This window comes from Devosia sp. (assembly GCF_035944845.1).
Taxonomy (GTDB): Bacteria; Pseudomonadota; Alphaproteobacteria; order Rhizobiales; family Devosiaceae; genus Devosia_A.
Map to the genome: position 1 here is coordinate 1 of NZ_DASZAW010000106.1, position 57,671 is coordinate 57,671.

At 64.7% G+C, this 57,671-nt stretch carries 44 protein-coding genes and 2 tRNA genes (1 of these 46 running past the window's edge); 31 read left to right on the forward strand and 15 right to left on the reverse strand.

Features of this window, described 5'->3' with window-relative positions; translation table 11 throughout:
* Positions 1–197 precede the first annotated feature (197 nt).
* Positions 198–851 carry a protein-L-isoaspartate O-methyltransferase gene (locus VGV07_RS20505; protein WP_326870593.1) on the reverse strand — a complete coding sequence of 218 codons (654 nt, stop codon included), beginning with the start codon at positions 849–851 and terminating at the stop codon, positions 198–200.
* Between the two features lie 169 nt (positions 852–1,020).
* Positions 1,021–1,094, reverse strand: a tRNA-Cys gene (locus VGV07_RS20510).
* 147 nt (positions 1,095–1,241) lie between these two features.
* Here VGV07_RS20510 and VGV07_RS20515 point away from each other — a divergent pair.
* The 11 genes from VGV07_RS20515 to VGV07_RS20565 all read left to right on the forward strand — a co-directional run bounded on the left by VGV07_RS20515 (position 1,242) and on the right by VGV07_RS20565 (position 13,875).
* A complete protein-coding gene (locus VGV07_RS20515) occupies positions 1,242–3,581 on the forward strand; it encodes a helix-turn-helix transcriptional regulator (protein WP_326870594.1) in 2,340 nt (779 codons plus the stop codon).
* A gap of 201 nt (positions 3,582–3,782) precedes the next feature.
* A complete protein-coding gene (locus VGV07_RS20520; RefSeq protein ID WP_326870595.1) occupies positions 3,783–5,333 on the forward strand; it encodes an ABC transporter substrate-binding protein in 1,551 nt (516 codons plus the stop codon).
* An 81-nt stretch (positions 5,334–5,414) separates the two neighbouring features.
* Positions 5,415–6,437 carry an ABC transporter permease gene (locus tag VGV07_RS20525; RefSeq protein WP_326870596.1) on the forward strand — a complete coding sequence of 341 codons (1,023 nt, stop codon included), beginning with the start codon at positions 5,415–5,417 and terminating at the stop codon, positions 6,435–6,437.
* Entirely contained in the window at positions 6,437–7,324 is an 888-nt protein-coding gene (locus VGV07_RS20530) for an ABC transporter permease (protein WP_326870597.1), read from the forward strand. Before VGV07_RS20525 ends, VGV07_RS20530 begins: the two co-directional genes overlap by 1 nt.
* On the forward strand, positions 7,324–8,169 hold the full coding sequence (locus VGV07_RS20535) for an ABC transporter ATP-binding protein (RefSeq protein WP_326870598.1): 846 nt from the start codon (positions 7,324–7,326) through the stop codon (positions 8,167–8,169). The genes VGV07_RS20530 and VGV07_RS20535 overlap by 1 nt, the downstream gene beginning before the upstream one ends.
* Positions 8,166–9,059: an ATP-binding cassette domain-containing protein gene (locus VGV07_RS20540; protein WP_326870599.1), complete on the forward strand. Its 894-nt coding sequence runs from the start codon at positions 8,166–8,168 to the stop codon at positions 9,057–9,059. The genes VGV07_RS20535 and VGV07_RS20540 overlap by 4 nt, the downstream gene beginning before the upstream one ends.
* Entirely contained in the window at positions 9,056–10,603 is a 1,548-nt protein-coding gene (locus VGV07_RS20545; protein ID WP_326870600.1) for a hydantoinase/oxoprolinase family protein, read from the forward strand. Before VGV07_RS20540 ends, VGV07_RS20545 begins: the two co-directional genes overlap by 4 nt.
* The gene (locus VGV07_RS20550; RefSeq protein WP_326870601.1) at positions 10,593–11,696 is read left to right on the forward strand and encodes a DUF917 domain-containing protein; all 1,104 of its coding nucleotides are present in this window, start codon (positions 10,593–10,595) and stop codon (positions 11,694–11,696) included. The genes VGV07_RS20545 and VGV07_RS20550 overlap by 11 nt, the downstream gene beginning before the upstream one ends.
* 17 nt (positions 11,697–11,713) lie before the next feature.
* A complete protein-coding gene (locus VGV07_RS20555; RefSeq protein ID WP_326870602.1) occupies positions 11,714–12,796 on the forward strand; it encodes a DUF917 domain-containing protein in 1,083 nt (360 codons plus the stop codon).
* A gap of 280 nt (positions 12,797–13,076) precedes the next feature.
* Positions 13,077–13,718: a molybdenum cofactor guanylyltransferase gene (mobA, locus tag VGV07_RS20560; RefSeq protein WP_326870603.1), complete on the forward strand. Its 642-nt coding sequence runs from the start codon at positions 13,077–13,079 to the stop codon at positions 13,716–13,718.
* An 81-nt stretch (positions 13,719–13,799) separates the two neighbouring features.
* A tRNA-Asn gene (locus VGV07_RS20565) sits at positions 13,800–13,875 on the forward strand.
* A gap of 259 nt (positions 13,876–14,134) precedes the next feature.
* On the opposite strand, the gene VGV07_RS20570 is transcribed toward VGV07_RS20565, so the two are convergent.
* The 3 genes from VGV07_RS20570 to VGV07_RS20580 all read right to left on the reverse strand — a co-directional run bounded on the left by VGV07_RS20570 (position 14,135) and on the right by VGV07_RS20580 (position 17,293).
* Positions 14,135–15,796 carry a L,D-transpeptidase family protein gene (locus VGV07_RS20570; protein ID WP_326870604.1) on the reverse strand — a complete coding sequence of 554 codons (1,662 nt, stop codon included), beginning with the start codon at positions 15,794–15,796 and terminating at the stop codon, positions 14,135–14,137.
* Positions 15,777–16,772 carry an amino acid ABC transporter substrate-binding protein gene (locus VGV07_RS20575; RefSeq protein ID WP_326870605.1) on the reverse strand — a complete coding sequence of 332 codons (996 nt, stop codon included), beginning with the start codon at positions 16,770–16,772 and terminating at the stop codon, positions 15,777–15,779. Before VGV07_RS20575 ends, VGV07_RS20570 begins: the two co-directional genes overlap by 20 nt.
* A 98-nt stretch (positions 16,773–16,870) precedes the next feature.
* On the reverse strand, positions 16,871–17,293 hold the full coding sequence (locus VGV07_RS20580; RefSeq protein WP_326870606.1) for a response regulator: 423 nt from the start codon (positions 17,291–17,293) through the stop codon (positions 16,871–16,873).
* A gap of 829 nt (positions 17,294–18,122) precedes the next feature.
* On the opposite strand from VGV07_RS20580, the gene VGV07_RS20585 reads away from it, so the two are divergent.
* From VGV07_RS20585 to VGV07_RS20650, 14 genes are all read left to right on the forward strand, one after another.
* Positions 18,123–19,442 (forward strand): UDP-glucose/GDP-mannose dehydrogenase family protein, encoded by a 1,320-nt coding sequence (locus VGV07_RS20585; RefSeq protein WP_326870607.1) that lies wholly within the window; start codon positions 18,123–18,125, stop codon positions 19,440–19,442.
* Between the two features lie 3 nt (positions 19,443–19,445).
* On the forward strand, positions 19,446–20,933 hold the full coding sequence (locus VGV07_RS20590; protein WP_326870608.1) for a glycosyltransferase: 1,488 nt from the start codon (positions 19,446–19,448) through the stop codon (positions 20,931–20,933).
* A gap of 94 nt (positions 20,934–21,027) precedes the next feature.
* Positions 21,028–22,071, forward strand: coding sequence for a hypothetical protein (locus VGV07_RS20595; RefSeq protein WP_326870609.1), 1,044 nt, complete (start codon positions 21,028–21,030; stop codon positions 22,069–22,071).
* A gap of 1 nt (position 22,072) precedes the next feature.
* Complete coding sequence (locus tag VGV07_RS20600; protein ID WP_326870610.1) at positions 22,073–23,509, forward strand: mannose-1-phosphate guanylyltransferase/mannose-6-phosphate isomerase; 1,437 nt, start codon at positions 22,073–22,075, stop codon at positions 23,507–23,509.
* Entirely contained in the window at positions 23,502–25,022 is a 1,521-nt protein-coding gene (locus VGV07_RS20605; RefSeq protein WP_326870611.1) for a right-handed parallel beta-helix repeat-containing protein, read from the forward strand. Before VGV07_RS20600 ends, VGV07_RS20605 begins: the two co-directional genes overlap by 8 nt.
* A complete protein-coding gene (locus VGV07_RS20610; protein WP_326870612.1) occupies positions 25,022–26,452 on the forward strand; it encodes an MBOAT family protein in 1,431 nt (476 codons plus the stop codon). Before VGV07_RS20605 ends, VGV07_RS20610 begins: the two co-directional genes overlap by 1 nt.
* An 8-nt stretch (positions 26,453–26,460) precedes the next feature.
* Positions 26,461–27,582 (forward strand): alginate O-acetyltransferase AlgX-related protein, encoded by a 1,122-nt coding sequence (locus tag VGV07_RS20615; RefSeq protein WP_326870613.1) that lies wholly within the window; start codon positions 26,461–26,463, stop codon positions 27,580–27,582.
* Positions 27,579–28,379 (forward strand): hypothetical protein, encoded by an 801-nt coding sequence (locus VGV07_RS20620; RefSeq protein WP_326870614.1) that lies wholly within the window; start codon positions 27,579–27,581, stop codon positions 28,377–28,379. Before VGV07_RS20615 ends, VGV07_RS20620 begins: the two co-directional genes overlap by 4 nt.
* Positions 28,376–29,704, forward strand: coding sequence for an alginate O-acetyltransferase AlgX-related protein (locus VGV07_RS20625; protein WP_326870615.1), 1,329 nt, complete (start codon positions 28,376–28,378; stop codon positions 29,702–29,704). The genes VGV07_RS20620 and VGV07_RS20625 overlap by 4 nt, the downstream gene beginning before the upstream one ends.
* An 11-nt stretch (positions 29,705–29,715) precedes the next feature.
* Positions 29,716–30,354, forward strand: coding sequence for an alginate O-acetyltransferase AlgF (locus VGV07_RS20630; protein WP_326870616.1), 639 nt, complete (start codon positions 29,716–29,718; stop codon positions 30,352–30,354).
* A gap of 22 nt (positions 30,355–30,376) precedes the next feature.
* Positions 30,377–33,106 carry a hypothetical protein gene (locus tag VGV07_RS20635; protein WP_326870617.1) on the forward strand — a complete coding sequence of 910 codons (2,730 nt, stop codon included), beginning with the start codon at positions 30,377–30,379 and terminating at the stop codon, positions 33,104–33,106.
* Between the two features lies 1 nt (position 33,107).
* Positions 33,108–34,157, forward strand: a complete 1,050-nt coding sequence (locus VGV07_RS20640) for an alginate lyase family protein (RefSeq protein ID WP_326870618.1) — start codon at positions 33,108–33,110, stop codon at positions 34,155–34,157.
* A 258-nt stretch (positions 34,158–34,415) separates the two neighbouring features.
* Entirely contained in the window at positions 34,416–34,625 is a 210-nt protein-coding gene (locus VGV07_RS20645) for a hypothetical protein (protein WP_326870619.1), read from the forward strand.
* 376 nt (positions 34,626–35,001) lie between these two features.
* Entirely contained in the window at positions 35,002–35,334 is a 333-nt protein-coding gene (locus VGV07_RS20650) for a hypothetical protein (RefSeq protein ID WP_326870620.1), read from the forward strand.
* 91 nt (positions 35,335–35,425) lie between these two features.
* Here the strand turns inward: VGV07_RS20650 and VGV07_RS20655 are convergent, their stop codons facing one another.
* Positions 35,426–36,157 carry an alpha/beta hydrolase family protein gene (locus VGV07_RS20655; protein WP_326870621.1) on the reverse strand — a complete coding sequence of 244 codons (732 nt, stop codon included), beginning with the start codon at positions 36,155–36,157 and terminating at the stop codon, positions 35,426–35,428.
* A 572-nt stretch (positions 36,158–36,729) separates the two neighbouring features.
* On the opposite strand from VGV07_RS20655, the gene VGV07_RS20660 reads away from it, so the two are divergent.
* The gene (locus VGV07_RS20660) at positions 36,730–40,992 is read left to right on the forward strand and encodes an autotransporter domain-containing protein (protein WP_326870622.1); all 4,263 of its coding nucleotides are present in this window, start codon (positions 36,730–36,732) and stop codon (positions 40,990–40,992) included.
* Positions 40,993–41,471: 479 nt separating this feature from the next.
* On the opposite strand, the gene VGV07_RS20665 is transcribed toward VGV07_RS20660, so the two are convergent.
* Together VGV07_RS20665 and VGV07_RS20670 are read right to left on the reverse strand one after the other, a co-directional pair.
* The gene (locus VGV07_RS20665; RefSeq protein WP_326870623.1) at positions 41,472–42,503 is read right to left on the reverse strand and encodes a hypothetical protein; all 1,032 of its coding nucleotides are present in this window, start codon (positions 42,501–42,503) and stop codon (positions 41,472–41,474) included.
* A gap of 169 nt (positions 42,504–42,672) precedes the next feature.
* On the reverse strand, positions 42,673–43,701 hold the full coding sequence (locus VGV07_RS20670; protein ID WP_326870624.1) for a hypothetical protein: 1,029 nt from the start codon (positions 43,699–43,701) through the stop codon (positions 42,673–42,675).
* Between the two features lie 174 nt (positions 43,702–43,875).
* Between VGV07_RS20670 and VGV07_RS20675 the strand changes: the two genes are divergently transcribed.
* Together VGV07_RS20675 and VGV07_RS20680 are read left to right on the forward strand one after the other, a co-directional pair.
* The gene (locus tag VGV07_RS20675; RefSeq protein WP_326870625.1) at positions 43,876–44,397 is read left to right on the forward strand and encodes an invasion associated locus B family protein; all 522 of its coding nucleotides are present in this window, start codon (positions 43,876–43,878) and stop codon (positions 44,395–44,397) included.
* A gap of 74 nt (positions 44,398–44,471) precedes the next feature.
* Positions 44,472–45,185: an invasion associated locus B family protein gene (locus VGV07_RS20680; RefSeq protein WP_326870626.1), complete on the forward strand. Its 714-nt coding sequence runs from the start codon at positions 44,472–44,474 to the stop codon at positions 45,183–45,185.
* 5 nt (positions 45,186–45,190) lie between these two features.
* On the opposite strand, the gene VGV07_RS20685 is transcribed toward VGV07_RS20680, so the two are convergent.
* The 3 genes from VGV07_RS20685 to cysD all read right to left on the reverse strand — a co-directional run bounded on the left by VGV07_RS20685 (position 45,191) and on the right by cysD (position 50,005).
* The gene (locus VGV07_RS20685) at positions 45,191–46,720 is read right to left on the reverse strand and encodes a peptidoglycan-binding protein (RefSeq protein ID WP_326870627.1); all 1,530 of its coding nucleotides are present in this window, start codon (positions 46,718–46,720) and stop codon (positions 45,191–45,193) included.
* Between the two features lie 289 nt (positions 46,721–47,009).
* A complete protein-coding gene (gene cysN / locus VGV07_RS20690; RefSeq protein ID WP_326870628.1) occupies positions 47,010–48,926 on the reverse strand; it encodes a sulfate adenylyltransferase subunit CysN in 1,917 nt (638 codons plus the stop codon).
* 161 nt (positions 48,927–49,087) lie between these two features.
* On the reverse strand, positions 49,088–50,005 hold the full coding sequence (gene cysD, locus VGV07_RS20695) for a sulfate adenylyltransferase subunit CysD (RefSeq protein WP_326870629.1): 918 nt from the start codon (positions 50,003–50,005) through the stop codon (positions 49,088–49,090).
* 196 nt (positions 50,006–50,201) lie between these two features.
* Here cysD and VGV07_RS20700 point away from each other — a divergent pair, with 196 nt between their 5' ends.
* The 3 genes from VGV07_RS20700 (at position 50,202) to VGV07_RS20710 (ending at position 53,495) form a co-directional block, all read left to right on the forward strand.
* A complete protein-coding gene (locus tag VGV07_RS20700; RefSeq protein ID WP_326870630.1) occupies positions 50,202–51,581 on the forward strand; it encodes a deoxyribodipyrimidine photo-lyase in 1,380 nt (459 codons plus the stop codon).
* Between the two features lie 154 nt (positions 51,582–51,735).
* Complete coding sequence (locus VGV07_RS20705; RefSeq protein WP_326870631.1) at positions 51,736–52,788, forward strand: cysteine synthase A; 1,053 nt, start codon at positions 51,736–51,738, stop codon at positions 52,786–52,788.
* Complete coding sequence (locus VGV07_RS20710; protein ID WP_326870632.1) at positions 52,785–53,495, forward strand: alanyl-tRNA editing protein; 711 nt, start codon at positions 52,785–52,787, stop codon at positions 53,493–53,495. The genes VGV07_RS20705 and VGV07_RS20710 overlap by 4 nt, the downstream gene beginning before the upstream one ends.
* 125 nt (positions 53,496–53,620) lie before the next feature.
* Here the strand turns inward: VGV07_RS20710 and VGV07_RS20715 are convergent, their stop codons facing one another.
* The 4 genes from VGV07_RS20715 to VGV07_RS20730 all read right to left on the reverse strand — a co-directional run.
* Positions 53,621–54,676, reverse strand: coding sequence for an amino acid ABC transporter substrate-binding protein (locus tag VGV07_RS20715; protein WP_326870633.1), 1,056 nt, complete (start codon positions 54,674–54,676; stop codon positions 53,621–53,623).
* A 207-nt stretch (positions 54,677–54,883) separates the two neighbouring features.
* Positions 54,884–55,684, reverse strand: a complete 801-nt coding sequence (locus tag VGV07_RS20720) for an amino acid ABC transporter ATP-binding protein (RefSeq protein ID WP_326870634.1) — start codon at positions 55,682–55,684, stop codon at positions 54,884–54,886.
* 3 nt (positions 55,685–55,687) lie between these two features.
* Positions 55,688–56,812 carry an amino acid ABC transporter permease gene (locus tag VGV07_RS20725; RefSeq protein WP_326870635.1) on the reverse strand — a complete coding sequence of 375 codons (1,125 nt, stop codon included), beginning with the start codon at positions 56,810–56,812 and terminating at the stop codon, positions 55,688–55,690.
* A gap of 9 nt (positions 56,813–56,821) precedes the next feature.
* Positions 56,822–57,671, reverse strand: the 3' portion of a protein-coding gene (locus VGV07_RS20730) for an amino acid ABC transporter permease (RefSeq protein WP_326870636.1). 338 nt of this gene lie beyond the right edge of the window; only the last 850 of its 1,188 coding nucleotides appear in the window; its start codon lies off the right edge, out of view — the gene reads right to left on this strand; the stop codon is at positions 56,822–56,824.

Below are 57,671 nucleotides of genomic sequence, written 5' to 3' on the forward strand. Positions count from 1 at the left end.
ACGGCAAGGGCGCCCGCCCGCATTGCCCCCAGGAAACGCATAGTCAAAACCTCCGACAGCCTTCCGACGTTACGTCGGGCACATGGGACGCACAACCTCGCAACTCAAGTGTTGCGAGGTTTTAACCTTGGAAATGTTTGGGCCCGTGATTGGCCGGCAACACTGCCGAACCGCGGGTCAGTTAGCTAAACACCGGCTCAGAACACGAAGGCCTCGACCCGCGGAGCTTCGGTCAGCGGCGGCAGCGAGGTGTTGAACTCGCTGCGGCCGGCAACCTCGCCGGCGGATTTGACGAAGATATGCGCGACAGCTGGACCGCCATTGGCGATCAGCGCCACCAGCCGTCCGCCCTCGCGCAGCAGGTGGAACAGCGGCGTCGGCTCGGCGGCAACTGCCCCCTCGACGATGATGACGTCGAAGTGGTCATGCGGCAGCCCTGCCCCGTCGAAGCTGGCGACGGCAATCTCGGCATTGCTCACTCCGGCGGCCTCGAGGTTGGCCCTCGCCTTGTCGGCCAACCCGACATCCATCTCTAGTCCGGTCACCGAGGCGCCGAGTTGCGCCAGCACGGCCGTCGAGTAGCCGGTGCCCGCACCGACATCGAGGACGCGATCGGTCGCTGCGATTTCCGCAAGCTGCAGCAGCTTGGCGAAGGGCGCCGGTGCGCCTAGATAGCGGCCCCCACCCAGCGCGTGCGACACGTCGGCATAGGCCAGTGCCTCGCGATCGGCCGGCAGGAAGGCTTCCCGCCGAACGGCACCCATGGCGGTGAGAACCCGGTGATCGGTAACGCCGCTGGTGCGCAATTGGTTATCGACCATCTTGAGGCGGGCATTCGCAAAATCGGCCATATCGGCTCCCTCGGACTGGAGGCGTCTGGCAGGTGCATACGCCCCGCTGATGAATGCTTCAAGGAGGGGAGCGATCGGCGCACATGAGCATCGTCGGGAATAGGGCAATCGCCCGCCAGCGCACCTGCGTCGATGCAGGCTCGGAGTAACGGGATGTCTCGGGGAAGCTTGGAGGCCACATCCGGAATCGAACCGGAATACACGGATTTGCAATCCGCTGCGTAACCACTCCGCCATGTGGCCTCACCGAGGCGGTTCATATGGCAGAGCAATTCTTGATGCAAGCTGAACAGGATCAATGACAACGGCATTTCTCAAAGGATACGCCCGCATCGCTTGTGTCCGCCTTGGTTTTCCGGCCTTGTTCTCCGGAACAGGACCGCCTTGCCCATGCCTAATGCCCCGACGAGACCGCAGGTCGACCGCACGCAGAAGCGCCGTGAGTTGCTCGCTGCGTCCGAAACGGTTGTGCTGCTCGAAGGGCCGGCGGGCATGGGCAAATCCATCCTCCTGGCGCAATTGGCGGACGAGGTGGGAGTGAGCGTTCACCGCTCGGCCTCGGCGCCACCCGTGGCGGGTGTTCAGATTGCGCTATGGGACATCCCGCCAGGGAGTGCGCCAGATCCGCTGCCCGAGGCATACGTCTGCGGCGATCGCCGCATCATAATCGCCAAGCGGCCGGAGACGGTGCTGCCGTCGCTTGATCGCGCCGCGGCATACGGTAACGTCCGGCGTTTTGGCATTTCGGACCTGCTGATCGGGCGAGATGAGTTGCGGCAGGCGATGCCGGCGCGGCTGGCCGAGCGCAGCTTTCAGCAGTCGCAGGGCTGGCCACTGCTGCTGGGCCGATCGAACGCGGGGGAAGACGTGTTGGTGAGCTTCCTCGCCAGCGAGTTGCTGGCGCCTATGCCTGCGGTCGAACTTGCAGCACTTGCCGCGTGGCTGGACGGGATCACGCCCACGACCACGAGCTTGGAGCTGCTGTCGTTGCTCGATCCCGTTCGCACGACACTGGCTCGTGCATTTGCCACCGAGATCGCATCGCGGCGCGAGGATCCCGCCCGGGCGGCCGAACTTGCGGCCGCTTACACCGAGCACGGGTTGATGACCGACGCCATCACCATCTGGCAATCGATCAGCCGCTTCGACGAGGCTTTTGCCGTCTACGCGGCCGGTGGCGGCCGGTTCTACCTTTACCGACACGGGGCAGCCGCGTTTGATCGCGCGCTCGCGGGCTTTCCGGCCGACTACGCGCTCGGCAATGACACGCTGGTGATGAGCCTTGCGATGCAGGCCCTCAAGCATGGCGAGGTGGCACGCGCCCGCCGGCTGCTGGCCGATCGCTTCGGCCCAGGGATCAACGACTTCCACAGCGTCTTCACCCATCGCGAAAAGTACAGCACGGATCTGCTCGCCTTCCGGGTGGTGATGCTGATCTACGAGGACTATCAGCTCACCGACGAGCTGTTCGAGCAGGTGTTCGACACTTTGGGCGATCTGCCGCTCGACGATCACATCGTGCGCGGCAGCTTCTACAACTCGGTGCTGGAGTTCTACATCCGCGGCCGGCGCCTCGCGGCTGCCGAGGACGTCGCGCAGCGCGCCCTCTACCACTACGAGCAGGCCAAGGTGCCCATGCTCGCCTTCTATATCAGCCTGCACCAGGCGCTGGTGCGGCTGTTGATGGGCGACGCCAACAATGCACGCGGGCACGCCGAACAGGCGGCGCGCTACCTGCACGCCATTGCGTTCGACAGTCCTGGCGACGAGCGCCTCCTGGCGCTGCTCAATGCCTGCATCGACTACGAAGGCGGTAAGCCCGAGCCGCTGGCGCGTTTCCTCAGCACGGAACTCGACGATTTCGTCCATGGCGAAATCTGGCCCAGCCTGATCGAGTTCGCCCTGCACTATGGCAGCCAGGCGCTGAGCGAGCACTTTTCCACCCTCGCGGCGCGGAATTTCCTCGATCGCTGGCGGGTCTACCAGATCTCCAACCGGCAGTTCGGCCTGATGATCGAACTGCGCGAAGCTGCGATCCTGCAGAACGCCAATCGCTGGCAGGAGGCGGCAGAGAAAGTCGCCGCGCTCGCTACCCGCATCACCCGCTCATGGGTCGCAGCCGCCGGCGAGGAGCTCGAGCGCCTCAAGGACCGCGACGAGATCGTGCAGGCGATGATATGGCTCAGGCACATCGTCTACGAGCAGCCGACCCGGCCACATCTTGAGCGCCAGCTCGGCTTCATCATCGGGAACCTGAACCTTACCGGGCGCCAGCGGCTATGCGCCGAAGTCTGGCTGGCCTTCGTCCACAAACGGCAACGAAACCTGTCGCGAGCCCGCGCGCTGCTGCAGAAGGTGTTCGAGGAGGCAGCCCGGCTCGGCGCGATCGCGCCATTGGCCGAAGAACGGGTGTTCCTCAGCGAACTGATTGAGCAACAGCGCATCGGCGAGTACCTCGAGATCTCGGCGCCGGTCCGCCAGGTGCTGCGCCGCCTGCGCAACGGTGGCCTGCCCAACTCGGCGTTGGGCGCGCAGAACGGTCTCAGCCGGCGCGAGACGAAAGTGCTGATGATGATCTCCGAGGGATCGTCCAACAAGTTCATTGCCAACGCACTGGGCCTCAGCGAAGCGACGGTGAAGTTCCACCTGTCCAATGCTTACCGCAAGCTCGGCTGCAAGCGTCGCCGCGAGGCCATCAGCGCAGCCCGTGCCCTTGGCCTCGTGAGCTAAAACCTCGACGTTTTAGTCAAAAACCTAGCCATCTTTGCGCCTTGAGCCTGGTGCCCGGCTGTTGCGAAGCTCCCTTATCGGGCTCGTGCGACCGCAAGGTGACGCCGGGCCCCAGGGAGTGCCGGCGCAGCCGGGCAATCTTCCCGGCGCGGGGGTAATGCGCCGAGGTGGGTAATAAACGGGACAGGGAACATCACAGTCATGACCAAGCACAGGCTTCTTGCAGCAACTGCACTTTCGACCCTCATGCTGGGCGCAGCGCCCGCCATGGCGGTCACCGTGACGATGAACACCGTGCAGATCTTCGGCACCATCGATCCGGCGAAAATCTCCGACTACACCGACTATATGGCGGCAGTGAACCTCTATGATGGGCTCGTCACGGTCGATTCCGCCGGCAACATCGTCCCCGAGCTGGCCGAGAGCTGGACAGTGTCTGACGATGCAAAGGAAGTCACCTACAAGCTGCGCGATGACGCCAAGTTCGCCGACGGCTCGCCGGTCGAAGCCAGCGACGTAGTCTACACGGTCGAGCGCCTCCTGCGCATCAACCAGGGTCCGGCGAACCTGTTCGCCGGCGTGCTGGCGCCCGGTTCGGTGACCGCGGTCGATGCCAAGACGGTGAAGTTTACCCTTTCCAAGACCTTTGCGCCGTTCCTCACCACCGTACCGGCTATCTTCATCCTCAACGAGGAGGTGGTGAAGGCCAACGAGGGTGCGGACGACGGCCAGACTTACCTCGCGACCAATGTCGCGGGCGCCGGCGCTTACGGCCTCAAGAGCTGGGATCGCGGCAGCCAGATGACGATCACCCGCAATGCCGACTACTACAAGGGTTTCGGCGCCGGGCCGATCGACGAAGTGCATTGGATCATCACCAATGACGAGGCCACCGTGCGATCGCTCGCCGCTTCCGGCGAGCTGACCATGTCGAGCCAGTTCCAGTCTCCCGATACCTACACCGCGCTCGAGGCGATGGGTCGCTTCGTCATCGCCAAGGAAGAGACCTCGACGGCGTTCTACCTCAAGCTCAACAGCAAGGCCGCGCCGACTGATGACGTGCATATCCGCAAGGCCATCGCGCTCGCCACCGACTATGCGACGATCCGCGAAGTGATCTCGCCCGGCGGCGTGCTGTCGACGCCGCTGCCCAAGGCCTTCGCCGCTTTCCACGCCGACGATATCCCCGAGCCGGTCTACGACCTCGAAGCCGCCAAGGCGGAAGTGGCGCAGTCAAAGTATGCCGGCGCGCCGATCCCGATCACCCTCGCCTATGTGGCGGGGACCAAGTTCGAGGAAGAGATCAGCCTGCTGATGCAGTCGAACCTCGAGCAGCTCGGGTTCGTGGTGACCCAGCAGGCGGACCCGTGGAACCGCATCACCGAGATCGCGGGCAAGGTCGAGAGCACGCCGAACGTCAACCAGATCTTCTTCGGCCCGACCTATCCGTCGCCGGACTCGATGTTCTTCACCCAGTACCACTCGGAAGCGGCCGGAACCTGGGCCTCGATGGAGTGGGTGCAGAATCCCGAGATCGACGCGATGATCGACGAGGCCCGCGGTACCGGCGACACCGCCAAGCAAGCCGAGATCTACAAGGCCGTGCAGCACAAGCTGGTCGACATGCAGTCCGACGTGTTCCTCAACACTCAGACGGTCCAGCATGCCATGGACAAGTGCCTCACCGGCTTCAAGGCCGTGCCGATGATGTCGTTCGACTACGACTTCACCCGCTACAGCTGGACCTGCTGACAGCTTTGGCGTCCCCGGCGATCAAGCCGGGGACGTCAAATCCCGCACCACCCCTTCTCGGCTTACCAGGGCGGCTGCCTCTTGGAATTCCTGCTTTTCCTGTTCCGGCGCATCTTGTGGTCGATCCTCGTCCTCGTGGGACTGTCGATCGTCATCTTCGCCATTGCCCGCGTCGTTCCGGGTGATCCGGCGCGCATGGCGCTCGGACCCACCGCCACAGCGCAGCAGGTGGCGGACCTGCAGGAAAAGCTCGGGCTCAACAAGCCGATCGTCGAGCAATACGGCATGTTCATCGCCGGGCTCAGCCGGGGGGACCTCGGCCGCTCGCTGCTGACCGAGCGCCCGGTCAACGACGATATCCGCGATACGTTCGCGGCGACCTTCGAGCTGGTGCTGGCGACCATCACCCTTGCCTTCGTGCTGGGCGTGCCGCTCGGGGTCGCGGCGGCGCGCTGGAAGGACAAATGGCCCGATACGCTGGTTCGGGTGCTGGCGATCTTTTCGGCGGTGACCCCGAGCTTCTTTGCGGCCCTGCTGTTGCAGATCCTCGCCGGCTACGTACTGCACATCCTGCCGACCACCGGGCGGCTGCCGCACAACATGGAGTTCGTTGCCGGCATTACCGGGCTGCTGACCGTCGACTCGCTGCTCGCCGGCCGCCTCGATGTGTTCGGTGAGGCGCTGCGCCACCTGCTGCTGCCGGCCACCGCACTGGCGCTCGCCACCATGGGGCAGATTGCCCGCATCACCCGCTCGTCGATGATCGACGTGGCGAGCCAGGACTATATCGAAGCGAGCCGCGCCTTCGGCGTACCGGAGCCGATCCGGGTGTTCAAATACATGCTCCGTCCCAGTTTCGTGCCGCCGCTGACCATCCTCGGGCTCGAGTTCGCTTCGCTGATCGGCAACGCCTTTGTCGTCGAGCTGGTGTTCGCCTGGCCCGGCATGGCCGCCTACGGCATCCGCACGATCCTGCAGAAGGACCTCAACGCGGTGATGGGCGTGGTAATGGTCTCGGGCGTGTTCTTCGTCCTGGTCAACCTCGTCATCGACGTGCTGGTCGGCTTTGTCGACCCCCGCGTCCGCATTCGGGGGAGCCGCTGATGTCCAGCGAAACGCTGCCCAACGCGCCGCCCCGCCGGCTCTCCAACGCCTACCAGAACTGGTACCGTTTCTCGCGCAACCCGACGGCGGTGATCGGCGCGGCGATCGTCATCCTCGCCATCCTGGCGGCGCTCCTCGCGCCCTGGATCACCCCCTATCCCGAGCATGTCGGGGCGGTGGTAAACTTCAGGGCCCGCCACCTGCCGCCTTCGGCGGAGTACTGGTTCGGCACCGACAATGTCGGGCGCGACATCTTCACCCGGGTGATCTTCGGGCTCAGGATCTCGCTGCTCCTGGCGCTGGTGGTGCTCGGCATCGCCATCCCGGTGGGCACGACACTCGGCCTGCTCGCCGGCTATTTCGGCGGCTGGGTCGAGATCGTCATCATGCGGCTGACCGACATCGCCCTCGCCATCCCACCGCTGGTGATGGCGCTGGCGGTTGCCGCGGTGCTGTCGCCCGACCTGATCAACTCGATGCTGGCGATCGCGGCGCTCTGGTGGACATGGCACACGCGGCTGATCTACTCGATCACCCGGCAGCTCAGAACGCAGGAGTTCGTCGAAGCGGCGGAGACGCTGGGCGCCAGCAAGTTCCACATCCTGTTCCGCGAAATCCTGCCCAACTGCGTTTCGGCGCTGGCGGTGAAGACCTCGCTCGACGCCGGATTCGTCATCCTGGTCGGCGCCTCGCTCAGCTTTCTCGGCCTCGGTATCCAGCCCCCTACTCCCGACCTCGGCACCATGGTCGCCTCGGGTTCGGCGTTCCTGCCCGATTACTGGTGGGAATCGGTACTGCCGGGGTTCGCCATCCTCATCGTGGCGCTCGGCTTCAACCTCCTGGGCGATGGCCTGCGCGACCTGTTCGACGTGCAGGAGGTGCGCTGATGGTCGACGCCCTGCTTTCCGTCCGCAACCTCAGTGTGCAGTTCACCACCTACGGCCAGACCAATGAGGTGCTGAAGGGGGTGTCGCTCGACGTGCCGGCGCGCTCCCAGATTGCTCTCGTGGGTGAAAGTGGTTCGGGCAAGACGGTGACCATGCGCGCCATCATGGGGCTGTTGCGCACCCCACCGGCAAAAGTCACCGGCGGCGAAATCTTCTACGATGGCCGCGACCTTCTCACCATGCCGGACCGCGAGCGGCTGAAGCTGCGCGGTACCGCCATGTCGATGGTGTTCCAGGATCCGATGAGTTCGCTTAACCCGGTGTTCACCATCGCCGACCAGATGGGCACCATCCTCAAATATGCCGATCGCCGGCTCGGCCGCAGCCGCAACCGTCGCGAGCGGATGGCGCGGGTGCATGAAGTGCTCGGCCAGGTGCGGATGCGCGACCCCGAGCGGGTGGCGCGCTCCTACCCGATCATGCTGTCGGGCGGCATGCGGCAGCGCGTGCTGATCGCCATGGCGCTGTTGAGCGAACCGCGCCTCTTGATCGCCGACGAGCCGGGCACGGCGCTCGATGTCACAACCCAGGCGCAGATCCTGAAGCTGCTGAAGGACCTGGTCGAAGAGCGCGGACTCGCCCTGCTGATGATCACCCATAACCTGGGCGTGGTGCGGGAGACCTCGAACTACGTCTACGTGATGAACAAGGGCGTCGTGGTCGAGCACCGGCCGACGGCCGAGCTCTTCGAGGCGCCGCGCGACGACTACACCAAGGCGCTGATCGCGGCCGTGCCCCGGCTCACCGGCGGCACCAGCTTCGGCCAGGCGGGAGTTGCAGTATGAGCAACATGCTCGAAGTCGCTGGGCTGACCAAACTGTTCCCAGTTCGCAATGGCTTTGGCCGCAAGACCGGCGACGTGCGTGCCGTGGACGAGGTCTCGTTCGCCATCGAGAAAGGCAAGGTCTATGGTCTCGCCGGCGAGAGCGGCTCGGGCAAATCGACGATCGCCCGGATGATCATGGGGCTCGCGACACCCACCAGCGGCGAGATCCGGCTCGCCGGCCACAGCATTATCGGGGAGACCGGCACCCGGGCCTATGGCCGCAAGGTGCAGATGGTGTTCCAGAACCCCGGCTCGTCGCTCAACCCGCGCCGCACCGTGGGCCAGTCGATTGCCGTTCCACTCGCCGCGCACGGCATGCCCGGTGGGACGCACAAGCAGCGGATCGCCGAGCTGCTCGAAATGGTGCAATTGCCGACAGAATTCGCTCTGCGCTACCCGCATGAACTGTCGGGCGGCCAGAAGCAGCGTGTTGCCATCGCCCGGGCGCTGGCCGTGGCGCCGCAACTGCTGATCCTCGACGAGCCGACCTCGGCGCTCGACGTCTCGGTGCAGGCCAGGGTGATGGACCTGCTGGTCGATCTCGGTCGGCAACTCGGGCTCACCTATCTGTTCATCTCGCACGACCTCAGCCTGATGCGGAACTTCGCCGATACGGTCGGAGTGCTCTATCTCGGCAAGATCGTCGAGACCGGTTCCACGGCGTCAGTCTTCGAAGCGCCGCAACACGACTACACCCGCCTGCTGCTTGCCTCGGTGCCGGTTATCTCGGCCGAGGAGGAAGCCATGCGGCCGAAAATTCCGCTGATCGACGGGGAAATCCCCACGGCGGAGCAACTCATCGCGCTCCGGGGCGGAGCGGCAGCGGTCTCCCAAAGGACAGAAAAATGATCAGAATTGGCATCGACGTGGGCGGCACCAATACGGACGCCGTCGTCATGGATGGCGCGACTGTTATTGCCGGCGTCAAGGCCGCCACCACTGCCGACGTGATGACCGGCGTCGTCAACGCACTGAAGGCGGTGCTCGAAGCCTCGAAGCTGGATGCCTCGGCCATCGACGTGGTGATGATCGGTACCACCCACTTCACCAATGCTGTGGTGCAGCGGCGCGACCTCGCAAAGACCGCCGCCGTGCGCCTCGGCCTCCCCGCCACTGCCTCGCTGCCCCCGATGGTCGATTGGCCCGAGGACCTGAAGGCGGCGATCGGCGGCATCGGCTACCTGGCCCATGGCGGCAACGAGTTCGACGGCCGGGTGATCTCGCCGCTCGACGAAACCGAACTGCTCGGCATTGCCGAGGACATCAAGGCCAAGGGCATCAACACCATCGCCATCACCTCGGTGTTCTCGCCGGTGACCGGCGAGTTCGAGAAGCAGGCCGGCGAAATCTTCGCCAAGGCCCTGCCGGGGGTCCACATTACGCTGTCGAGCGATATCGGCCGCATCGGCCTGCTCGAGCGCGAGAACGCGGCGATCATGAATGCCTGCCTGCGCGATCTGTCGAAGCACGTGATCGAGGCCTTCCGCAAGGCGATCACCGAGACCGGGATCAGGGGGCGCTTCTACCTGACGCAGAACGACGGCACGCTGATGGATGCCGCATTCGCGGAAAAGTTCCCGGTGCTCACTTTTGCCTCGGGGCCAACCAACTCGATGCGCGGCGCGGCCTTTCTCTCCGGGGTTGCGGACGCCATCGTCGTCGATATCGGCGGCACCACCTCCGATGTCGGCTCGCTGCACAAGGGTTTCCCGCGCCAAGCCACCGTGGCCGTGGAAGTCGGCGGCGTGCGAACCAACTTCCGGATGCCGGACGTGTTCTCGATCGGCCTCGGGGGTGGTTCGCACGTTGTCGAGAGTGGCGGCGCCATCAAGGTGGGCCCGACTTCCGTCGGCTACCGGATCGTCACCGAGGCGCTGATCTTCGGCGGCAAAACCCTCACCACCTCCGACGTGGTCGTTGCCTCGGGGCGCTACGAGCTGGGCGACAAATCCAAAGTCGCGCACCTGACGCCCGCGTTTATCGCGAGCACCCAGGACAGGATCATGTCGATGCTCGAGGACTGCGTCGAACGCTCGCGGCTGTCGCCCGAACCGCTGCCGGTGATCGTGGTGGGGGGCGGCTCGATTCTCGTCGACGGCCCGATCGGCGGGCTCGAGGTGATCAAGCCGAACCACTTTGCCGTGGCCAACGCCGTTGGCGCCGCCATTGCGCAGGTTTCGGGCGAGGTCGATCGCGTCTATGCGCTGGCCGAGATCGGACGCGACCAGGCGCTGGCCGACGCCAAGGACCGCGCCACCGAAGCGGCCGTCGCGGCCGGGGCGCTGCGTTCGTCGATCGAAATCGTCGATGTCGAGGACGTGCCGCTGGCGTACCTGCCCGGCAATGCCACCCGCGTGCGGGTCAAGGCTGTCGGTGAACTGCATGTCGGATAAGGGCTACCTGCTCAAGGAGAGCGACCTGCTGCCGCTCTCGATCGGCGCAGCGCTGCTCGGCACCGGTGGTGGCGGCAACCCCTATGTCGGGATGCTCAGGGCACGCGAACTCATCCGCAAGGGCGCACAAATCCGCGTGCTGCCACTCGACGCACTGCCCGACGACGCCTTTGTCGGCGAAGTCGGCGGCATCGGCGCGCCGGTGGTCGGGGTCGAAAAGATTGAGGAAGGCGGCGAGTGTTTTCGCGCCATGCGGGCCGTGGAAGAGGCCGCGGGGGTGAAGATTTCGGCCACCATCTCGGCCGAAATCGGCGGCTCCAATGCGCTCGAGCCGGTGATCGCGGCCGCTTACGCGGGCCTGCCGGTGATCGATGGCGACGGGATGGGCCGAGCCTTCCCCGAAGTGCAGATGACCACCTTCTTCATCTATGGGGCCAAGGCCGCTCCGGCTGCCATCGCCGACGAGAAAGGCAATGTCGTCGTCTTCAAGGAGGTGATCGACATGTTCTGGCTCGAGACCTTTGCTCGCGGCGTCGCGGTGAACATGGGGGCGGCGGCAGGTCTCGCCATCGCGCCGATGGCGATGGAGTTCGTCCGTCGCACTGCCGTTCCCGGCACGGTGACGCAGGCCCTTCAGATCGGCCAGACCGTGCTCGATGCCCGGCAGAAGCGGCAGAACGTCGTCGAGCGGGTCGTCGCCTCGACCGGTGGCAAGCTGTTCTTCACCGGCAAGGTCACCGATATCAGGCGTGAACTGGTGGGCGGTTTCGCCCGCGGCCATGCGCACCTGAGTGGTGTCGGCGACTGGGCCGGCTCGGAAGCGCGCATCGCCATCCAGAATGAGAACCTGGTGCTGTGGGTCGATGAGGTGCCGGTGATCATGGTGCCTGACCTGATCATCAACCTCGAGCTCGATACCGGCGAGCCGATCACTACCGAGGTGCTCCGCTACGGCCAGCGCATCGCCGTCATCGGGCTGCCCGTCCACGATCTGATGAAGACGCCCAAGGCGCTGGAAATCGTCGGTCCCAAGGCCTTCGGCTATCCCGAACTCACCTTCAACCCGCTGCAGCCCCAGCCCGTAGTGGCCTGAGGCAAAGGAACCATATCATGAAGTTTCTTCGCACCATCTACGCCGAGGATATGGAAGACATCGCAACCGGCGGCGCCATCCTCGGAACCGGCGGCGGCGGCGACCCCTATGTCGGCAAGCTGATGGCCCAGCAGGCGATCAAACAGTACGGCCCGGTCAAGCTCGTCGACATCGACGAGTTGCCCGACGACGCCCTGGTGGTTCCGGTCTGCATGATGGGTGCCCCCACAGTGATGACCGAGAAGCTGCCGCAGGGCGAGGAGCTGATCAACGCCTTCCGCGCGCTCGAGCAACTGCTCGGCAGGAAGATCGACGCCGTGCTCTGCGGCGAGGCCGGTGGAGTCAATTCCACCACCCCGTTCGTCGTCGCCGCCATGGCCGGCCTGCCGCTGGTCGATGGCGACGGCATGGGCCGCGCCTATCCCGAACTGCAGATGGTGACCTTCACCATGCACGGCGTCTCGGCGACGCCGATGGTGCTCTGCGACGACAAGGGCAACTCGCTGGTGCTCGAGACGGTCAGCAATGCCTGGACAGAGCGGCTGGCGCGCGCCGCGACGGTGGAAATGGGCGGCTCGGCGCTGCTCGCCTTCTACTCGATGTCCGGCGCGGTGGCGAAGAAGGCAATCGTGCGCGGCACGCTGACGCTCTGCTCGGAGCTCGGCCGCACCCTGCGTGAGGCCAAGGCCGGCCATGTCGACCCGGTCAACGCGATCGTTGAAAAGCTCGAGGCCGACGTGATCTTCCATGGCCGTATCAAGGATATCGAGCGCCGCACCGTCGGCGGTTTCGCCCGCGGCACCGCCCGTTTCGAAGGAGTCGAAGAGTGGAAGGGCCACAGCTTCCGGCTCGATTTCCAGAACGAGTTCCTGATGGCCGAGCGCGATGGCGAGATCATCGTTACGACGCCGGACCTGATCACCGTGCTCGACGCCGAATCGGGTCTGCCGGTCACCGCCGATGCGCTGCGTTACGGCCTCAGGCTCAAGGCGCTGGCCATGCCGTCCAACCCGCAATGGCTCACACCCGCCGGCATCGAACTCGTCGGCCCGCGCTATTTCGGCTACGACACCGATTATCGCGAGTATTTCGGGCGCTGAAGGTGGTCTGTTCGCAGGCACAAGCCGCGAGCTCCCCTCCCCCTTGAGGGGAGGGGTTGGGGGTGGGGGTCCATCGGTGATCACAGGACCACCCCCTCCCTCGTTCCCTCCCCTCAAGGGGGAGGGATGCGACAGCCGAAAGATCGGGACAGGTCACCTCCCGGCGAACGGCCCGAACCCGGCTGTTTGTGGTGGCGATCGGAAGTAGAGTTGATGCCGACCCCCGCTCAGTGGCAGGGGCAGATTTCTCAAGACCACCAAGGCGGTAGAGCGCTCTGCTATGGCACAGAATCAACACTCGATCGCCGGGCTGATCCTCGCCGGTGGACGCGGCGAGCGGCTGGGTGGAGTGATCAAGTCCGAACTGGTGCTTGGCGGGCGGCGCCTGCTCGAACGCATCGCGGAGCGGCTCGGAGCCTGCTCGCCGTTACTGGTCGGGCATGGGCGAATCGATCCGGCAGCGCAGCACCTCCTGGCCGGGATGGTCGCCGTACCCGACCTCGACAGCGACTATGCCGGGCCGCTGGCGGGTCTTGCTGGGGCCATCGCCTACCTCAATGGCCTGGCTGCGCCGCCAGAGCTGCTGGTCAGCGTCGCCGTGGATACCCCGTTCCTGCCGCCAGACTTCGTCACGCGCCTTGTCGACGGGCTCGGCGAGGCGCCCGCAGCAATCGCCGCCTATGGCGGACAGCCCTACCCCACCAACGCGATCTGGCGCGTTGCGCGATTCCGCGACCTGGCGGAGCAGGTGCAGGCCGGAACCGCACCACGCAGTCTCAAATCACTATGTTTCGGGTCTGAGGGCCACACCATCGAGTGGCCGAGAAGCCCTGCCGGCGATCCATTCGCCAACGTCAACACCCCGGAAGATCTGGCCGATCTGCGGCTGCGGGCGGCCAGGGTCGGGTCGCTTGGCGATTGAGTTTCCGAGATCGGAAATTCGGGCTTGGCAAAGGAAATCAAAACCGCTACACGGGCGCTGCCTTCGCAAGAGGGCACGTGTTCCGCGGTAGCTCAGTTGGTAGAGCATTCGACTGTTAATCGAATGGTCCTTGGTTCGAGTCCAAGCCGCGGAGCCAATCTTTCCCCTTCAGATTTGTGATTGAGCAAAGCGGGCTTCGGCCCGGCGCTTATGGTCGCTTGCGGGTTTTGCCTGCACCTGAGAGACCGGTTGTGCTCAACCGTTCCCCGTTAACCGGCTGTCATCCCAGCGAAAGCTGGGACCCATCTTTCCGCTGGCGCGGGCTGCGAGTTGGGTCCCCAGCTTTCGCTGGGATGACATCGAGGATGGGGCAATCGTAGTGGTTCAGCCCATCCGTGAAGTGATCCAGCCCGGCCTCACCAGGCCAGCGACTTGCCGTCCAGCGCGGCGAGCAGCTTTTCGTCGTGGCCGTAAATGTCGGAACTGAAGTGGACGCCGTCAGCTTCGACCCAAGCGGTCAGGTAGGTGATGTGCACCGGCAGCGGTGTCTTGAGGTTCACCACGGTGTTCTTCAGCGACGCCACGACGGTATCGATGCGCTGATTCGACCAGCCTTCGACACCGCCCGCCGCCAGCACCTGATCGGCCAGCTCGAGCGGACGCGACAGGCGGATGCAGCCGTGGCTGAAAGCGCGCTCGGCGCGACCGAAGAGGCTGCGTGACGGGGTATCGTGCAGGTAGACGTCATGGGAATTGGGGAACATGAACTTCACCCGGCCCAGGGCGTTGTTGGTGCCCGGCTTCTGGCGCAGCTGGAACGGGAAGCGACTGGGTGTCACCTGCGCCCAATCGACCTGGCGCACGTCGTAGACGTCCTTGCCGCGCACGGCCTCGAAGCCGGCAGCGGCGACGGCTGCCGGGTTGCTTTGCAGCTTGGGCAGTTCTTCCTTGGCAGCGAGGCCGGCCGGCACGTTCCAGTACGGGTTGAACTCGAGATAGCGGATAGCGTCGCTGAACACCGGCGTGCGGCTATAGGGCTTGCCCACCACCACCGCCATCTTCTCCTTGATCTCGCCATCGGCGATGCGGCGCAGTTCGAAGCCGGCGATGTTGACGATGATGTATTGCCGGCCGAGGTCGTCCGGCATCCAGCGCCAGCGCTCCATGGCGAAATCGATCGATTCGATGCGATCCTCGATCGGCACGTTCATGGCGACCAGCGAGGCCGGGCCGACGACGCCATCGACTTCAAGGCCATGGCGCGCCTGGAAGTGCTTGACCGCCTCGACCAGCGCATCGTCGTAGAACTCGGGTTCGCCCGGCGCGGTGGCTGCAGCGCCGTCGGTAACCGCGAGACGGGCGCGCAGCGCCGGGATGCGCGGGTCGGTCATCCCGGGCTTCAGAGTGTCGCCAAGCGGCACGGTGCCCCAGCCGCCGAGCACGGCAAGTGCGTGATAGTCGTCGAGCGCCTGCCGCAGCGCCTGGTACTCGGCGTTCTGCGGCTCCCAGGCGTGCAGCACGGTCTCAACATCGGCGACCTTAGCGACGCCGGCCAGCGCGGCGGCCTCATCAATGCTGCGCGGGGTGAGGAAGAAGTTCGGGTCGATCTTGTTGGGGAGGAACCGGCCGACCTTCAGGTCCGAGGCGTATTCGAGGAAGGCGGCCGAGAAGTAGAGCTCGATGATGGCGAGGCTGCGCTTGTCGGTGTCGCCCGCCGCCGCCATCAGGTCGGCGAGTTGCTGGCCGGGGTAATCATCGGGGTTGAGGCCGTCGTCTGTGGCGTTCACGAGCCGTGACACCATGGCGCCGGCGCGCGCACTGTTGAGCCAGAGCAGATCGCCACTCTGCTCCTCATAATAGGTACGAAGCACATCGCGACGCTGCTTGATCGGCAGCGGCAGGCGCGGTTCGTTGGCAAGCAGGTCGATGATATTGATGCGAACCACCGCCAGATCGCGCGGCGACAGATCGACCCGGTCCTGCGCGACAGCCGAGCCGACGACGACCGGCGCAACGAGGAGCAGCGCCAGCAGCGCGACGACGACGCTACGGATCAGTTCAGGGCATGGGCGGCGCATAGAGAATCCCGCCTTGGGTCCAGAGGGCGTTGACGCCACGGCTCAACTGCATCGGCGTCTCCTCGCCGAGGTTGCGCTCGAAAATCTCGCCGTAGTTGCCGACACCGGCGAGCACCTTGACCAGCCAGTCTTCGGATAGTCCCAGCGCCTTCACAGCCGGCGCACCCATGGCCCTGGCCGCATCGGCACCGCCACCGCTCATCGAGGCCGTATCGAGCCCCTGCTCTTCGGCGTCGATCAGGGCGTAGAGGGTCCAGCGCACCAGGGCCGTCCACTGCGGATCGCTGTCGCGCACCACGGGGCCGAGCGGCTCCTTGGAGATGACATCCTTGAGGATGACGTGTTCATCAGGGGTTGCCAGTGCGGCGCGCTCGGCAGCGAGGGCCGACCGATCGGCGGTGTAGGCGTCGCATTTGGCATCGGCATAGGCCGCGCGGGCCTCGTCGCGTTCCTCAAAGCTCAGGAAGGAAACGTTGAGGCCGGCCTTGTCGAAATAAGCCGCCGCATTGGCCTCGGTGGTGGTGCCGCTGACCACGCAGATGCTGGCGCCATCGAGCTCGAGCGGGCTGATGGCGCCGAAGATGGCCGGGATCATGAAGCCCTGTCCGTCGAAATAGCTGGTAGCGGGGAAATCCAGCCCCAGCCCGAGATCGCGTGACATGGTCCAGGTACTGTTGCGCGACAGGAGGTCAATCTTGCCGTCGCTCAGCGCGGCGAATCGCGCCTCGGCCGAAAGCGGCACGTACTCGACCTTTTCAGCATCACCAAGCGTCGCTGCCGCCACAGCCCGACAGAAGTCGACGTCAAAGCCCTGCCACGCCCCTGCCCCATCCTGCAGTGAAAAGCCGCCCAGTCCTTCGCTGACGCCGCAGATCAGTTTGTCGCGGGCGCGGACGTCGTCGAGCGTGCCGGCCAGGCCGGCCGACGTCGACGCGAGAACGGCCAGCATTGCTGTTGCCAGTAGGCGTCGGTGCATTGGCCACCCTCATGGCTGGATGCGAACTTGATCAGTCTTGGCTGCAACGGCGACGATGCACAAGCCCTTGGGCCACCACCGCCGTTGCGCGATCGTTCTTATGCGCCGCGCGGCGGCAGGTTGGTCCGGGCGCGGGGCACGGTGCCGGCCAGGCCCAGTTGATCGAGGGCACGCTCGATCTCGGCGTGGGTGTACGGCTTTTCGAAGTAGCGCGCCCCCAGCGGCAGATCCGGCGTTTCGCCAGGTCGTGGTCGCGACACGACGATGATCTCGATGGTCGGCCAGCGGTTGCGGACGGTTTCAGCCAGCTGGGCGCCATCGATGGTGCCCGGCACGTCATACTCTATGAAGGCGACGACAATACCCGAACGACTTTCGAGATGCGCCACCGCCTCGTCGGAACTGAAGGCGACCAGGGCTTCAAACCCCGCCGCCTCGAACAATTGCACTGCCCCAAGCATGATCATGGGTTCGTCCTCGACGATGAGGACCAGTGGCCGGCTGCTTCCGGTTGATGTCAATTATGGAGACCCGCATTTTTTACACCCATGCGCGTGGGCCTTCCCGACGCCACGCATACGAACCGAAGTGGCACCTCCTCGACTCCGAGCCGAAGAGGCCGACTTCGACTCGGCCCGAAGCGAATCCTTTCGCTTAACGACGGCAAAAGCGCGACCAGTGATACGCGCCCCCGTTCCACGCGCGAGGTGCGCATAAAGACCTAACGAATCCTCGCCGAAATCGTACGAGGATTAGATAAAGCTCCGAACAAAAAGCCTGATATGGCCGGTTTGCTTGAGTTTTCGGCCTTGGCACGACCCTCGCGCCAGTTGTTGCAGCGCAAATCGGCAGCGCTGTCATCCCGTCGTCATCCGCGATGGAATGGGCAAAAAATGCCCAAAAAGTAATCACGCGCCCGTGAGCGTCGGAGCGAGGCACGGTTTCGCCGCAATGCGACCACGCTTCGATCACGGATGAAATCGGGGTCCGACTGACGCAATGCCGCAGGCCGTGTGCGGTTTGACGCAGCGCAAATCGAAAGGCGGCAGCATGATGACGATCGCACGTCATGCGGCCGCTGCATGGCTCATATGAGTCCGGGTTGCTTCTCAGCTTGGAGCCCAGCGAACAGGCTTTCATGCATCGGATGGCGAACAACGGCCATCACCGGCAAGGATGCCAATACTAAGCGTCAACAACGGTCACTCCAGCGGTGGAGAGTACCTCTGATGTCACTTAGCCTAACGGGGCCAGCGAGCTTGTAGCTCGTCGTTCTGTACTCAGTCGCCAATCAACAACTCGCCCGTCGGGCGAGAACAATATTGCTCACACTTCTGAAAGAGGACCGTCGTGGCGAAAATAAGCGTCTTTGGGATCGGGTATGTCGGCGTCGTCTCCGCAGCGTGTCTGGCGGATGATGGCCACGAAGTGGTGGCGGTCGATCTCGACCCTGCCAAGGTAAGCGCAGTCAATGCCGGCCTCTCGCCGATTGTCGAGAACGGGCTCGACGAGATCATCGCCCGCGCCGTTGCCTCGGGTCGGCTGCGCGCCACCACCGATGGCCAGCAGGCGGTGCTCGACACCGATGCCAGCTTCGTCTGCGTCGGCACGCCGAGCGATGACACCGGCGCGGTCGGGCTCAAATATGTGAAGGGCGTCTGCGCCGATATCGGCGAGGCGATCAGGCACAAGCAGAGCTTCCACTCGGTGATCATCCGCTCGACCATCGTGCCCGGCACCATGGACGAGACCTGCATCCCGGTGCTCGAAGACGCGAGCGGCATGGTCGCCGGGCAGGATTTCGGCGTCGGCTACTACCCGGAGTTCCTTCGGGAATCGACTGCCATAGCGGACTACTACGATCCGGGCCTCATCGTCTTCGGCGCACTCGAAGATCGCACGGCGCAGATCCTCAAGGACATCAACGCCCAGATGCCCGTGCCCTCGCACGTGGTGACGCTGAAGACGGCCGAGGCGGTGAAGTATGCGTCCAACTCCTGGCGCGCCGTGAAGGTGACGTTCGCCAACGAGATCGGCAACATCGCCAAAGCGTCGGGTGTCGATGGCCAGCAGGTGATGAAGCTCATCTGCGCCGACACCAAGGTGAACATCTCGCCCTACTTCATGAAGCCCGGCTTCGCCTTTGGGGGCTCCTGCCTGCCCAAGGATGTCCGGGCGCTGCAGCACCTTGCCGCGAACAAAGGCGTCCCCTCGCCGCTCCTCGACGCCGTGCTCATTGCCAACGCGGCGCAGATCGACCGGGCCGAAAAGATGGTGGCCAATTCCGGCGCCAAGACCGTCGGCCTTGTCGGCATTGCCTTCAAACCGGGCACCGACGACCTGCGCGAAAGCCCGCTGGCCGAACTGGCGAGCCGGCTGATTTCGAAAGGCCTCGAGCTGCGTGTCTACGACCCGTACGTCTCGCAGGCAGTGGCCGGGGGCGTCAGCGCCATGGGCCGCGGCAATGACGTGGTGCCGGACCTGCCGTCGCGCCTCGTCGGCAAGATCGAGGACCTGATCGCCGGGTCCGACGTGATCCTCGTCGGCAACCGCTACGAGGAGACCATCGCGCCACTCAACTCGGTGTCGGAGTACCGCTCGCTGGTGGACCTCACGCGCATCAACGCGTCGCTCCGCTCCAACGGCACCTACGAAGGCATCTGCTGGTAAGCCATGAACCTTCTCGCGCACGCCATCTACGTCCTCTCGGCCGCGGCCATCGCCAGCACCGTGCCGGCTTCCGCCTTCTCGGGGGGCGCCGGGGTGTTCCTCACCCTGGGGGTGATCGGGCTCTGGCGCTACAGCTGGGCGCTGGTCAACTTCGTTCGTGCGCACCTCTACATCCGCGTCTTCTACCCTCGGCGGCGCGCTGCCGCCGAGGCGCTCTACGCGACAAAGCGGCCCGCGCACGCCTTCTTCCTCGCCACCAGCTACAAGATCGAAGCGGCGATCACCTCGCGGGTCTATCGTTCGATCTTTGAGGCAGCCCGTCGCTCCCCCGGCGGTTCGACCGTGGTCGCCTCGGTGGTCGATCTTGCCGATGAGCGGCTGATCCGTGCCGTCGCGGCGCAGGTGCTCAATGGCACCAACACCGTCGAGGTGGTGATCGACCGCATAGATGGCACCGGCAAGCGCGATGCGCTCGCCACGTCGCTCCGCTCGATCGCCCGCCGCTACCCCAGCGCCGACGACGTGGTGCTGCTGATCGACGGGGACACCCAGATCCCCGAAGACATCGTCGAACGCGCCGCGCCGTTCTTCGCCAACGGCAAGGTTGGAGCGCTCACCACGCACGAGCGCGCCGAGATCGATGACGCCCCGTTGTTCCGCGACTGGTTCAAGCTGCGCTTCACCCAGCGCCAGATGATGATGTCGGCGGTGGCGCTGGGCGGGCGCGTATTGACGCTCACCGGCCGCATGTCGGTGTTCCGCGCCGACCTCGCCACCAATCCAGAATTCATCGCCTCGGTCGAGCAGGATTACATCGACCACTGGCGGCTGGGCCGGGTGAAGTTCCTCACCGGCGACGACAAGTCGACCTGGTTCTGGCTGCTGAAGCACGGCTACGAGATGGCCTACCTGCCGGATGTCGCCTGTGTTTCGATGGAAACCCAGCCCAAGCCCGGCTTCGTCGAAAGCGCCATCACCCTGATGCGCCGCTGGTTCGGCAACATGCTGCGCACCAATGGCCGCGCCCTGGCGCTGTCGCCGGCCAAAATCGGGCCGTTTGCCTGGTGGTCGATCCTCGACCAGCGCGTCTCGATGTGGACGACGCTGACCGCACCGGTGGGCATCGTGCTGTTCTCGGTGTTCGTCGATCCGCTGATCGCGGTCGCCTATGTCGCCTGGGTGATGGCAACCCGCTACGCCTATTGCTGGCTGCTCGCCAGCTTCGGCGGCCCGTTCCCGATCACCTACCCGTTCCTGCTCTATTTCGGCCAGCTGTTCGGCGCCGCGATCAAGACCTCGGTCATGTTCCGCCTCGACCGCCAGCGCTGGACCCGCCAGTCGGCGACCAGCGTCAGCAACAGCGGCGGCGCTGAGGGGAGGGTCCGCTCCATCAGCTCCAGCTACATGCACGTGCTCGCCCTGGGCCTGCTCGTCGCCGGAGTGATCTTCGTCACGGGGCTCCTTAGCCCCCTCCCGATCCATGCCAACTGAGGGCTCACCAGCAATGACCGAAGCGCATGCAGAACTCGAAAAACCAAAAGCCAGCAGAAGCGCCTCGCCTGCCCCGCTTGCGACAGAACCCGCCGTGCACGGCGAACACCCGGTCATCCGGCTGCCGTTCAATGTCATCATCAACGGCCGCTCGTTCCAGGGCAACGCGCTCAGCATCGTCGGGGCGGAAGCCACCGGGCTGATCGACCCACAACTGCATGGTCGCGTGCAGCTGGTGACACTGGTGTTCAACTTCCCCGGCTACGCCATCAGCCTGCCGGTGGATGCGGCGATCGGCGCCGGCGCGCCGGAAGCCGGCACGGTGACGCTCCGCTTCCTCGAGCCAACCGGCCCGCATTTGCCGCAGTTGCGCTACATCCTCAACTCGGTGGTCGGCGGCGAACTGATCGGCGTCGACGGGCTGATCCGCACCGCGGACAAGCCCCAGAAGGTGAAGTCCGAGCTGCCCACGGCGCAGCGTTCTGCCGCCCAGGGCGTCATGACCGGCATCCGCTGGGGCGCCTTTGCCGGGCTTGGGCTGTTGCTGGTGGGGTTTGTGGGCGTAAAGCTCTACGAGCGGCTGTTCGTGCTGCCGGTCACCGGGCTTTCCACCATTACGCTCGACGGCATGGACCTCAGGGCAATCAGCCCGGGGCAGCTCGATTTCGTCAATCCGGCGGCGACCAAGGGCGAGATCGCTTTCGCCATCCGCACCACCTCGGGCGAAGTGCTCGCGGTGTCGATGCCGTGCGACTGCGTCGTGGCCCCCGGTGCCGCCCAGGGCGGCGCCACGGTGCTGGCCGGCGACACGGTGATGACCGTGGCACCCAAGGAAGCGCCGGTGGTGATCTCATCGAAGGTCGACGGCAATGGCCTGAGGGCACTCGCCTCAGGCGCCCATGCCGAAGTGCACCTGCCGAGCGGCGTCGTCACCACTGCGTCGCTCGATGCCAAGCAATTGCCGGGACTGCTGCGGAGCGCCACTGACGGCACCGCCATTCCGGTCACGCTCGTGCCGGCCACCGCGCTCGACCAGAGCACGGTGGGCTCGCCCGTCGACGTGCTGATCAAATCCGACCCGCTGGCGGCGGTGGGGCGGTTCTTCTCCTTCAACGGACCGGCGAACGAGGGCCACTAAGATGAACGCCATCCATCCAGTCGTGCTTTGCGGAGGCGTGGGTACGCGGCTTTGGCCGTTGTCCCGCAGCCAGCAACCGAAACAGTTCCAGCCGATCGACCACGAGGGCTCGATCACCTTCTTCCAGACCACCGTACAGCGGCACCGCGGCGAGTTGTTCCACGATCCCGTGGTGTCGGTTGCCGGCGGGCACCTCGGCACGGTCCGCCGCCAGCTTCGCGATGTACAGCGCAATGCGCGGATCATCGCCGAGCCGGTCGCGCGCAATACCGGGCCGGCCGTGCTGTCGGCGGCGTTGCTGATCGCTCGCACCGATCCTGACGCCGTGATGCTGATCTGCCCCTCCGACCATGTGATCGAGGGCGACCTCAATTCACGCATCCGGGAGTCGCACAAGGCGGCCTCCGACGGGCTGATCGTCACCTTCGGCATCAAGCCGCGCTACAACGAAACCGGCTATGGCTACATCATCGATGGCGGTGAGTTTTCCAACTACCGCGGCGTGCACCGGGCCGAGAAGTTTATCGAAAAGCCGAACGCGCAGACCGCGCAGTCGCTGATCGAGACCGGCCTCGCGTATTGGGCCTCGGGCATCTCGCTGATGCGCGCCGATACGGTGATCGAGGAATATCGCCGTTTCGACCCCGTCACCTTCGGGGCGGTAAGCGCTTCGCTCGCCAACGCCAGCAACGAAGACGCCGCGCTGCTGCTCGAGGAAGCGAGCTTCGGCTCGGCCGAGAGTCTCCCAACCGAGCGGGCGGTGTTCGAAAAATCGAAAACCGTGGCGCTGGCCCCGGCTGACGTCGAATGGGACGACGTCGGCGCCTGGGCGGCGTTCCACACCATCGGCAAGAAGTCGGACGGCAACAACGTCGTCAGCGGCGACGTGATGATGGTCAACTCGCGTGACAGCTATGTCCGCGGTTCGGATCGCCTCGTGGCAGTGGTCGGGGTCGACAACCTCGTCGTCGTCGATACGCACGACGCCCTGCTGGTGACGACCCGCGACCAGTCGCAGGACGTCAAGAAGGTGGTCGAGCAACTCAAGGCGCAGAGCCGCCGCGAGGCCGAGGATCACTCGTTCGGCGCCACCGACTGGGGCAAGCAGGGCAAGCTCGCCTCGGGCGCCGGCTACATGCTGCGCCACCTCACGGTGAACCCCGGCGCGACGTTGCCGGTGGAGAGCGGCTCGGAGTTCCGGCGGCTGATGGTCGTCGCCTCGGGCGGTGGCATGCTGCACATGGGCAGCCGCCGCCGTGAGATCCGCGCCGGCGCCACCTTCGAGATCGGCCCGGAGCAGACCGCCGAGGTGATCAATGACGGCACAGGCCCGATGCAGGTCATCGAGGTCGCCTGCCATGTGGACGGTCCCCTGACGCACCTTACGCCGCTGCTGGAACTGGCAGCGGTGGCCGATGGGAGCCGCGAACATGCGTAAGGCGTGGGTCTGCGCAGGTCTTGCCGCCGCGGCGTGCTCTCTCCCTTGGGCCGCCACGGGGGCCGACTACGCGCGGACCCTCGCCTACGAAAAGACCGTCGCCGCCCTGGCGGCGATGGTCGAGGCGGGCCGTCCGGCTCCCGACCTCCAGTCGGCGGCCGCGCCTCTCGGCTTCAGCTACAGCGCGGCCGAGAACAAGCCGGCCCCTGCCCTGAAGCTCGGCGGCCTGCAGGTCAGCGTCGTGTCGATCGACCTGGTGCTGAGCCAGCTGGCGCTGCAGGCCGGCGCAAACTACCACGTGGCGCTGCGCCAGGCGCAGGCGAAGCCGGACGTGCTGCTGATCGAAGCGGGTGTCACCAGCCTCGCACAGCTCTACGACGCGGTGACGGCCGCCAAGTTGAGCGGCGTGCTCGACAAGACGGATGCCGGCTATGTCGCTCACCTGCCGATCGCAGTGTGGAACGGCGCGACGTTGTCGCTGCAGCCGGGCGAGACGCTGCTGCTCGACCGCTCAACCGGGGCGTTTCTGCTCGCCGCGGGGAACCTCGTCGGCGATGCCGCCGGGATTGCCGGGACTGGTGAGCCCAACCCGCGTCTCAAAGACTTCAACCCGTTCGTCGTGGTCGCCCTGTCGGGCAGCGCCCGGCTGGAGCGGATGCATTTTGCCGATCTCGGCTATGGGCTGTTTCCGCCGCTGACCGGGGTTACCATCCTCGAGGGCGGCTTTTACGCCAAGCCCGCGCCCTCGCTGGTGCGCGACAGCCGTTTCGAACGTGTCGGTTCGCTGGCGCTGGTCGATGCCGACGAGGCGATCGTCGAGGGCAATGTATTCGGCGCTTCGCATGGACCGGCGCTGTTGCTGAGCGGCGGCACGGATATCTCGGCCCGCGGCAATGTGGTGCTGGCCGGCGCAGCCGCGCATGGCATCAAGGTGACCGGCGCCGCGAGCTCTATCGCGCTCTCCGGCAACATCGTCATCGACGCCGGCCTCAACGGCATTTTCGCCGATGCCGGCGCCGCCCAACTCAGAATCGACGGTAACCTGATCGCCGGCAGCAAGCGCTCGGGCATCTCCGTCGCCTCGGCCGATTGCATCGACGTTACCGACAACCTGCTGTTGCAGAATGCCCAGTCGGGGCTCGCGGTGCGCGACAGCGCCGGGCTCAAGGTGAGCGCCAACCGGCTGATCGACAACGGCAATGCGGGGATCAGCGTAACGCACCAGCCCGATTACGGGGTGATCGAGATCGCCTCCAACGAGCTCGACGGCAACCGCGTCGGCATCAAGGGCTCGACCACGGCGCGGCTGGCCTTCGCCATGAACGATTTCACCGGCCAGGCGCCACGCCTGCTGGATGGCGAGCTGGTGCAGTTCACCGATCGCTTCTTCAACCTCAGCGCCACCGACAGCACGCCGACGATCATCGACGGCCTGCAACTCAAGGCTGGCGCCAAGCTCACACCCACCGGCGCCCTGCGCCCCACTAGCTGCACCTTCGAGGGGGATGCCTGATGGTCTTTTCGTCCGAGACGTTCCTGTTCCTGTTCCTGCCGATCTTCCTAGTTGCGTATTACCTGACGCCGCCGAAGTGGCGGAACCTGACGCTCCTCGTCGAATCCTACCTGTTCTATGGCTGGTGGCGCTTCGACTTCCTGATGCTGCTCTGCGCCAATACGCTGTGGGCCTACGTGTTCTCGATCCTGGTCGAGAAGTATCAGGGCACACCCCGGGCGAAGCTCTTCGTCGCCGTCGGCGTCACCGGGCACCTGCTGGTCCTCGGGGTCTTCAAGTACCTCAACTTCTTCATCGACAGCTTCGCCTCGCTATGGGGCACGACGCCGGACGCGCTCGGCATCCACTGGCAGTTGCTGCTACCGATCGGCATCTCGTTCTACGTCTTCCACTCGATCAGCTACCTGGTCGACGTCTATCGCGGCGACGCCAAGGTCTCGCGCAACATCATCGATTTCGCTGCGTTCCTCGCGCTGTTCCCGCAACTCGTGGCCGGCCCGATCCTCCGCTACAAGGATCTCGCCCCGCAGTTCGAGCACCGCGAACACAGCTGGGAGCTGTTCAACGCCGGCTGGCAACGCTTCCTGATCGGCCTTTCCATGAAGGTGCTGATCGCCGACCCGGTGGCGCCGCTCGCCGACGCCATGTTCTCGGCCCCGAACCCGACAGTGGTCGAGTCCTGGCTGGGGGCGCTGGCCTACTCGATGCAGCTCTATTTCGATTTCGCCGGCTATTCGGCGATGGCGATCGGGCTGGCCCTGATGATCGGCTTCCGCTTCGCCGAGAACTTCAACATGCCCTATATCAGCCGCTCGATCACCGAGTTCTGGCGGCGCTGGCACATCTCGCTCAGCACGTGGCTCAGGACCTATCTCTACATCTCGCTGGGCGGCAATCGTAAGGGCACGGTCCGCACCTATATCAACCTGTTCCTGGTGATGCTCCTGGGCGGGCTGTGGCACGGCGCTGCCTTCACCTTCATCCTGTGGGGCGTCTGGCACGGCGGCATACTCGTCGTCGAGCGGCTCACCGGCTACGACAAGACAGCGCAGAACTACTGGTGGAGCCTGCCACTCTGCTTCGTCGCCGTGGTGCTGGGCTGGGTGATGTTCCGCGCCCCCGATGTCGGCCAGGCGTTCCAGATGTATGCCGGCATGTTCGGCTTCAACGGCATCGGCATCCGGCCGGAAGTGGCCTGGATGGTGAGCCGCGAGGCGATGACCATGCTCGCCATCGCGATCGCCATCACCATTGCCGAACCGCGCATGCGGCACCTGTGGGAACCGCAGATCACCGTCAATGCCGATGGCACGGCAACTGCTGCGGCCACCAGCCTGGTCAAGGCCGGAGCCCTCAGCGCACTCGCCATCTTCTGCCTGATGCGGCTCGCCGAGCAGACCTACTCGCCCTTCCTCTACTTCCAGTTCTGAGGCCGGAAATGACACTCGACACCAACGTCAGCGCCAAATCCTCGTGGGTCGCGGCTGCACCCGCCTTCGCCCTGCCCGTGCTGTTCCTCGGCTATGCGGTGGTCGCCAACTACGAGTTCGTCACCGGACTCGGCCGTGACATCGCCGAGATGCCGAAATCGGCCACCGAGTACCTGAACGGCGAGGCCGCCATTCAGATCGACACCTACTACAAGAAGATCATGCCGCATCGGCTGCCCTCGATCGATGTGATGGGCGCGGCCCGCTACCTCGCCTTCCGCGAAGGGCGCCCAGGGGTGGTGGTCGGCGATGACGGCTGGCTGTTCTCCAAGGAGGAGTTCGAGGCGACGCTGAAGCGCACGCCGGACCTCGCCGAGGCGGCGCGTGGCGTGACCGAAGTGCGTGACCTCCTCGCTGCCAAGGGCATCGATCTGGTGGTCGTACCGCTGCCCGCCAAGGCCGATATCTACCGCGAGCACGTGAGCTACCCGGCGATCCCGACCGATCTCGAGCGGCTCTACGAAGATTTCCGCACCGTTCTCGACAATGCCGGGATCAACAATGTCGAGACCCGCGCGCCGCTGGAAGCGGCCAAGGCAAAGGGCCAGCTGTTCCTCACCACCGACACCCACTGGACGCCGCTCGGCGCCGAAGTGGTGGCCGACGCCGTGGGCGCGGCGCTCGGTAAGCGCGACACCCCCTACAGCATCGCCGACGCCGCTCCCGTGCAGCGTGAGGGCGATCTCTCGAAATTCATCGTTACCGGCGGGCTGGCACCTCTCGTCGGTCTGGGTCCGGAGACTGTCGTGCCGCGCGAGGCGTCTGCGCCCCCTGCAGCCTCGAGCACCGACATCTTCGGGCCCTCCTCCATTCCGTTCGTCCTCACCGGCACCAGCTACAGCGCCAACCCGCAATGGAGCTTCGGCGAGAGCCTCAAGGTTTCGCTCGGCGCGGACGTGCTCAACCTTGCCGAAGAAGGCAAAGGCCCGGTGGCGCCAATGCGCGCCTTCCTGGAAAGCGAGACACTGCGAGATAATCCGCCCGAAATGGTGATCTGGGAGTTCCCGATCCGCTATCTCGGCCAGACCCAGCTGTGGAACGCCGAGCCGGCGAAGGCGGCAACCGAATGATCCGCGCGCTGGCTCTAGCAGCGGCAAGCCTGGTCCTTGCGGTGGCGGGCTTCGCCATCGCCGGCCCCGCCAGCGCCGCCACCTGCATGGTGCGGCTGCCGGAGTCGCTGTCGAGCACATCGGAGCGGGCGCGACCGATGGTGCCGGGCAAGTGCAAGCCCCGCCAGGGCACGCATCGCACCGCCAGGCCGGTCGATCCGATGAAGCAGATCCGTAACCGGATGATTGCCGGTAAGGAGGTCAGCTACAAGGAATTGCAGGCGCTGGCGGATTCCGGCGACAACCTGGCGCAGTTGCACCTCGCCAAGCGTATCGAGGCCGACAATGATCCGGCGACGCTGGATGCGGCGGCTCGCTACTATCGGCGCGCCGCCGAGAATGGCCGGACCTCGGCCATCCGCCCGCTGATCCGGTTGCTTAATGCCGACGTTTTTCTCGACCAGCCCAAGAACCTCGCCTCGTCGCAGCAACTGCTCGAGAAGCTGGCGGCCGGCGGCGATGCTGTTGCCCGCGACGGGCTGATCGGCATGTACCGCGCCGGCAAGCCGTTCGGGCTCGATCCGGCGCGTGCCGACGAGCTGCTGGTCGCCTCGGCCAAGGGTGGCGACGCCAAGGCGGCACTCGATCTGGCCTTCACCCTGCTGTCGGGCACGCCGGAGCCGGCCGAGATCGAGGAGGCAAAGGGCTACCTCGAGGTCGCGGCCACTTCCGAAACCCTCAACATCCGGACGATGGCGGAGAACCTGCTCCGCACGCTCGAACCCCAGCTCACCGCCTCCACGGAGACGACACAATGAACAAGACCCTGCTGCTTGGCGCCGCCTTCGCCGCTGCCCTGTCCGCCAGCCCGACGCTCGCCGCCAACTCGGCCTTCGGTTGCAAGCATCTCGAGGACAACCCGACGCTGCCCTCGGTCGAAGGTCGCGACGGCTTCTTCTTCCGCATTTTCGCGGACCTGCGCATGCAGCACCCGTTCACCGAGGATACGGTGGCGCAGATGGGCAAGCTCGCCGAAGCGCTGAAGGCGCACGGCACCACGATGCTCTATGTGCCGATCCCCACCAAAAGCGTGACCCTGCCGACCTTCCTGCCCGATGAGGCGAAGCTCTTCGGCTTCGATGAAGACGTGGCGGTTTCGGTCTATGAGGATCAGGTGGCGCGGCTCAACGCCCAGGGTGTGATCGCGGTCGACCTGCTGTCGGCGCTGCGCACCACCAATGGTGGCGATCCGCCGTTCTTCCGCTCCGATTTCCACTGGACCTCGCGCGGCGCCGAAACAGCGGCGCAGACGATCGGCGGGATGATCAAACAGTTGCCGGCCTATGCAGACGTCACGCCGGTCACCTACGAAACCAAAGCGACGGGCGCCGAGCTTGCCGTGTCGGGCATGCGCCGCACCCTGCAGGCCTATTGCGTGCTCAGCCTGCCGCCGGTGATCAGCACTTCCTACGAAACCGTGGAAGTCGCCAGCGCCGATGCCAGCCTCGATATCTTCGGCGATAGCGGCGGCGGGCAAGCGGAAGGCGCCACCAACAACGAGATCGCGCTGGTCGGCACCAGTTTCTCGGATGCCCTGGTCCCGAACTTTTCGGGTTTCCTCGCCCAATATGCCAGCCTGCCGGTGGCCAATATGGCGATCACCGGCGGCAACCAGTTCGGCGCCATCACCTCGTATCTCACCTCACGCGAGTTCCAGGCCAACCGGCCCAAATTCCTCGTCTGGGAAAACCCGATCTACAACAACCTGGCGCAGTTCGGCACCGGCTCGTTGACCGAGCTGATCGCCGCAGCACGCAACGATTGCCAGCCGGTGGGCAGCACTCCGGTCATCGACAAGGCCAAGGGGCTCTACCAGGCCGACCTGACCGGCACGCCGATCGCGCCGAACCAGGTGCTGCTGGCCGATGCCGGCGACGATGGCAGCCGCGACGTGGTGCTCACTTTCGAGAGCGCCGATGGCCGCACCTTCACCCGCGAAGTGCATCGCGGCGACCGCTTCCGCGGTACCGGCCGCTTCTTCATCCCGCTCGAGTCGCTAGACAGCCTGGAGTTGTCGAAGGTCTCGATCCAGTTCGATCGCCTCTCCGAGGAGAAGGCGGCGATTTCCCTCTGCAACACCTAAGGAGAGCCAAGATGAAGCGCTCGACGAAACTTATCGCCCTGGCCAGCCTGATGCTGCTCAGCGCCACGCCTTTCGCCATGGCCCAGGATGACGGGCTTTACGATGCGCCGGTCGACCCGAACTCCGCCTTCGTGCGCGTGCTGGTGCCTGGCGCCGCCGTGGCGGTGGTCAATGGCACAACGGTCGACGGCATCACCGATGGTCTCTCGGCCTATGTGAACGTGCAGCCGGGCGACATTCCGGTCTCGGCCGGCGATGTGTCCGGCTCGGTCACCACCGCGCCGGGCGCCTACTACACCTATGCGTGGAGTGTCGAAGGCGAGCCGTTGGTGCTCGAGGATGATCCGGCTTCCGACCCCAGCAAGGCAACCGTCTACTTCTACAACCTCTCCGACCTCGCCAGCGTCGACCTGTTCGTGCCGGCAGCCAAGACCAAGGCGATCGAGGCGATCGCCGGGGATACCGGCAAGTCGGTGGCGCTGAAGGCCCCGCTGACCCTCGACTTCGAAGTGCAGGCCGACGGCAAGCCGGTGGCGACTGTCGCCGCGCTCGACCTCAAGCGCCGTGGCGGCGTGTCGATCATCTTTACCGGCTCGAACGGCACCTATAGCGCCGCAGCCGTCGAGAACGCCTTCTTCCGCGCGCAGTAAGTATCCAAACCGGAGGCTCCCGATGCCCTCATTCGTCCCCCGCCTCGCCACTGCTTTGCTGCTCGGCTCAGGGTTGGTATCCGCTGCCGTGGCGGCGCCTGTCGAGGTCACCTTCCTGCCGCCGGAGATCCCGGCGCAGGAAGTCTGCGTTGCCAAGAAGGCCGACCCCGACGTGGTGGCGCGCTGGCAGGCGTGGGACGGGGCATCGGTGCCCGAGGGCGATCCCGAGCTGGTACTGCGCGACGCGCGGCGCCTCAGGGATCTCAACCCGACCGGCAATTTCGAGCTGGTCGACAAGATGCTGGCGATCGTCGGCAAGATGCCGGCGCCCAAGGTGCCGGATACCGCAATCGACCGGATCAACCTCTACCTCAAGGCCGGCAAGGTGCCGCAGTTGCGCGAGACCGGCGTCATCGACGGCCTCGAAGCCAATGCCGGCAGCCTCGCCCCCAAGGCGCTCAACCTGCTGTCGACGCTCTATCTCGATGGGCTGGTGGTGAAGAAGGACCGGGAGAAGGGACTGGGCTACCTGACCCGCGCCGCCATGGGCGGCAATGCCGACGCCCTGCTCCGCCTCGCTTCGATGAACATCGGCGGCGAGCAGGTACCGGGCTGGGAACTCGACCCCAAGCTGGCCGTGACCATGGCGTTCGGGGCCCTCGTGGGCAAGCTCGACCCCGAGATCTGCGACCGCATCGGCCGCATCGCCCGCGAATATTCCAAGGGCCTGGTGGTCAAGCAGGACCACAACATCGCCGAGCAGTGGCTGCGGCTCGCGGCCGATCTCGGCGATGCCGGCGCGGCCTGGAAGGTGGCGCAGCTGCATCTCGAGAGCGAACTGATCGTCAAGAACAATGACAACCTGCTGAAATACCTGAATCTCGCCTCCGACCGCGGCGTGGCGGCGGCGCAGGTGGAACTGGGCAAGCTCTATGAAGCCGGCGCGCTGGTGCCCGAGGACAAGGACAAGGCGCAAGCGCTCTATGCCGAAGCTTCGGACCTGGGCAGCCGCAACGCGCTGTTCAGACTGGCGACGCTGCTCGAGACCGAACAGGCGATCCCCGAAAAGAAGCAGGCTTATGAGGCGCGGCTCAACCAACTGGTCGAGATGCCGGAACCGCCGGGCTGGGCGTTTTCCAAGCTGGCGAAACTGGTGCTGACCGACAAGGGCCGCTGGGCCGGCGAGGCCGAGGCCAAGGCGCTGCTCGAAAAGGGCGTGGCGCTGGAGGACGCGGACTCGGCTCAGGAACTGGCGTTCATCCTGCTGCGCCACCGCGACGAGCCGGGCGTGTTCGAACGGGCCACCGAGTTGCTCAGCTTCGCGGTGACCAATGCCGGCAAGATCGATCCGATGACCGACCTGCGGCAGGCCTATCTCTGCCGTGCGCCGAAGGGCGCCGACATGCGCCTGGCCGAGTTCTGGCAACGCACCGAAGATGCTGCCGGCAACTCGACCGAGTTCATGGATTCGGGCGATATCGATGCCCTCGATCCTGAAACCGATCCGCTGTCGCTGGCCAAGCTCCAGACCCACGCGCTCTATGGCCGGCCGAACTCGGTGGCCTACTATGTCGACTACCTGAGCCGGAACGGCGCCAGCCCGGAAATGCTGGCCTTCTGGCAGTCACGCATCGATCCGGTACCGGCAACCGTCGACGCGCTCGCCCGCCATCGCCTGACCGTCTCGCCGACGCCCGAGGTGATCGAGGAGACCATTGCGGCGCTCAAGGCGGCCCGCGCGGATGGTCTCGCACGCGCTCCGGTCGATCTGGGCTCAGTGCTGCTCGACTACTTCCCCAACGACGCCGAAAAGCGGACGGAAGCCATCGGATACCTGACCGAGGCGGCGCAGCAGGGTTCCGGCGAGGCGATCCTGCGCCTCCTGCCGATGATGCAGGCGGAAGGCGTGTCCGACGAAGACCTGCTGGCGCAGTACCACCAGGCGATCGAGGAACGGGGCGACGCCGACGCACTGATCTTCGCCGCCTCGAATACCAAGGACGAGGCGCAGCGGCACGACTACCTCTACCGGGCCGCGAGCGTCGTCGACTGCACGTTCGAGAACACCATCAAACTGGCGGGTGCGTTCGTTGCCACCGCCGACGATGCCGAGACCGAGCACTGGCTGCAGGTCAGCCTGCGGCTCGCCGGCGAGGACGGCTGGCGGCACACCGCGATTGCCGATCGCTACATGGCGATGGGCGGCGAGGAACGCGCCAGGACCGCGATCGAGCTGTTCGACCAGGCCGTTGCGCTGGGGGACGACACGGCGGTGAGCCGGCTGGTGAAAATCTACGCCGACCCGGATAGCGAGGACTACGCCCCAACCAAGGCAGTGGCGATGTTCAAGCGGATGATCGACGACGCCCAGGTGGCTGACCTCGGCAAGATCCGCGAGAAGGTGCTGAAGGCGCCGCCGGCGATCCAGACGGCGGTGATGGAGGAGGTCGACTGGTCGGCCCGCTATGCGGCGGCCGCGGCCTCCGGCGATGCGGTGGCGATGCGTGAACTGGCGCTCTACCTGCGGCAGACCGGCACCAGCGTGGCCGAAGCCCGCGACGCCAGTTCGTGGCTGAAGCGGGCGGCGGAGGGCGGCGACGCCATCGCGATGGTCGAACTGGCCAAGGCCTACGCCATGGGTATCGGCATCGCGCCGTCGATCCAGCAAGCCACCGTGCTGCTGAAGGACGCGGCCGGGCTCGGCAATCCCGAGGCGCAGCGGCTTCTGGCGTCAATGGCAGTGGAGAACTGAGATGCGGATTACCCTTCCCCTGATCGCGGCGTTGACACTGGCGCTCGGAACATCGGCTCCGCGCGCCGAGGACAAACCATTCGCCTGCGCCGCGGTGCCTGCCCCGGTGGTGGCGCTCAACTTCGGCAGCCGTTACACCGACGACAGCAAGACCCGATCGGATATCGACGAGGTCTCCAATGCCGAAGTCGATCGCGCCCTGCGACCGGTGGAGCAGTTCATCGGCGACCTGATGAGGATGGCCAACACCGCGCTGATGGACGGCGACGCCGCCCGAGGCGAATGCGTGCTCGACTGGCTCGACCAGTGGGCAGCGGCCGGGGCGCTCACCGAACTCGAGACGTTGAACGTAAAACTGGCAATTCCGGCCCGCTATGGCGGGCTCGCGATTGCTTTGCTGCAGGCAGAGACCGCGGGGCCGCTCGATCCGGTTAAGCGCCAGCGCGTCGTCGCCTGGCTCACCGATGCCGGCACCGCCATGGAGCAGTTCTTCGACAATGATGCCCCGAAGAACGCCAAGCGGGCGAACCTGCGTGCCTGGGCCGGGCTCGCGGCGGCAGCGATCGGTCGGCTCAACGGCGATACCGCAATGCTCGACTGGGCCAAAGGCAGCTTTGAGCTCGTTACCTGCCAGGCCTCGCCTGACGGCAGCCTGCCTCTGGAGATGAACCGGGCCGACAAGGCGCTGAACTATCAGCTCCACGCCACCGCGCCGCTGATCGTCACCGCCGACCTGCTCAAGGCTACCGGTTATGACGGCTACACGGCCTGCGACGGCAAGCTCAGCACCATTGCCGCCTTCAGCCTCAGGGCCATCGAGGACCCATCGATCGTCGAGAAGATCAACGGCAAGGAGCAAACCTTCCAGACCGGCAAGCAGGCGCTGGAGCCGTTCATGCTGGCCTGGGTGGAGCCGCTGCTCCGCCACGCCCCGGATCCGGCGACCGATGCGTTCGTCGAGACCCTGCGCCCGCTGGCGCATGCCAAGCTCGGCGGCAACCTGACCCGGCTGGGCGATTGGGTAGCGAAGCTTCCGGCATCAACTAGTTAACCTTTCCGCCCGAATGACGGCGCCGCCCGCCCAATATGTGGCGGGCGGCGCTTTTCATCGTGGGTTCAGATAGGTACCGTTACAGCGCGGTAGAAAACTGCGCTTAAGCTCTGTTGCTTGGCCCACAGCGCGCTTTCCGAATGAAAGCGAAATTGTACTTTGTCCAAGAAGCGTTCCTTAACAGATTCTGCAGTAGGCCCGCGCCCGAACAGTCGGGGGCTCGTCCGACTTCGCCGCTCCCTTTCAGAAAGTGTGGCCGTGGTCTCTGCAACTGGTGTTGATGCACCCGCCGATCTGGGTGCGCGTTTTTCATCCGTCCTCGCCAAGCTCGATGGCCGCAAGGTCAGCGCCGATGCACTGTTCGAGACGCTCAAGCTCGAGGCGCTGGATTGGGGCATCGACAACAATGTCGAGACCTCCCCCGTCGCGCTCGACCAGAAGCCGGTCACGGCAGACGACGAGCGCTAGACGGTCCAGGCAGGGCGGCAGCGCTTTTCTGGTGACTGCCGAAAGCCCCTCATATTCGTCCAGTTGTCCTTGCAGCGCTTCAGTGCCGGGCATAACGGCCCATCGGCTACCGGCCCAGTGCCGATCGCCTCCCAGTAGTACAGCCCTGCTGACAGAAAAACTGAGCCCCTGGCCGACAAAAATACAAAACGACGCCCGCCTGCGGCGCGCGGCGCAAACTGACCAGCCGCCCGGCCCGTGCATTTACCGTTCGAGTATTTGATCGAAAAGACATCTTGCAGCGTGACGCGCTTGGTGTTCTTCTTACGTCACCCGTCTTGCGGCGGATTAACACCAATGGGCGCCTTCCGTGCCCGTGCTAGACTTGGAGTTGATCATGCATAGTCGCAATATCGTTCGGCTTGCTGGAGCATGTGCGTTCGGCCTGCTGGCGTCTCTCACGGTGTCTTCCTCGGCTTCTGCCTTCGGCGGTCTCTCCGACAAGCAGCGGGCCCACATCGAGGAATACATTCACTGCAAGATTCTGCTTCTGACCGATCTCGCTGCGTTCGAAGCCGAACCGCCATGCGGCGGCAGCGTTCTCGAAACGCGCTCGATCGCCCCGAGCGGCAGTGGCAACTTCCAGCCGAAATATGTGCCGTACCGAGACCCGTGCGAAAACGACTACGACGACAACTACTCGCTGCAAAGCGAGATTTGCGTCAGGTAGGCTTGCTGCCGGGCTCGACTGTGTGTGACGACGCGGTATGTACCGGCGGTTCGTGAGTGGACCCGAGGTCCACATAGCCACCGACTGCCGGTCAACGCCTCGCTTCGACCGCTGACAGGAAAGCCGCAAGCGGCGCCTTCCAGCTCGCCTCACGCCCCGCGGTCAGCGCCAGCGAGTGGCCATCGCCTCGAACCGCGGGAAGCAGGTAATATTCTGCCTGGCCTCCCGCGGCACTGTAGGCAGCGGCCATTCTTCGGGAGAGGTCCGGGCTGAAATAGCTGTCGTTCTCGGCATAGAGCCACAGCGTGGGAATTCGGGCCGTACGTCCATAATCGGCGGCCGCGGCGACCAGCCGGTCCGGCGCACAATTGTTGTTCGCCTTGTTGCGATCGCGGCCGCCCCGACCGCCCGAAATATCCACCACGGCAGCCACGCCATCCGGATTGCGGCTGGCCAACGCCAAGGCGCCCCAACCGCCGGCCGAGTTGCCAACAACAACAATACCGTCCGGCTGGACGAATTCCTGCGCCCGCATGAAGTCTATCGCAGTCTCTATACTGCTGGCGGCAGCAAGTCCGGCACGTTTGAAATCCGGATTGGCGCAAGACCCCTGCCCCTCGAGGTAGCGTCCACCGGTAATGCCGTGCCCGGGCCGCTGTGGCAGCAGCACGGCGTAGCCACGCGCCACCAGCCAGGCCGTGAGCGCCGGGAAGGCCGGCAGCGCCACCCTGGCCCGGCGCGCCCGATCCTCATCAGAACCATGATTGATCACCGCCAGCGGGAACGGGCCGTCGCCAGCTGGCCGGTAGAGATAGGCGTGCATCAACAGCCCCTTGATGGGCGACGGCAGGAGCCATAGTTGCTCGCGCTGCGGCGTGCCCTCAGCCCCCGCTGGGCCAGCCTGGCGCCTGGCGTCCGCCCAGGCTGTTACGGGAATGCCTAACGACAGGACGAGACCAAGGACCGCAACCGCGACGACCGCGACTATCCCTCGATGGATGCTTGGCATTCCGTTCCCCGCCCGTTCGACCAACTCTGCCATCAAGACGCGGCCAACGCGAAGATGACGAGGCAGCCTCGCGGCAATTTCGTGGCGCCGGAGTCCTTGCCAAGACACCGTTGATTCGAGGCAGAGTCGATCTGGGCCGGTTCGCAGACATGGTTCAGATGAACTATGGCGATATACATGACAACGCTATCCTCGTCTTTCCATCCGGGCAATTGTTGCCGCCCGGCAACACGATAAGGACTCCAACGTTCGCATTGTTAGGAGTCGATAGACTCTTCTTGCTGTAGTTGTGGAGTCCACCTAAGCATTTCGCTATCGCGTGGTAATCGGCCACAGGCGCCCACAAGACGTGCGCTAACTGCGGCAACAGAAGGACGGGGGACTGCATGTCGAATACGGTCAAGCTGAAGGCAGGAAAGCGCAATCGTCGCGCCGGGAACTCCAGCATCCGCTTCGTGCGTGTGAAGAGTACAGACAGGGCATGGTTGCTGGCCGGTACGGCGCTGTTCGCCGGCGTGATCGGCATCGGCGTGGCGGGCGCACCGACCCGGGCGGTCGCCGCTGATTGTCTGGAAACAACGCCCACGAGCAACGTCTGGAACTGCAACGGGGCGGAGACCGACCCGCAGGACCTCACGGCAGATGGAACCTTCCAGGTCAACATCGATGGCGCCCCCTCGCCGTTCCTACTGGACGTAAACTCCGGAGCAGCTTTCACACTGAACGCCGGCGGGTTCGGCGGCACCATCGGCTTGGGAGCGACCGCTCACGTGGTCAACCAGAACGGCAACGGCTTCGTGCTGAACAACGCCGCCGGAACGGTAGGGATCACGATCGACGACCTGATCGAGGGCGGTAGCAGCGCGACCACAGTCGGGCCAGTCTACGCGCCTGGCGACGGCTATCGCATTCTCGGCGGTACCGGCGCCATCACGCTCGACGTCAACGCGAAGGGCATCATCCGTGGTGCCGACGACGGTCTGGTGGTGACAGCGGCCAACTCGCTGGTGGTGAACAATCGGGGCGAAATCATAGGTCGCGGACTCTCGACCAGCGACGTCAATGACGGCGAAGGTATCCTCGTCTCCTCCACCGGCAATTTCGGCGGGAAGATCGGCGGCTCCGTCGTGATCAACAACCACGGCAAGATCACCGGCACCGCGCGCGAGTCAGACAACCCCGGCGGCCAGGGCATCAGCGTCTCGACAACGAGCAGCGTGACGATCAGGAACGAAGTCGAATACAACAACGATGTGCCGAGCGCCGCGCGCATTATCGGCACCGACGGCATTATCGTTGCGGCCGACGGCGCAGTACTGATCGAGAACGATGGCCACATTGAAGGCACCGAGGGCGCGGGCGTCCGTATCGTGGACGCGGCAGGGGCGGAAATTCAGAACCACAGCTACGCGTCGATGATCGGCACTACGAATGGTGCGGAGTACGACGGTATCGCCGGTCCGGTGATCTACAGTGGTGGTGGGGGTCTAGCCGCTGGTCTTGGCGGAAATGGCGTCTATGTCAATGACATCGACAATGCCGGAACCAGCAATGACGCCGTCCGTATCAACAACAACGGTGCAGGCGTTATTGCCGGGCGCGCCAACGGCGTTTATGTGCAGAATGTCCAGGGGGTGGCCCCGGGCGACAACGCTGACGTGTACATCAACAACGATGCGCATTGGGATGACAAGGGAACGGGGACCACGGCCGACGATGAGTATCGCCGCGGGGGTCTCATAGCGGGCGTCACCGAGGATGGCGTCTACGTCAATGACATCGGCGGTGAGTTGAACATCAACAACGCCGGCACATTGGGCGACATGTTCAATTTGAGCGTGCTCGATCCCAAAGTGTCGAACGGCACCACCGGATTGCTCGACACGGACTACCTGTTCGATGATGTCGCCGCGGAGATGGGTATCTGGGGTCAGCGACACGGCGTTAGTGTCTACGATGTCGACAGGACCGTGAGCGTCAACAACGGCGGCTATACCGATGAATTCGGGCGGGCGATCGGTGGCGGCCTGATTGTGGGCGTCAATGAGGATGGCGTCCACATCGATGGCGTCGAAGGCATCCTTCGTACCGAAGGCCTCAACAGTTGGTATCAGGCGGCCAACGTCGGCAATGCCGATGGCTTGATCTGGGGTGGCGACGATGGCGTCCATATCAGGGACGCCGACGGTAACGCCAACGTTGAAAACTGGGGCGGCACGATCTTCGGTATCGAGGATGGCGTCCAGATTGTCGACACCTGGAGGGGTGACGCTTTCGTCGGCAATGGTGGTGGGCGCATCCAGGGCTTCTACGGCGATGGCATCAAGATCGATGAAGTGGATTCGTCCGGTACCTACGGCGGCTGGGCCGGCGTAGCCAACGGTGATTTCAGCGGCAACAACGACCCTGAGAGCGAAGACTATAGCCCGTACTGGGGTACCGATGGCGGCCTGATCTGGGGTGCCGATAACGCCATCGATATCGAGGCCGAGCGCGCCTGGATCGGCAACGGTGTCGGCGGCATAATCGTCGGTGACGGCGACTGGCGGCAGCCGGTGATCAGGCTCGATACCTCTAATGACGAGGAACAGGGCGCCAACATCATCAATCGTGGCCTCATTACCAGCGACAACCTTCCTTACTTCGAGCGTGGCTGGACGGCTCCGCTTGCCAAGAACGTTCCGGTTGATCCTCTCGACTCCACCGATATCGCCCAGCTTCTTGCTGACTACGGCAATACTGCCGAATTCGTGTGGAGCGGCGGTCAGTCTGGCAGCGTCGATAATCTATATCTCTATGCCGAAGCCGCATCCGATGTGTTGCTTCGGTCCCGCGGCGGCGCAGTGGACTATACCAACGATAGCACCGGCGTGATGATCGGTCGGGTTAACATGGACGGCCACAACGACACCGAAGATGGGTGGCCAAACGTCCGCGGCAACTCGATCCGCAACTTCGGCACCTGGCTCACCGTCAACAACGGTGAATGGGGTAACGAAATGCACGGCAGCGCCAACGATGAGATCATGAACGCAGGACTGATCCAGACGGCACTGGATTGGGACGCGTATGAAACCTCGACGTTTGAGGGCGTCAACCAGTTCCACAACGGCGGCTTCTATGGTGAGAGCGGCTATGTAGCCGAGTACGGCCTGCTCAGCATGATCGACGACGGTACGGGCGACTACACCTGGATCGACCACAACTTCCGCGGCTCGCAGGGGAACGAACTCACCAGCTTTGTTGGTCTGGACGTGAATTTTGGGCCGGGCGCAGCCCTCGCGGATGTGGACGAGGGCAATCCCTCGACTTGGCGGGCAGATTTTCTTGACATCGAAGACGAGATCACGGGCACGACTGGGCTAATTATCAATAAGGTCGGTTCGAGCGGCACCAACCTCTGGGGCGACCAGATCGCTGTGGCCTATGCACCGGTCGACGGCAACGACGCTAGTATGCAGTGCTACGACGAAGCCTGCGCCGAAGGCGACACGATGTACATCGACAGCGCATCGGAAGGATACATTAACGTCGCTGGCGTCGGCGCCATCCAGGACGGGTTCTACGCCTGGTACCTTCACGAAGAAGGCGTAGCTCCAGATCCGCTCTTCGTGCTGGAGAGCGAGTGGGCTCCCCAGGCCGTGCAACTCCCGAGCCTGATCACCGCCGCACAGAACATCTGGCACGATACGGCTGGCCAGGTTGCCGACCATGTCTACGGCAACCACTTCCCGCTCTCGGGCAATGGTGGTGGCGGTGCGGACCTGCCGGTTGGCGAACTGCCGATCGAAGCGTCGGCGGCTCCGGGTGCGGCGCTGTGGGCCAAGGCCACCGGCAGCTGGACCGATCGGAGCACCGAGGTGGCCCAGGAGATTCCGCCGGCAGCACCGATCACCATCGACACAAGCTTCGTGCAGGATACCTTCTCGATCCTCGCCGGTGCCGACTTCCAGCCGATGGGTGGCGGGGACGACGGACTGCGGGCGGGTGTGTTTGGTGGCTTCGTATCGTCCAGCCTCGAGTTCGACACCTACGGCGCTTCGGCTGACTTCTCCGGTGGCATCGTCGGTGCCTACGCGGCCTACACCATGGGCGGGTTCTACGCCGATGCCGAGGTCAAGGCCGACCTGCTGCAGGTGACCTACGCCGCGCCGATCAGCCCGGGCTTCGAAACCACGGGCGCCTCGACCAGCATCGGTATCCTCGCCAATACCGGCTACCGGATGGAACTGGGTGACACCGCCTTCTTCGAGCCGATCGCCTCGCTGTCGTTCGTCTCGACCGAACTCGAAGGCTTCGATGCCGGCGGCGCTTCGGTGGAGTTCAGCAATGGCAACAGCCTGCAGGGCGGCATCGGTGCCCGTGCCGGCATGACGCTCGGCACGCCGGGCGACACCACCACCGAAATCGCGGTGCTCGGCAAGATCTGGAACGAGTTCGAAGACGCCAACGTCGTCACCATTACTGACGGTATGGGCGCCAGCACCAGCTTCCAGGACGGGATCAGTGGTGTGTTCGGCGAACTCAGCGGCAGCGCGACGATGTACAGCGCCGACAAGAGCTTCTCGGCGTTCGGCTCGGCAGGCGTGAAGTTCAACGACAGCTTCACCACGGTCGATGCCAAGGTTGGCGTCCGCAAGGGTTTCTAAGCTTAGCCTCCAAAGCTAACGAAGGGCCGGTCCTTGGACCGGCCCTTTTCTTTTGCGGGAACGCCCAGCCACCTCGGCGGCCCCCCCGTTCCGAGATGGCTAAGTCGCTGAAGCGACAAGCTCCGCTTACCTCCCCCATCAAGGGGGAGGTGCCAGACCGGTGGATTCTGACCCAATCTTGCCCCATACCCCGAACGGCACCTCCCCTTGTGGGGGAGGTTGGGAGGCGGAGCCACGAACACGGACGTCGCGCTGGAGCATATCCGTATCCGCCACATCTCGGCGGGTGGCCCCACCCCCTCCGAGCTTCGCTAGTCGCTGGCGCGACAAGCTTCGCTTGCCTCCCCATCAAGGGGGAGGTGGGGGCTGGTGGATTTGGCTGAATCGCACCCCACACACCCGAACGGCACCCCCCTTGTGGGGGAGGTTGGGGGAGGAGCCACGAACACGGACCTCGAGACGATTCGCCCGTGAACGTCCTAGGTCGCTTCCCGTCGGGTCACGTCGGCCAGCACATGCGCGGCCGTGCCGAAGGCGTCGAGGTGCCAGCGGCGGCGGGACTCGTGTTCGGGGCCATCGATGGCGCGCAACGGCGCCTGGAAATTCGAAGAGAAGTGCCAGGTATTGCCGCCAGGATTGAGCTCCAGCACATAGAGCCGGTCGGTGGCCGCATCGCGGATGATATCGCAACCTTGCAGCGGCGCCTCGGGGATTGCGCGATATGCGGCGCGTGCGAGCGCCGCAACGTCGGCGCGATAAAGGAAGGTCTTGGTCTTGCCCTGCAACACATTCATCGCAACGGGCGCCGCCTCGATCGTCGCGTCATCGCTCGAGAGATCGACCCGGTCCTCGCCCGCCTCCGACATCTGCAGATAGAGCGGTTCGCCGAACAGGGTCAGCACGCGGTAGTGCGGCATGCGCGGCCCGGAGTTGATGAACTGCTGCACCACCATCGGTCCACGCCGTCCTGGATGGCCCTCGGGGTAATCCTCCGGCCTGATGTAGCGCACGCGCGCGGTCCGCATCAGCTGAATGCCGATACCCTGCGACGACGTGGCGATGTCGGTCGGCTTCAACACCACGAACTCGCCCCACGACTTCGGATCGAGCCGGGTGTCAGGGGTCAGCACGGTGCTCATCGGCACCCGAACCCCTGCGCGGTCGAGCCGATGCAGTTGCTCGACCTTGTGGATGGGGCGGCCGTAATAGACTTTGCCGCGCTCCGGAGCGAACTGGCCCAGCGGGCCGGGGGAGAACACCAGGCTTGGCAGCGTCGCCGCCAGCTTGCGAATCTCGAGGCCTGGACGATCTGAACTGACGATCATCACGCCGATCGTCGGATCGATGCGGCGCACCATCTGCGCAATCTCGGACCAGTCGCTGATGGCCTGCCAGCCGGGCTGGTGCACGATCACAAGATGACGCTGCAGCGGCGGCTGCAAGGATCTCGCGGTCTCGGCCGCCGAGACTGCAGCAGGTTCGGTTGATAGCCCGCTCTTCGATCGTGCCATATTGCACCCGCCAGTTTCAGTGTCCGACTGGACAAGATCCACGACGAATACAGTCTGTATATATCGCTTGCTCTGCCGTCGATCGGACTATCACCGACCGGCGTTTCCCATCGTGTGTGCATCCAGTGTACACGTGCTGGTGACCAGGCACACTCGACCACAAAACGAACTAGACCGCTTCGCGGCGCGTCTTTTCGGCCAGCACATGTGCCGCCGTGCCGAAGGCGTCGAGATGCCAACGCCGCTGGTGCTCGATTTCGGGCCCCTCGAATGCCCTTACGGAGGCCTGAAACGACGAAGAAAAGTGCCAGGTGTTTCCGCCGGGGTTCAGCTCAAGAATGTATGGTAAACCGGTTCTCGCATCGCAGACGACGTCGCAGCCTTGCAGCGGCACTTCGGGAATAGCTCGATAGGCGGCGCGCACCAATGCCGCTATGTCGGCACGAAACACAAAGCTCTTCTGCTTGTCTTCCTGCGACAAGCCCTGATTGGCGATAACCGCTGCCTCGATCCGTTGGTCGGAACTGTCGAGAGCGACCCGGTCGACCTTGCTCTCGATGTACTGAACGTAGAGCGGCTCGCCGAACAGCGTGAGGACGCGATAGACGGCAATGCGCGGGCCGGTGTCGATGTACTTCTGCACGAGCATCGGCCCATGACGTCCAGGATGATCCTCCGGATAGTTCTCCGGCCGGATGTAGCGAACGCGCTCTGTGCGCATCAACTGAATCCCGGCGCCCTGCGATGAACTGCGAACGTCGGTCGGCTTCACCACGACGAACTCGCCCCAAAGGGCAGGGTCGAGCGTGGTGTCGGACTGCAGCATCGTACTCATCGGCACCCGCACTCCTGCCCGATCGAGGCGGTGCAACTGCTCGAACTTATGGATCTGCCGGCCGTGATAGACCTTGCCCCGCTCCGGGACGAATTTGCCAAGTGGGCCGGCAGAGAAGACCAGACAGGGTAACGTCGCCGCCTGCTTCTGCAGTTCGGGATTGGGACGATCGGCCCCGACGATCATCACGCCGATCGTTGGATCGATGCGGCGCACCATTTGCGCAATCTCGTACCAGTCACCCAGAGCCTGCCAACCCGGTTGATGCACGATGACCAGATGACGCTGCAGCGCCGGTTGCAAAGATTTCGCCGCCTCGACGACTACAGGCTCCGCAGCCGCCTTGTTCTTGGATCGTGCCATGTTCGCGCGCTACCAGTTGTCGGAGCACGATAAGACAAAATCTGCAGCGACGAAAGTCGGAGATTACAGTATATCTCAAAGACTTAGTTGCGGATCGAGTTACGCCGGACTTGCACTTTCGAGCGCCGTTCTGTACATCCTCCGCATCAAGGGTAGAGCAACGAGGGCACCCGGATGGGACTGCGCAATCTTCTGTATATCGTCGCCGTGGCAATGAGCTTTGCTGCGGCTCCGGCCCTGGCACAGGAGCCGGTTCTCGGCGGTGAAGCCGAAGCTGCCCCCGCTCCAACCGCGCAGTGGAGCGGTCGTTGTGTTTCCGACGCCCGTCAGTCGGGCGCCGACTGCACGATGATCGTGCGCGCCTTTGTGGGGAACAACCGCCAGGTGGTGGGTACGGCCTCGTTGCGCTTTCCGCCCGACGGAGCCGCGCCGAGCCTGCAGGTCTCGGTGCCGCTCGGCATCTACCTGGGGGCCGGGATCGGCTTCAATATCGACGGAGCGACGCCGCAGCAGTTGGAGTTGCAGACCTGCGATCGCAACGGCTGCTATGGGAGCGCCGCGGTTTCACCCGAAATGCTCAGCGCCATGCAGAGCGGGCAGAAGCTGAACATCCTGTTCCAGAGCATGAGCAAGCAGCAGGTGACCCTCGAAATGTCGCTGGTCGGATTTACCGCCGTCTACGAAAAGCTGAAGTGATGCTGCCCCTCGCTGCCGAGCGCAAACACAAGGGCGCGGGGCGAAGCAGGACGTAAGGCGGAGGGCCGGTTTCAATGCCGCGAGTCGAGCCACAGTTCGAGGACGACCCGGATGACGAGGCCGTGCCGCTTCGCCGTCCGATTGACCGGCGAGAGCCGCGCCGTAGACGCCCATGGCTCGCATGGCTTCTCTCGATTGTATTTGCCCTGGTGCTGGTCGTTGGAGCGGGTGTCGGCTACCTGTTGTGGAGGCAGTCGCTACCGACCGCCGCGGCAGTGAACGCCGTTCCGGCAACGGCGACCGGCCAGGCACCGGCTGCCGATGTACCGCCGACCCCACAGGGCGCGCCTGCGGTTGCCGCGAACAAGAAGGTCGAACAGATCAAGGACTGGTTCGTGATCTGCCCCGCCGACGGCGCCACCGCCTGCTACATGGAGCAGCAGCTATCCGCCAAGGGGTCCAAGGGGATCGTGTTCGCCTGGACGGTGTGGCGGGATGCCGAGGGGGTTGTCCACGCCGCCTGGCGCACACCGGCTGACGTCGCGACCAATCGCGGGCTGACCCTCGATATCGGGGACGGCAAGCTTCGGACCGTACCGTTCGCCAACTGCAACACCGGAAAATGCCTGGTTCAGGCTATCCTCGCGCCCGACTATCTCAGCAAGCTCGACGCTGCGGCCAGCATATCGGCCATCATCGTGCCCACGGCCACCGGCAAGCCGGTAAAGTTTGCCTTGAGTTCCAATGGTTTTTCGGAAGCCCTGGCACGGCTGGCGCCGACGAAGTAGTCGGCTCAGCCACCAGCTCCGGTCACATAGCAGCCGCCGCCGTCGGCCTTGATCGCGGCGCAGATGGCATTGGCGCGCTCGAGCGACGGGGTTGGCAACTGCACCCGGAAGATGTCGCCAGTGCTCTCCACCTCGGGCCTCGCCTCGCCGAACAGCGTGCTCCAGCGGCCTTCGATATAGGCGCGCGACCGCTCGGCTTCGGTGGCGCTCGACTGACTGGAAAGATGGACGATTGCGGCCCCGCCAGCCGTGGCCGGATCGGCAGATTGTTCGAGGGCTACCGTGATGGTCACGGGGTCGCCACTCAAGATGCCGAACTCCGCCAACTCGGCTTGGCTGAACACATACATGTCGTCGGGTGGGGTGCGCAGCATGTGCGAGATCACCCGCTGGTCGACACCGAACGACTGCATGGCATCGAGCACGTCGCCAAGCGTCGTCTGCGCCAGGACGAGGTCGGCGATCTCCGACGAGATCTGGTGTACGCCGAGCTCGCCCACCGCCTGCCGGTCGACGCCGGCAAAGAAGATGTAGGCGCAGGCCGAGTAGCACCCCATGTCGGGCGGCACGAAGGTGGTCAACCCGCGCTTGTGGATCTCGTCGGCCATCCGCAGCGCCGAGTCGACCGAGCCGCCGGGGCTGTTGAGCGCCACGATGCGGACGTTTGGGCGGGCAGCGAGGGCGCGATCGAACTCGACCGGCGTCTGGTCGGTGATATCGGCATTGAGAACGATCAGGTCGAGCTGATCTTCAGGCAGGCTGAAAGCGCCGCGCGGCGGCGCCCCGCCGGTCCCTTCGGCCTTCTTCAGCTCGTCGGGTGGCCGCAGGTTGCCGAGCGGGGTGAAGTGCGAGGCGATGTAGACGGAGCTCACTGCGCCCTCGTGCGCATAGTCCTGGCCCCAGGCCAGGGAGTAGCCCACCGCCTCGGTGCTGGCGCTGACGAACATGGTGTAGAATGAATAGTCCCCGATCTGACCGGAGACGACGAACCGCCCTGCCCCAAAACTGCGATAGGTGACGGTCCGCTCCGGATCCGGGCTGGTCATTACGTCGAACAGTGCTTCGAACGACTGATCGGCGAGCGACACGTGCATGGTTTCGAGCGAGAACTCGCCGTCCTCGCTAACGTAGGAGGTGCCGGTGTCGGTCGGATTGCGGATCGACAGCAGGCGCAGGGGGATCATCATGGCGACATGCGCCGGATTGTCGCTGACCAGCTCGATGCCGAGCCTGGTGTCCACCTGGCCGGCGAGATCGCGCAGCGAGCGGCGCTCGAAATCGGTGAGCACGCCAGTGGTCGCCCTGCCCTGGCTTTTCTGGAACGCGGCGATGGCGTCAAACGTGCCGCGCCCGAACTGGCCATCGACCAGGTACGGATAGTGACCGAGCAGGATCAGGTCGGTCTGGGTGGCGGAGCGCTCGTCGTCGCTCAGGCGTTCGAACCACAGCTTCGAATCGTCAAACGAGGCGTAGGCGGCAGCGGTCGATGCCCACAGGAGCAGCAGCCACAACAGGAGCCGGAACGCGTTGCGCATGAGATACTAGCCAATCTACCCGATTGGCATTGTCGCATCGTTCGCGTGATGGCGCCAGCCGATGGCAAGGTGTTCACAGCGAAGTCGCAGAAGCGAAATGAGCGCAGGCCGCATCTGGCTCCGATCTCGACATTGACGTATCCGCCAAATCCAACCTCGGCCACCGGGTCATTCCCGCGAAAGCGGGAACCTCTGGTTACGGAGTTTGCGGTAGGCGCAGAAAACAGAGCCCCCGCTTTCGCGGCGGTGACACCGAGTTTGTGGCAGGAAGTGCCGAGCGAACGGCTGCCTAGATCGAGTAGCCGGTATCCCACTCGAAGACGCGGGCATAGAGATCATCGGCCATCTGGACCGGGTCCTGCAGCGCGCCATGCAGTACGATGTCGGGCTTTTCCGGCGCCTCGTAAGGGCTCGAAATGCCGGTGAAATTCTTGATCTCGCCACGCCGCGCCTTGGCGTAGAGGCCCTTGGGATCGCGCGCCTCGCAGACTTCGAGCGGGGTGTTGACGAATACCTCGGTGAACTTCACGTCGCCGGCCACCTCGCGCGCCAGGCGGCGCTCGTTGCGGAATGGCGAGATGAACGAGACGATGACGATCAGCCCGGCATCGGCCATCAGCCGCGCCACCTCGGCGACGCGCCGGATGTTCTCGACGCGCGCCTCGTCGGTGAAGCCGAGGTCCTTGTTCAGGCCGTGGCGGACATTGTCGCCGTCGAGGATATAGGCATGGCGGCCCTCGGAGGTGAGGCGCTTCTCGATCAGGTTCGCAACGGTCGACTTGCCCGAGCCGGAGAGGCCGGTGAACCAGACGATCTGCGGGGTCTGGCCCTTCATTTCGGCGCGCACCCGGCGGTTCACGTCGAAGGACTGGTAGCTCAGGTTCTTGGCGCGCTGCAGGCCGTACTCGATCACCCCGGCGCCGAGCGTGGCGTTGCTGATCCGATCGATCAGGATGAAGCTGCCCGACAGCGGGTTGTCGCCATAGCTGTCGAAGGCGATCGGCTTGTCGGTGGCGATGGTAACGGTGCCGACTTCGTTCAATTCCAGAGTCTTTGCAGCCGATTGCTCGAGCGTGTTGACGTTGGTTCTGAACTTCAGGGCGGTGATCGAGGCGGGCACCTGCTGGGCGCCGAGCTTGAGGAGATACGAACGGCCGGGAATCGCCTGCTCGTCGCTCATCCAGACGAGGCGCGCCTGGAACTGGTTGGAATAATCCGGTGTCTCGCCGGGGTGGACCAGCACGTCGCCGCGCGAAATATCGACCTCGCGGTCGAGCACCAGCGTCACCGCCTCACCGGCGATGGCGTGCTGCTGGTCGCCATCCATGGTGACGATACGGGCCAGCTTGGCAGGCTTGCGCGACGCGGCGACGAGCAGGTCGTCCCCAACCTTCACTTCGCCCGAAGCGAGCGTGCCCGAGAAGCCGCGGAAATCGAGGTTCGGGCGGTTCACCCATTGCACCGGGAAGCGGAACGGCTTTGCGACGCGGTCGGTCGCCACCTCGATGCTCTCGAGATAGGGCACCAGTTGCGGGCCGCTGTACCAGGGTGTCTGCGGGCTGGCGGTCAGGATGTTGTCGCCCTTCAGCGCCGAGAGCGGGATCGCCGCCAGCGTTTCAAAGCCGAGATCTCTCGCGAACTCGCGATACTCCGCCTCGATGGCGTTGAACACGTCGGCGTCGTAGCCGACCAGGTCGATCTTGTTGACCGCCAGCACCACGTGCTTCACGCCGATCAGGCTCAGGATGAAGCTGTGGCGGCGGGTCTGGGTGAGCACGCCCTTGCGGGCATCGATCAGCACAATGCCAAGATCGGCATTCGAGGCGCCGGTCGCCATGTTGCGGGTATACTGCTCGTGGCCCGGGGTATCGGCGACGATGAACTTGCGCTTGTCGGTGGAAAAGAACCGATAGGCGACATCGATGGTGATGCCCTGCTCGCGTTCGGCAGTGAGGCCATCGACCAGCAGTGAGAAATCGATACCCTCGTCGCCGGTGGTGCGGTTGCGGCTTTCCTTGCGGAGCGAAGCGAGTTGATCGTCGAGGATCAGCTGGCTGTCGTAGAGCAGCCGACCGATCAGCGTCGACTTGCCATCATCCACCGAGCCGCAGGTGAGGAAGCGCAGCAGGCTCTTGTCGGTTTGCTCGCCGAGCCAGAGCTCAAGGGCGGTTTCGGCTGAGGGGGCGGTAGCAGCTAAAGTGGACATCTAGTACTTCCCCTCACCCGTCTCGCGCTTCGCGCGATCCACCCTCTCCCTCAAGGGGAGAGGGTAGGCCGTGGCGCAGTCGTGCCCGACGTCTCCCCTCTCCCCTTGAGGGAGAGGGGTGCCCGAAGGGCGGGGTGAGGGGCAGTTCAGCGGAAGCGCCATCAGAAGTACCCTTCCTGCTTCTTCTTTTCCATCGAGCCGATGCTGTCGGAGTCGATGAGGCGGCCTTCGCGCTCCGAGGTGCGGGAGGCCTGCATTTCCATGATGATCGACGGCAGGTCCGCCGCATCGGAGCGAATGCCGCCGCTCAGCGGGTAGCAGCCGAGGGTGCGGAAGCGGATCATCTCTTCGCGCGCCGTTTCGCCGGGATTGAAGCGGAAGCGGTCGTCGTCCACCATGATAAGGGTGCCGGAGCGCTCCACCACCGGGCGGCGGCGGGCGAAGTAGAGCTCAGGGATCTCGATGCCCTCGGCGTAGATGTAGGTCCAAACGTCGAGCTCGGTCCAGTTGGAGATCGGAAACACCCGCATGCTCTCGCCGGGAGCCAGCCGCGTATTGAAGATGCGCCACAGCTCGGGCCGCTGGTTCTTGGGGTCCCAGGCGTGCTGGGCATTGCGGTGCGAAAAAATGCGCTCCTTGGCGCGGGATTTCTCCTCGTCGCGGCGGGCGCCGCCGATGGCTGCGTCATACTGACCGGCATTGAGCGCCTGGCGCAGCGCCTGGGTCTTCATGATGTCGGTGTGCACGGCCGAACCGTGATCGAACGGGTTGATGCCTGCGGCCAGCCCATCCGGATTGGTGTGGACGATCAGGTCGAGATCATGCTGCCGCGCCATGCGGTCGCGGAACTCGATCATCTCGCGGAACTTCCACTTGGTGTCGATGTGGAGGACCGGAAACGGAACGCGGCTGGGAAAGAAGGCCTTGCGGGCCAGATGCAGCAGCACGGACGAATCCTTGCCGATCGAATACATCATCACCGGTCGCTCGAAGCTTGCCGCGACCTCGCGGAAGATTTCGATGCTTTCGGACTCGAGGGACTTCAGGTGGCTGAGGCCACGCGGGCCGACGGAGTTCATTGGCGCTGGGAACCATGTTGCAACGGCAGTGAAATACGCGCTCGACAGGAGGGCGGCAAGCACCTCTAGACCACCAGGAAACTCAACTATTCCACCTGTTTGCGCGTATCTGAGGTTGCAAAGGTGGAGCTTGTCGCATGATCGTCACAGCAAGAACGCCTCTGTCGGAGATAGCGAGCAAAGGAAAATCTATTCCATGACCCGAACTGCGCTGGTCTGGCTCAGGAACGACCTCAGGACCGCCGACAACCCGGCGCTGCACGCCGCACTGCAGTACGGCAAAGTGCGCGCCATCCATATCGAAGCGACCGACGGCAAGCTGCGCCGCCGCGGCGCCGCCAGCCGCTGGTGGCTGCATCACAGCCTCAACCGGCTGGCATTGGATCTGGCGCAACTCGGCGTGGCGCTCGAAACCATAGAGGGCGAGACAGAGGCGACGCTGCTTCAGGCGGTCGCCGCGAATGGTGTTGATGCAGTGTACTGGAACCGGCGCTACGGGCCGGCCGAACGGGAGATCGACGCCGGGGTAAAGGCGCGCTTGAAACGCGAGGGCGTCGCGGCTGAGAGCTTTGCCGCGAACCTGCTGATCGAGCCGTTCGAAATGGCAACCGGCACCGGCAAGCCCTACTCGGTCTACACGCCGTTCTGGAACGCGCTGAAGCAGCGGGACATTGCAAAGCCGCTGCCGACGCCGCCGCATGGCCAAGCGATCGAACCAACGCGGGTGGACACCAGTTACCGGGAGGCGGACTGGGGCAAGAAGCTCGGAAAGCACTGGCAGATCGGCGAGGCTGCAGCGCGCGAGCGGTTGGATCGGTTTCTCGACGAACTGGTGCTCGACTATCCTGAGGATCGCGACATCCCGGCACGGGCAGCTACCTCGGGGCTGTCGCCGCACCTAGCCTTTGGCGAGATCAGCCCGCGGCAGGTGTGGCACGCGGCGCAGGCAGTTGCCCAGCACGCGCCGGGCAAGGCGTCGGCGATCGACAAGTTCCTGTCGGAACTAGGCTGGCGCGACTTCAACTACAATCAGCTCTATCACCGCCAGGACATCGCCACGGTGCCGATGGTCGCGAAGTACGCCGAACTCCAGTGGCGGCGCGACGACGCGGCGCTCACGGCCTGGCAGCAAGGGCGGACCGGTATTCCCATCATCGACGCCGGGATGCGCGAACTGTGGGACACCGGGGTGATGCACAACCGGGTGCGCATGCTCACCGCGTCGCTGCTTGCCAAGAACCTGTTGATCGACTGGCGGCAGGGTGAGCAATGGTTCTGGGATACGCTGGTCGACGCGGACCCGGCCAACAACCCCGGCAACTGGCAGTGGGTGGCCGGCAGCGGGCTCGACGCCTCGCCCTATTTCCGCATCTTCAACCCGGTGACGCAGGGCGAGCGGTTCGATCCGGCCGGCAATTACGTGCGGCGCTGGGTACCAGAAGTCGCGGGCCTGCCGGACAAGCTGGTACACCAGCCGTGGCAAGCGCCGGACGCGACGAAGCTCGCCTACCCCAAGCCAATCGTCGACCTCAAGCTGTCGCGCGAACGGGCGCTGGAGGCGTTCAAGGCGCTCTAGCAAGGTCCGATATTCCGCCAACCCTGGCGCCTGCGCGAAATCCTGCCCTTTCTCTCGCGAGCCGGAAAATCGCATACCAATCCGCAGCTTAAGCCTTGGCAGCCCCCAGGCCGCCGCCTAGGTTCAGGCCAACTTTCACAGCCCCCGCTGCTCCATGACCAACCACCGCGACGTCATCTCCGCCATCGGCAACACGCCCCTGATCCGGCTCAACCGCGTCTCCGACGCGACCGGGTGCGAAATCTGGGGCAAGGCGGAGTTCCTCAATCCGGGCCAGTCGGTGAAGGATCGCGCGGCATTGTTCATTGTGCGCGACGCGGAGAAGCGCGGGCTGCTGCGTCCGGGTGGGACCATCGTCGAGGGCACGGCCGGCAATACCGGCATCGGGCTCTCCATGGTGGCCAATGCGCTGGGCTACAAATCGGTTATCGTGATCCCCGAGACGCAGAGCCAGGAAAAGAAGGACGCGCTGATGCTGCTCGGCGCCGAACTGATCCAGGTGCCGGCAAAGCCCTACAAGAACCCAAACAACTATGTGAAGCTGAGCGGCCGGCTGGCCGAGAAGCTGGCCAGGGAATTGCCCGGCGGCGCGATCTGGGCCAACCAGTTCGACAATGTGGCGAACCGGCAGGCGCATATCGAGACCACCGGCCCCGAAATCTGGGAACAGACCCAGGGCAAGATCGACGGGTTTGTCTCGGCGGTCGGCTCGGGCGGCACGCTGGGCGGCATTTCGATGGCGCTGAAGGCGAAAAACCCCAACATCCAGATCGGGCTCGCCGACCCCGAGGGTGCGGCGCTCTACAGCTATTACACCACCGGGGAGCTGAAGAGTTCGGGGAACTCGATCACCGAGGGCATCGGCCAGGGGCGGATCACCGCCAACCTCAAGGATATCGTGGTGGATCGCGCCTACCAGATCCCGGACAGCGAGGCCCTGCCCTATGTGTTCGACCTGCTCGAGCATGAAGGGCTCTGCCTCGGCGGCTCGTCCGGCATCAACATCGCCGGCGCGGTGCGGCTGGCGCGCGACCTGGGGCCGGGCAAGACCATCGTCACCATCCTCGCCGACTACGGCAACCGCTACCAATCCAAGCTGTTCAACCCCGAGTTCCTCCGTTCGAAGAACCTGCCGGTGCCGCATTGGCTTGAGCCCAAGACGCCCATAGACTGGCAGGCAGTCGTTGAGGCGGAGCCCGTTGCGTGACTGAATTCATCTTTCGAGAGGACAGCTATGTCCGCTCGCTGCCGACGCTGGTGACAGCGATCACGCCCGAGGGCGGGATCGTGCTGGACCGGACGATCTTTTATGCGACCTCGGGTGGCCAGCCGGGCGATACCGGTCGGCTGGAGCGCGCCGATGGCGCCTTTGTCAGCCTCGCTGGCACCATTCATCCCGACGGCGACAAGACGGCGATCGTGCATCTGCCGACCGAGGGACAAGCTCCGCTGGCGGTGGGCGACGAGGTGATCGCGCATCTCGATTGGGAGCGCCGGCACAAGCTGATGCGCATGCATACGGCGCTGCACCTCGTCACCGTCGTCCTCCCCTACCCGATCACCGGCGCCTCGGTGGGCGAGGACAAGGGGCGGGTGGATTTCAACCTGCCTGACGTCCCCGAAGCGGCGGAGGTGGAGCGCAAGCTCAATGACCTGGTCGAGGCAGCGCTGCCGGTCTCGGCCGAGTGGATCACCGATGCAGAGCTCGAGGCCAATCCCGGGCTGATCAAATCGATGAACGTCAAACCGCCGATGGGCCAGGGCCGGGTGCGGCTGGTGCGGATCGGCGATGTCGACCTGCAGCCCTGCGGCGGCACGCATGTCAGGAACACCAGCGAGATAGGCCCCTTGCGGCTCGGCAAGATCGAGAAGAAGGGCGCCATCAACCGCCGCGTGTCGGTGGTTTTCGGTTAGCTGGACCCCGATGGTGGTGGCCTCCCTCCCCCCGCGGCGCTACGCGTCCGCTAGGAGGGGAGGGATTGAGGGAGGGGGTGGTGCGGTGATCACCGATGGCCCCCCAGCCCCTCCCCGAGCAGAGGCTACTCGATCGGCGGGGCCCAGATCAGGCCGCCATTGATCCACAGGGCGTTCTGGCCGCGGACCACAGCGGCGCCGGTGGCAGGGCCGAAGTTGCGCTCGAAGATCTCGCCGTAATTGCCGACCGCCCTTATGACATTGGAGATGAACAGCGGGTCGAGGCCGATGCTCGGGCCGAAGGTGCCCTCGAGGCCCAGCAGCCGGCGAATGCGATGGGTCTTGGCGGCGGCGAGCGAGCCGACATTGAGCGAGGTGACCCCGGCCTCTTCGGCATCGATCAGTGCGTAGAGCGTCCAGGCAACGATATCGAACCATTGGTCGTCGCCGGTGCGGACCACCGGGCCATAGGCGCCCTTGGAGATGCGTTCGGGCAGGATGCGGTGCGTGGCCGGCTCCGGCAGACTTCGCCGCATGGCGTTGAGGAAGCTGGCCGAAGCGGAGACGGCGTTGCAGAGGCCCTCGCGATAGGCCACGGTCAGGTCTTCGCGATCCTCGTACAGCACCTCGGTATAGGTGGCCTGGGTGCCGAAGAAGAACTCGCGAAGGTTGGCAAGTTCCTCCGGCGCGTCGACCACGCAGATCCTGACGTCATCAAGCTCGTAGGCGGAGACAAAGCCCAGTGACTGCGGCACCATGATCGCCTGTCCGTCGTAGAACGAGGTCGCGACGTAGTTGGCTCCGTAGCCGGTGTCGCGGCGCATGGTCCAGGGCGCGTTGCGCGCGATCAGATCGATGCTGCCGGTCTGCAACTGGGCAAAGCGGCTATCGCCCGAGAGCGGGACGAATTCCATCTTGCTGGCATCATTGAACACGGCGACCGCGATGGCGCGGCAGAAATCGACGTCGAAGCCGGTCCAGCGGCCATCGGCGCCGGGCTGGGCGAAGCCGGGCAGCGGATCCGCGGTGGCGCAGATCAGATGGCCGCGGTCACGGATTGCCTGCAGCGTCGGGCCCGCCGTAGCCGGGGCGGTCGGCTGCGCCGAGGCCCAGGACGGCACCAGCATCGCGATAACAAGGATGACGCGGACGAGGCCACGCCAAACGGCCTGAACCGTCATGGTCTAAACGCTGCTCCAACTCGCCCTCGGCGCGCAATATCCCGATCGGGGGTGACCGGGTCAAGGCGGCATGGTGGCCGCTTGTGATGAACAGAGTTGGGGGAGGTTCAGTCGCCGACTGCGAAATTGGCCGCCCCCTCCACCAGCTCCGCTGGTCCCCCTCCCCCGCCACGCGGGGGAGGATCGGCGACATCAGGCTCGCTGCAACTAGTGCAGTATCTGGCTGAGGAAGAGCTTGGTGCGTTCGTGCTGGGGGTTGGAGAAGAACGCTTCGGGTTCGTTCTGCTCGATGATCTGGCCCTGATCCATGAAGATCACACGGTTGGCCACCTGCCGGGCGAAACCCATTTCGTGGGTGACGCAGAGCATGGTCATGCCTTCCTCGGCGAGGCTGATCATCACCTCGAGCACTTCCTTGACCATTTCCGGGTCGAGCGCCGAAGTCGGCTCGTCGAACAGCATGATTTTCGGGCTCATGCAGAGCGAGCGGGCGATGGCGACGCGCTGCTGCTGGCCGCCCGAGAGCTGGCCGGGAAACTTGGCCGCCTGTTCGGGGATGCGCACCCGCTCGAGATACATCATCGCCGTCTCTTCGGCCTGCGCCTTGGGCACGCCGCGCACCCAGATCGGGGCGAGCGTCAGGTTCTGCAGGATCGTGAGGTGTGGGAACAGGTTGAAGTGCTGGAACACCATACCAACCTCGCGACGCACCTCATCGACCCGCTTGAGGTCCGAGGTCAGTTCGACGCCGTTGACGATAACCTGGCCCTTCTGGTGCTCCTCGAGCCGGTTGATGCAGCGGATCAGCGTCGACTTGCCGGAGCCCGACGGCCCGGCAATGACGATGCGCTCGCCCTTCATCACCTTGAGGTCGATGTCGCGCAGCACATGGAAATCACCGAACCACTTGTTCATGCCGATGATCTCGACCGCCACCTCGGTCGTACTGACCTGCATTTTGGCGGTGTTGATATCGCGTTCGACGACGACAGGAGACACGTCTGACATCAGCTACCTCTTGTGGCCGGTATTGAGCCGGCGCTCCCAGTATCGGGAGTATCGGGAGATTGAGAAACAGAGCACCCAGAACACGGCTGCGGCGAAAATATAGCCGGTGACCGATTGCGTTGGCGATGCCCATTCGATGGCGTCGTTCTTGGTCTTCACTGCCTCGAGCAGATCCTTCATGCCCACGATGTAGACGAGCGAAGTGTCCTTCAGCAGCGAGATGAAGTTGCCGACGATGCCGGGGATCACGTGCTTCAGCGCCTGCGGCAGGACGATGAAGCCCATGCGCTGCCAGTAGCCGAGCCCGAGGGCAGCGGCCGCCTCATACTGGCCGCGGCCGATAGCCTGCATGCCGCCGCGCACCACTTCAGCCATGTAGGCCGAGGCGAACAGCGTCACGCCGACGAGCGCACGCACCAGTTTATCCACGGTCGTTCCCTGCGGCATGAACAGCGGCAGCATGATCGAGGCCATGAACAGGATGGTGATCAGCGGCACGGCGCGGATCAGTTCGATGAAGCAGATGCAGAGCGTCTTGATGATCGGCAGCTTCGACTGCCGGCCGAGCGCCAGAAGAATGCCCAGCGGCAGCGACAGGCTGATGCCGACCACCGAGATGATCAGCGTGACCAGGAGGCCGCCCCACTGCTCGGTCGGCACGTAACGAAGCCCGAACATGCCGCCCGACAAGAGGATCACCGAGGCGATCGGAAACACCACGAAGAACAGGATGGCGTTGACCACCTTGAACGGCGCCGACGGCCAGAGCAGCGGCAACCCGATGAGCGCCAGCATGGCGAACACGATGTTCGGCCGCCAGTACTCGGCCATCGGGTAGAAACCGTAGATGAAGAACTCGATCTCGCTGGCGATATAGGCCCAGCAGGCACCGACATTCTCGACGCGGCACTGCTCGACCGTGCCGCCCGGCGGGACGGCGCGACCGATCAGGAACCCGTAAAGCGCCGGGACGATCCAGAGAAGGAACAGCACCGCGATGATGGTGAGGATGGTGTCCGAGACGCTGGCGAACAGGTTCTTGCGCAGCCAGGCGACGAGGCCGGTCTGGCTGCGGGGAGCCGGTTGCGCTTTCTCGATCTCGGAGCGGACGAAGGCGATATCGGTCATCTGCCGCTCCTAGCGTTCAACCAGCGCCACACGGGCGTTGTACCAGTTCATGATCGCCGAAGTGCCCAGCGACAGGATGAGGTAGACCAGCATGGTCAGCGCGATCACCTCGATGGCGCGGCCGGTCTGGTTGAGCGTCGTGCCGGTGAACACGTTGACCAGTTCGGGGTAGCCGATGGCGGCGCCCAGCGACGAGTTCTTGGTGAGGTTGAGATACTGGCTGGTCAGCGGCGGGATGATGACGCGCATCGCCTGCGGCACGATCACCAGCCGCAGTCGGTCGCCATCCTGCAGGCCCAGTGCCTGTGCCGCCTCGGTCTGGCCGTGGCTGACCGACTGGATGCCGCCGCGCACCAACTCGGCGATGAAGGCAGCGGTGTAGATCGACAGACCGAATACCAGCGCCACGAACTCGGGCGGCAGTTCCAGCCCACCCTTGAAGTTGAAGCGGTTGAGTACCGGCGGATCGAAGCTGACCGAGGCGCCGCTCGCCACCCAGACGAGGCCGACAATGACCAGCGTCATGGCGAGGCCGCCCAGGAAGACGGGGAAGCGCTTGCCGGTCTTCTCGAGGCGCGCCTTGGCCCATTGCCGTAGCGCGAACCAGAGCACCAGCGCCACGGCGAGGCCGACCCAGACCCAGACGAACTGCTCGTCGGGAATGGGCTTGGGCACGAACAGGCCGCGCTGGTTGATGAAGGTATCGAGCGGCAGAGCCAGCGAGTCGCGCACCGACGGCATGGTCTTCAGCACCGCGAAGTACCAGAAGAACAGCTGCAGCAGCAGCGGGATGTTGCGGATGGTTTCGACGTAGACGGTCGCCAGCCGGGACACCAGGTAGTTGGAACTCAGCCGCGCG

Excerpts from the sequence above, each read along its gene's own strand:
- VGV07_RS20505 (WP_326870593.1), bottom strand. The coding sequence starts at position 851 with ATGGCCGATTTTGCGAATGCCCGCCTCAAGATGGTCGATAACCAATTG.
- VGV07_RS20515 (WP_326870594.1), top strand. The coding sequence starts at position 1,242 with ATGCCTAATGCCCCGACGAGACCGCAGGTCGACCGCACGCAGAAGCGC.
- VGV07_RS20520 (WP_326870595.1), top strand. The coding sequence starts at position 3,783 with ATGACCAAGCACAGGCTTCTTGCAGCAACTGCACTTTCGACCCTCATG.
- VGV07_RS20530 (WP_326870597.1), top strand. The coding sequence starts at position 6,437 with ATGTCCAGCGAAACGCTGCCCAACGCGCCGCCCCGCCGGCTCTCCAAC.
- VGV07_RS20535 (WP_326870598.1), top strand. The coding sequence starts at position 7,324 with ATGGTCGACGCCCTGCTTTCCGTCCGCAACCTCAGTGTGCAGTTCACC.
- VGV07_RS20540 (WP_326870599.1), top strand. The coding sequence starts at position 8,166 with ATGAGCAACATGCTCGAAGTCGCTGGGCTGACCAAACTGTTCCCAGTT.
- VGV07_RS20545 (WP_326870600.1), top strand. The coding sequence starts at position 9,056 with ATGATCAGAATTGGCATCGACGTGGGCGGCACCAATACGGACGCCGTC.
- VGV07_RS20550 (WP_326870601.1), top strand. The coding sequence starts at position 10,593 with ATGTCGGATAAGGGCTACCTGCTCAAGGAGAGCGACCTGCTGCCGCTC.
- VGV07_RS20555 (WP_326870602.1), top strand. The coding sequence starts at position 11,714 with ATGAAGTTTCTTCGCACCATCTACGCCGAGGATATGGAAGACATCGCA.
- mobA (WP_326870603.1), top strand. The coding sequence starts at position 13,077 with ATGGCACAGAATCAACACTCGATCGCCGGGCTGATCCTCGCCGGTGGA.
- VGV07_RS20570 (WP_326870604.1), bottom strand. The coding sequence starts at position 15,796 with ATGCGCCGCCCATGCCCTGAACTGATCCGTAGCGTCGTCGTCGCGCTG.
- VGV07_RS20575 (WP_326870605.1), bottom strand. The coding sequence starts at position 16,772 with ATGCACCGACGCCTACTGGCAACAGCAATGCTGGCCGTTCTCGCGTCG.
- VGV07_RS20590 (WP_326870608.1), top strand. The coding sequence starts at position 19,446 with ATGAACCTTCTCGCGCACGCCATCTACGTCCTCTCGGCCGCGGCCATC.
- VGV07_RS20600 (WP_326870610.1), top strand. The coding sequence starts at position 22,073 with ATGAACGCCATCCATCCAGTCGTGCTTTGCGGAGGCGTGGGTACGCGG.
- VGV07_RS20605 (WP_326870611.1), top strand. The coding sequence starts at position 23,502 with ATGCGTAAGGCGTGGGTCTGCGCAGGTCTTGCCGCCGCGGCGTGCTCT.
- VGV07_RS20610 (WP_326870612.1), top strand. The coding sequence starts at position 25,022 with ATGGTCTTTTCGTCCGAGACGTTCCTGTTCCTGTTCCTGCCGATCTTC.
- VGV07_RS20615 (WP_326870613.1), top strand. The coding sequence starts at position 26,461 with ATGACACTCGACACCAACGTCAGCGCCAAATCCTCGTGGGTCGCGGCT.
- VGV07_RS20620 (WP_326870614.1), top strand. The coding sequence starts at position 27,579 with ATGATCCGCGCGCTGGCTCTAGCAGCGGCAAGCCTGGTCCTTGCGGTG.
- VGV07_RS20625 (WP_326870615.1), top strand. The coding sequence starts at position 28,376 with ATGAACAAGACCCTGCTGCTTGGCGCCGCCTTCGCCGCTGCCCTGTCC.
- VGV07_RS20630 (WP_326870616.1), top strand. The coding sequence starts at position 29,716 with ATGAAGCGCTCGACGAAACTTATCGCCCTGGCCAGCCTGATGCTGCTC.
- VGV07_RS20635 (WP_326870617.1), top strand. The coding sequence starts at position 30,377 with ATGCCCTCATTCGTCCCCCGCCTCGCCACTGCTTTGCTGCTCGGCTCA.
- VGV07_RS20640 (WP_326870618.1), top strand. The coding sequence starts at position 33,108 with ATGCGGATTACCCTTCCCCTGATCGCGGCGTTGACACTGGCGCTCGGA.
- VGV07_RS20650 (WP_326870620.1), top strand. The coding sequence starts at position 35,002 with ATGCATAGTCGCAATATCGTTCGGCTTGCTGGAGCATGTGCGTTCGGC.
- VGV07_RS20655 (WP_326870621.1), bottom strand. The coding sequence starts at position 36,157 with ATGCACGCCTATCTCTACCGGCCAGCTGGCGACGGCCCGTTCCCGCTG.
- VGV07_RS20660 (WP_326870622.1), top strand. The coding sequence starts at position 36,730 with ATGTCGAATACGGTCAAGCTGAAGGCAGGAAAGCGCAATCGTCGCGCC.
- VGV07_RS20665 (WP_326870623.1), bottom strand. The coding sequence starts at position 42,503 with ATGGCACGATCGAAGAGCGGGCTATCAACCGAACCTGCTGCAGTCTCG.
- VGV07_RS20670 (WP_326870624.1), bottom strand. The coding sequence starts at position 43,701 with ATGGCACGATCCAAGAACAAGGCGGCTGCGGAGCCTGTAGTCGTCGAG.
- VGV07_RS20675 (WP_326870625.1), top strand. The coding sequence starts at position 43,876 with ATGGGACTGCGCAATCTTCTGTATATCGTCGCCGTGGCAATGAGCTTT.
- VGV07_RS20680 (WP_326870626.1), top strand. The coding sequence starts at position 44,472 with ATGCCGCGAGTCGAGCCACAGTTCGAGGACGACCCGGATGACGAGGCC.
- VGV07_RS20685 (WP_326870627.1), bottom strand. The coding sequence starts at position 46,720 with ATGCGCAACGCGTTCCGGCTCCTGTTGTGGCTGCTGCTCCTGTGGGCA.
- cysN (WP_326870628.1), bottom strand. The coding sequence starts at position 48,926 with ATGTCCACTTTAGCTGCTACCGCCCCCTCAGCCGAAACCGCCCTTGAG.
- cysD (WP_326870629.1), bottom strand. The coding sequence starts at position 50,005 with ATGAACTCCGTCGGCCCGCGTGGCCTCAGCCACCTGAAGTCCCTCGAG.
- VGV07_RS20700 (WP_326870630.1), top strand. The coding sequence starts at position 50,202 with ATGACCCGAACTGCGCTGGTCTGGCTCAGGAACGACCTCAGGACCGCC.
- VGV07_RS20705 (WP_326870631.1), top strand. The coding sequence starts at position 51,736 with ATGACCAACCACCGCGACGTCATCTCCGCCATCGGCAACACGCCCCTG.
- VGV07_RS20715 (WP_326870633.1), bottom strand. The coding sequence starts at position 54,676 with ATGACGGTTCAGGCCGTTTGGCGTGGCCTCGTCCGCGTCATCCTTGTT.
- VGV07_RS20720 (WP_326870634.1), bottom strand. The coding sequence starts at position 55,684 with ATGTCAGACGTGTCTCCTGTCGTCGTCGAACGCGATATCAACACCGCC.
- VGV07_RS20725 (WP_326870635.1), bottom strand. The coding sequence starts at position 56,812 with ATGACCGATATCGCCTTCGTCCGCTCCGAGATCGAGAAAGCGCAACCG.